Genomic DNA, 42,486 nt, shown 5'->3' with positions numbered 1-42,486 from the left:
GCAGAAGCGTGCGGCGGAGAAACGTGAGGCCGAGCAGCGCCGTAAGGACGAGGCGGCTCGTTGGGACGCGTACGCCAAGGCGCAGGCGAAGGCCTACCAGGACCAGCAGAAGGCGAAGGGGAAGACGGCCACCGCCAAGCCGACGGCCAAGGGCACCACCACGTCGACGAAGAGCACGAAGAGCACGAAGAGCACCAAGACCGGTGGCAGCGGTGGGGCCGCCGGGAAGAAGAAGTCGTAGCGTCACGTACCAGTGGCGTGCGGCGCAGGATCGGCCCGCCGTACCGCACGGCGGGCTGGTCCGCAGCCGCGGGGATGCGGCCAGAGCCTGGCATCATCGCCCGGATGCGAATGAGCGAGTTGCTGCGCCGACAGGACGAGCTGCAGAGCGAGGCGTTGGAGGTGCGTGACGACCTTGGCCTGGACGCTCACCTCTCCGCCCATGGCGAGGTTGTCTGCGTCGGCAGCGCCGCGCTCGGCCTGATGGTGTGGCGCGATCTTGACCTCACCGTGGTCTCTCCCCGGCTCGACGCTGAGGCTGTGGCGGTGACTGGCGCGCGGATCGCGACACATCAGCGAGTACGTGAGGTTACTTTCCGCAACGACACCGGTCGCTGGAACATCGACCCTGCCTATCCCGACGGCCTGTATCTGCGAGTGCGGTGCGCCAGCCAGCTCGGCGAGATGTGGTCGGTCGATATCTGGTTCGTCGACGAGCCAGAACGCCAGCCCGACCTGGAGCACCTGCGGACGCTGCCGCAACGGCTGACCGCTTCGAGCCGCGAGGCGATCCTGACGATCAAGGACGCGTGGGCCGGTCGAGCGGAGTACGGCCAGCAGGTGCGGAGCTGGGACATCTACACGGCTGTGCTCGACCACAGAGCGCGCACCGTTGACGATTTCGACAAGTGGGTACGTGAGGCCAGGCCAGATCGTCGCGGTTAGTCCGATTTCGGGAAGTACGGCCGAGGCAGCGGTCTAGACCAGCGCGATCTGGCCGGGCAGTTCGGGCGGACCGGTCAGCACTGCGCGGAGTTTGTTGATCTGCGGGAACTCACCGTCTCCCGCCTCGCCCCACAGGCTCCGCCACTCCGAGTCGTCGCCGACGACCCGGTCGAGTGCCTGGACTGCCAGCTGTGCCAGGTCGTCCAGGTCGAGGGATTCGCCGGCGAGCAGGAAGTCCGGCGCGTACGACGAGGTTATCGGGTCGCCGCCGGGCAACTGGGACGCCACGATCGCTGCCGCGGCGATGGCCGAGGCGGCATCGTCGTAGTCGAGGTAGTCGGTGTTGAGTGCCGCAGTTGTCAGGGCAGCGCGGACCATTGCCGCCCGCGTAGACGGATCGGCATCGTGGAGTTCACCGCACCAGTCGGCGGCGCTGTCGTTGTCGAACGGGCCGTCACCCCAGGCGCCCATGTGTTCCTCCTCGATGTTCCGTTGATCGGATCATGGAGGCAAGCAGGGGCGGACGCAAGGGGCTGAACAGGCCTGAAGCCGACGCGGCCCCCGGGCGGGACCGCCGATCGACGGTGATCGCCGTATCGTGTTCGGATGGTGTCGGACGCCGTGCGCTACTACGACGATTTCCTGGCTGATCGGGACTGGCTCGCCGAGGGGCTGAGCTGGGCGGTGGTTCAGCCGGCGAGTGCCGAGGCCACTGTCGACGGAGTGATCGAACGCCTGCGGGCCAGGCGTGTCGAGCCGGGTGACGACCATTCGGGCGAGATCGCCGACCTGGCTCAGATCGGCCCTCATGTGGTGGTGTTTCAGGACAACGGCTGCGCGCTGAGCCGGCCTGAGGTGCTGCGCTGGCTCAGCGACGGGGTGCGGGTGCACACGGTCGAGTGGACCATCAACGGCAACGGCGGCGTCTCGTACGCGGTGTACGGCAGGGTGCTCGCCTGGATGGACATGAACGACCCGGACCGGCGGCACGGTGCTGACCCGTCCGCGTTCGCCGACGACCTGGACGACGTGTGCGCCGCGCAGGGCACCGAGTATGTGACGTCCGCGGCGATGGCGTTCGTCGAGCGGCGTACCGGCGTGCGGCTGCCGGCGGAGTGGATGGGCGACGAGGGGCCGGATCCGCAGGCCGGGCCGTGGGTGACGGTGCGGCTTGGGGCGTTCCCGCCGGACCCGCGACCGCCCTCGAACTTTGGTCACGACGAGCCCGATCTCGACGCGCGACTGCGGGCCGCGCCGGAGTGGGTGCGGCGGGCGGCGTTGGCGCTTGCCGTGCGGGCGGTGACGACGCGGTTCACCTTTGGCGATGACGATCTGGCGAGGCAGGCGGTGGAGGCCGTCGAGCAGGGCCTGACCCTGGGCGAGGAGACCCGCTTGAGGATCGGCCACCTCAGGGCGCAGGGCGCCGACGTGCGAACCTGCTCCAGTGCCGTCCACGCCCTGTACGCGGCGACGGGCAAGGGAGTAGCGGCCGTCGAAGCGCTGAACGCCGTTCGGTACGCGGTCGCCGACGACTGGCCGGTGTTGCGCCGGGACCTGTACCGCCTGGTGCGGGAGAGCTGACCTCCTCGCCAACCTGACCGAGCCGAGATGTCGAATCCGAGATGGGTCGTTCGTAGAACAGGCGAGGGCGGCCGGAAGAGGCCTCCGGGACAAGGGAGTCATCGATGACGCGGTACCTGATCTCGTTCAATGACGGCGCGATGGATCCCATCCCCGCCGAGGAGATGCCCGACGTGGGCAAGGCGGCGCACGCGGTGATCCAAGAGGCCGTGAACGCCGGCGTGTGGGTGTACGGCGGCGGACTCGAGCGGCAGCAGGCGAGTGTCGTGGCCACGGACGGAACGGTCACCGACGGCCCTTTCCCGGAGACCAGGGAGGTCATCGGCGGGTTCTCGGTCGTCGACGTGGCCACGCGCGAGGAGGCGCTGACGTGGGCTGCCAAGCTCGCCGTCGCCTGCCGCTGCCCGCAGGAGGTCCGGGAGCTCATGCCTGACCCCGAAACAGAGGCGCTGCTCCGCGAGGCCGACAGTCGGGGGTGAGATCAGCACACCGGTGACCAGGAAGCCGGTTCAGCTGTCGGTGGGCGTGGTGTCCGGCCGGGCCTGGGGTACGTGTTCCATCAGCTTGGTGAGCGCGCCGTTGGCGAAGGTCGCGCCGAGCGCCGAGCCGGCCCCGATGCTCCAGCCGACGGGCCCGAGCGGCGTGCAGCCGAAGAACTGGCTCACGCCCGGCGTCTGTACCACCACGACGAGCACGCCCAGTGACGCCGCCGTGGAGGCGAGCACGGCCGGGCTGGTGCCGCCGGCCAGGATGGTCTGGCCGAGTTGGGTGCCGACCAGGGACACCAGGGCGACGGTGCCGGCGCGTTGGCGGCGTCCGGTGTAGCGGGCCAACGTCCACCCCGCTGTCGCGCCCAGCGTGGTCGCTGCCGCCCGCAGCCCGATCTCCCTGGTGAGGCTCTCGCCGAGCGCCGCGTCGGGGCCTTCCCGCAGGAGCGTGTCGGTGCGGTCCGACGCGGGTGGGCGGACCGCGATGGCAAGTGCCGGTGCCAGGTCGGTGAGGAGGTTGACCAGCAGCAGTTGTCGGCCGGTGAGTGCGGAGCGGCCGGTCGCCGCGGCGGTCAGCACACTGAAGGCGATCTCGCCGAGGTTGCCGCCGACCAGGATGCTGAGCGCGTGTCGCACCGAGGACCACATCGCCCGACCCTCGACCAGGGTGGCGATGATGGTCTCCAGCCGGTCGTCGGTCACCACCAGGTCGGCTGCGGCCCGTGCCGCCGGGGTGCCCCGTTGGCCGAGGGCGATGCCGACGTCGGCCAGCCGGATCGCCGGGGCGTCGTTGGCGCCGTCACCGGTCATTGCGACGGTTCGCCCGCACTTCTGCAACGCCTGGATGATCCGCACCTTGTGCGCGGGGGTGCAGCGGGCCACCACGTCGGTGTGGGCCAACCGTTCGGCGAGCGCCTCGTCGTCGAGTTGGTCGAGTTCGCCGGCGGTGACCACCCGCTGTTCGTCGTGCTCGCTGATGGTGGCCGCGATCGCCTCGGCGGTGGCCGGATGATCACCGGTGATCATGATGGTGTGCACGCCGGCCTGTCGGATCCGTCGTACCGCCGGAGCGGCGCTCTCCCGCACCCCGTCCGCGAGGGCCAGGAAACCGACGAAGGTCAGCCCTCGGACGTCGGTGTCGGCCACCGTCGGGTCGTCCACCTGGCACTCGGCGACGGCCAGGATCCGGTTTCCCGCCCCGGCCCGGTCGGCGAGCATCCGCTCCAGCTCCGCGCGCCCGGCGTCGTCAAGTGGCTCCTGGCTGCCGTCGGTGCGCCGGGTCGAACAGCGCGGCAGCACGGTCTCCGGAGCACCCTTGACACTCAGCAACAGGTGACCGTTGGTCTCTCCGATGCTCGCGTGATAGCCGCGGGACGGTTCGAACGGCAGCCCACCGGCAGCCCGCCAGCCGGGGGCACCGGTCTGCTCCACCACCCCGGCCACTCCGGCGCCCCGCCGCACCGCCCGGTCGGTCTGCAACGCCAACTCCTCCGGGGTCGCCGCGGCGGGGGTGGCGCGCAGGGCCGCGGCCAGCGTCAACTGGAGTCGGTCGTCCAGCCGGTCCACCGGGGCGTACCGATCGCCGACGCCGTCACCGACCCCGGCGAGCAGCAGTTGGCCCTCGGTGAGGGTGCCGGTCTTGTCGAAGCAGAGCACGTCCACCCGACCCAGCGCCTCGATGGTGCGCGGGTTGCGCACCAATGCGCCGTGCTCGGCCAGCCGTCGGGCGGCGGCCAACTGCGCCGCGGAGACCAGGAACGGCAGCCCCTCCGGCACCGACGCCACGGCGAGGTTCGCGGCGGTCGCCGCCGTTTCGGCCAGGGGTACGCCCCGAAGCAGGCCCGCGCCGGCCACCGCCACCGCCGAACCGGCGGCCAACGGGATGGCGGCGCTTGTCAACGAGCCGAGCCGGGCCTCCACCCCGCTGGTCGGCGGGGCCTGTCGCACCAGCGCCAAACTGCGGCCAGCTTCGGTGTCCGATCCGGTCGCCACCACCACGGCGGTGCCGTGCCCGGCGGCGACGGTGGTGCCCTCGTAGAGCATGGAGTGTCGGTCGGCGATGGCGGCGGCCACCACCGGTCGGTTGGACTTGGCGACCGGCAGCGACTCACCGGTCAGCGACGATTCGTCCGCCTCCAGGCCCACCGCGTCGAGTACGCGGCAGTCGGCGGGCACCGAGTCGCCCGGCTCCAGGGCGATGACGTCACCGAGGACCAGGTCCTCGGCGGCGAGAACGCGCTCGGCGCCGTCCCGGCGGACCCGTGCCGTCACCGCCGAGCGGGACAGCAGCTCCGCCAGCGACCGTTCCGTGTTGCGCTCGTGCACCGCGCCGATCAGGGCGGACCCACCGACCACGCTGCCCACGAGTGCGGCGTCGACAAGCGAGCCGAACGACGCGGAGAGCACCGCCCCGGCGGCCAGCACCGGGGTCAGCGGGTTGGACAGCTCGTCCACGAAGGCGCGCAGCAGACCGCCACGTCCGGGTGCGGCCTGGCCGTCGCGAACCGAGCCGTCGTACCGGCGTTGCGCCTCCGCGCTGGCCAACCCGTCCGGGGTGGTGCGCAGGTGGCCCAGCACGGTGTTGACCGGCATGAGATGCCAGGCGGTCGTCACGGGTGCCGGGGTGTCCGACGTGTCGTGTAACCGGCCGGCCTGCCAGACCCCGTTCGCGAAGGCCAACCCGGCGGCGCCGTTGACCGCGACGAGCGCCTTGTGCGGCAGTTGGGTCGGCGGAGCGGTGAACGCCCCCAACGCCCCGAGACCGGTGCCGGCCATGGCCAACCGGATGTTCTGCTGGGCTGTCCGCCGGGCCACCCCGGTCGCCTCGACCACCAGGGCCACCACCCGCAGGTCGACACCCACCAGCAGGTGTGCACCCCAGGGCGGCAGCGCCTCCGGTGCGGCGAGCCCCAGACCGCAGTCGGACGCGCCGAGCGCCCTGCGGTCCGCCGAGACCAGCATCACCACCGCGCCGTCGCGCTGCAACGCGCGTACCGACTCGGTCAACTGGTCTCCGCCGGGCAGCATCGCATCGGCGAAGCCGTACCGCTGCTCGTCGCCGCCGGCCACCACCAGCCGCAGGCCAGCGTGCCGGGCGGCGGCCGGGAGGCCGTCGACGCCGGGCGCGGGTTCCGGCTCGACCCGCAGCAGGGCGGCGAGTCGGTCGCCGTGGGCGAGGCCGAGTAGCTGGCCGCCGGCGGATCGCAGCCGGTCGCCGTCCGGGATGGCATTCGGGTCGCTGCCGGGCAGTTGGTCCAGCGGTCCGAGCCGCCAACCGTCCGCCGTGCGCGAGGCGGCCGGGTCGTCCGGGTCGAACAGCGCGAAGGCCCGCTCCGCCACCTGGTCGACGTCGGCGCCGGGCGCCGGCGCCAGATCGGCGAGTACGCCCCGGTCCGAGCCGAGCACGGCGGCGTCCAGCACGAGCGTGTCGATCCGGTCCAGCTCCCGCAGCACGCTGCGGTCCATCGCGATCACTCCGCGCCGGGCCAGCATCCGGCCGAGGTGGGCGGCGTACCCCTCGCGTCCACTGCCGGGAGCCTTCGGCAGGGTGGACAGGCCCAGCGCGGCGGCCCGTTTCGGCCCGGCGAACGGCATCGCCGCGACACCCGTGGCCGCTCCCGCGGCGAGCATGCGGTTGACGTACCGCTCGACCGGGCCGTCCGGCTTCGGCCGGGGACGCTCGACGACCGGCCAGCGGGCGGTGGCTCGTTCCGGGTCGCCGGTCAGTCGTGGCTCGGCCCGCTCCCAGGCCGCGAGCTGGGCCCGCGCCTCGCCCCACTGCACCAACCGTTGGGCGCCGTCCAGGGCGATCCCGGTCCAGCGGCCGGTCAGGCCCTGCACCACCGCTTCGGCCAGCGGGAAGAGGAGGTCGGCGCGGGGATCTGAGCGCAGCCGTTTGCCGATGAACTGGTGCAGCTTCGGTTGTAGGTCGATCGCGGAGAGCAGGCCGGCCACCTCACCGGGCAGCGGTGCGAACGGCAGGATCCGGGTGGCCGCCGAGATGGTCAGGCCGAGCGCGTCCGAGGCGAGTGCGCCGAGGGTACGGGGGGTTCGCGGCCCCTCCTCCGGTGGGTGCGGCGGTGGGATCTCCGGGTCGGGTTCGTGGTCGCAGGTCTGCTCGATCCGGCTGATCGTGGCGATCAGGTCGCGCAGTGCCGGCTCGGGGGCCTGGACGGCAACCACCACCCGCCCGGACGGGGCGTTGACCCGAGCCCAGGCGACCCCGGGCAGACGCTCCAGCGCGCCCTCCACCTGACGTGCCAGTTTGTTGCCGCCGTCCTGGCAGACGCCGTGCACCTCGATGTGGTGTCGGCCCGGTCGGGACCAGACCCGACGCCGCGTCAGCCCGGCCGTGCGGGCCAGCCGGGTCGCGGCCGAACCGACGGTCCGGGACGCCTCGCCGACCAGGTGCGGCACGCCGAAGGACGGCAGGATGCGGCTGGCTGCGCGACCCGCCGCCGTCATCGAGGCGTACGGCTGGACGGACGCTGGCCCGACTCCCTGTTGCTGCTGGTCCTGACCTTGCCCATGTCGTCCTCCCAGCGCGCTCACGTCCGGCGGCCTGGCTTCCCGACCTGCCGTCCGTTATGCCCCTGCGGTGGTGGAACTTTCCGCCGCTGCCGGCGCATGGACGGGGTGGGCCGTGGAATCCGACGACCTTCACCGGACATGGGGAGGCCGGCATGAGCACGCTGACGCGACATCTCAACGGTTCGCACGAGAACGTTCGGATGTACACCCGGCGGGTGGCGTTACCGATGCTGGGCGATGTGGCGGTGCCGCCACCGGACAAGGTCGCCTACTACGCGGGGCTCGGTGTCCTCGCCGCACTGCAGGTCATCGAGTGGCCGATCGCCCTGGTGATCACCGCCGGTCACCTGCTGGCGGACCAACACCTGTCGGGACTGGTGCGCGGGGTCGGGCAGGCGCTCCAGGATGCCTGACGAGAGCCGGGTCACCGACGATTGACCTGAATCCAGGTTCAAGTCGCATGCTCGGGTCATGCCGAGCACAGTCGCCACCACCGCACCGACCGCACCGGGACTGTTCGCACCTCGGTTGCGGGCGATGACCGTGGGCAGCGTCGCGTTGATCTCGTTGCTGGCGTTCGAGGCGTTGGCGGTCGGTACGGCGATGCCGACCGTGGCCCACCACCTGGACGGGCTCGCGCTGTACGGGATCGCGTTCGGTGGCCCGTTCGCCACCGGTGTGCTGGCCATGGTGGTGTCCGGCATCTGGTGTGACGCCCGGGGCCCTCGGGGCCCGATGTGGCACGGGGTCGCCTGGTTCGTGGTGGGGTTGCTGATCGCCGGGACCGCTCCCGTGATGAGTGTGCTGGTCGTCGGGCGGGTGGTGCAGGGGTTCGGCTCCGGGCTGCTGTCGGTGGCGCTGTACGTGATCGTCGGGCAGGCGTACCCGCAGGAGCTGCACCGGCGGATCTTCGCCGCGTTCGCGGCGGCGTGGGTCGTACCGTCGCTCGTGGGTCCGGCGGTGGCCGGTCTGATCGTGGAGCACCTGGGGTGGCGCTGGGTCTTCCTCGCGGTGCCGGCGGTGGCGGTGCCGGCGGTGTTGCTGATCCACCCCGGCCTGCGGTCGCTGGGGCGGAGCGCGGAGGCCCGGCCGCCGGCCGGCGCGGCGGGCCGGATCGGTTGGGCGTGTGGGGCCGCGGTGAGCGCCGCTCTGCTGCACATCGGGGGGCAGCAGCGCGGTGCCACCGCCCTGACGCTCGTCGCGCTCGCCGTGGTCGGCCTGTTGGTGTGTGCCCCGCGTCTGCTGCCGGCCGGGTTCCTGCGGGCGGCCCGGGGGCTACCCACGGTGGTGGGGCTGCGCGGGTTGGCGTCGGCGGCCTTCGTCGGCGCCGAGGTGGTCATCCCGTTGCTGCTCTCCCGGGAGCGGGGTCTCTCGCCGACCGCCGCCGGGCTGGTCCTCACGGTCGGCGCGCTGGCGTGGTCGGCAGGCTCCTGGTTGCAGGGCCGGATCCCGGTGCCGGCGTCCCGGGCCACCCTGCCGCGTGTCGGGCTGAGCTGCATCACGGTCGGCACCGCCACGGTGGCGCTGGCCGTCCGGCCCGAGCTTCCGGTGGCCGTCGCGGTTGTCGGTTGGGCGGTGGCAGGCCTCGGCATGGGGCTGCTCTACCCGTCGCTGTCGGTGCTCACCCTGGAGTTGTCCGCCCCCGGCGAGCAGGGCCGCAACAGTTCCTCGTTGCAACTGGGCGACTCCCTCTTCGCGGCGACGGTGCTCGCGCTGACCGGTGCCCTGCTGGCCGCGGGGAGCGCGCCGGGCCCGGGCAGTTACACGGCGACGCTGGCGGTGACGGCGGGCCTGGCGCTGCTCGGCGCGCTGTTGGCCGGCCGCGTCGTGGTGGGTGGGAGTGCGCGACCGGGCGGGTGATCCGAGGATTCGGCCGCGTCCGGCCCGGTGGTGCCGGGAGGATGGCGGGCGATGAACTTCCTGACCGTCCTGCCACTCGCCGTGGTGATGGTCGCCGGGACCCAACTGGTGGTGGCGGTCTTCCTCGCCTCGTCGGACCGGCCCCGGGCGGCGTCGCTGGGTTTCCTCGCCGGGGCTGGGCTGGTGGTCACGGCCGGAGTGACGGTGAGCTGGCTGCTGACCCGTTGGGTGGGCGGGCTGGCCGCCGACGCGAGTGCCGTCGCCGGCAGGGTCGATCGCGGTCCCGCCATCGATCTGGTGGTTCTCGCCCTGCTGGTCGGCCTGGCCGTGCTGGTGTGGGTACGACGGCACCGGTCCGGGCCGCCGAGGTGGCTGGGCAGCATCGAGCACGCCGACCCGCGTACGGCACTGCGACTTGGTGCGCTGCTCTTCGTGCTGACGCCGACCGACGACCTGACCATGGCCGCCGTCGGGGCGAGCGTGGCCCGGCACAACCTGCCGTGGTGGCACCTGGTGCCGTTCGTGCTGCTCACCGTGCTTCTGCTCGCACTGCCGCTGCTGGCGTTGCTGCTGCTCGGAGCCCGGGCGGCGCGGACCCTGACCCGGATGCGGGAGTGGGCCGAGGGGCACGCCTGGATCGTCAACGAGATCGTGATCGCGTTCTTCGCGCTGCTGACCGTGTTGGACCTGATCCGCTCGGGGTGAGCCGGGCAGACACGTACGGGGGAACCGGGCGGAGATGAGAGCAACAGCGGTTCACGTTCGTCTTACGGTGACGGCATGTTCGTTGTCGTCACCACGGTGATCCTCTACGTCTTCGGTTTCGTCTTCCTCTACGGCGTGATCCGGCTGGGTGTCCGGCATGCCATGGAGGACCTGGAGCTGCAACGAGCCAGGGCCCGGCGCGAGGAGGAGTTGGCGGCGGCCCGCGACCGCTCCTTCCTGCGCGACAACGCCTTCCTCGCCGGCAGTTGAGCACCGGATCGGTCCGGCCCCGGCCGGCGGTGTCGCGGGACGACCCGGGAGCCGCCGGGCGGTTCGGCGTGCCGGATGCGAGGATCGCACCCGTGATGGGAACGCTGAAGACCGAACCCGCCCGCGCCCGCCTCGACCTGCTCGCCGCGCCGGTGGCGGAGGTCATCGCGCAGTGGCCCGCGGACGCGCCGGTGGACGTCAACGACGTGCTGGTCGCGCCGATCGACGCGGAGCTCGCCGACACCGCGGCATTCTGTGCGGCGTACGAGGTGGGGCTGGACGTGTCGGCCAACTGTGTCGTGGTGGCGGGCAAGCGTGAGGGTGTGGTCCGCTACGCGGCCTGCATCGTCCTGGCCACCACCAGGGCGGACGTCAACGGGGTGGCCCGCCGGGCGCTCGACGTCCGTAAGGCGAGCTTCGCCCCGATGACCGACGCGGTCGAGTTGACCGGGATGGAGTACGGCGGCATCACCCCGATCGGGCTGCCCGCACAGTGGCCGATCCTGGTGGACGCCCGGGTCATCGCCACCCCGCACGTCATCATCGGCTCCGGCGTACGGCACAGCAAGATCGCGCTGCCGGGGCCGGCGCTGGGCGCACTGCCCGGCGCGCAGGTGGTGGAGGGGCTGGCCAGGCCAGCCTGAGTATGGACCGGCATCGATGTTGTTGCACGTGAAACATCGTGATCATCGATGCCGGACGTCCCGGTGGCTCAGTGGGCCGCGGCCTCGCGTTGCTCGACCTCGGTGAGCGCGGCGAGCAGCGTCTGCACCTCCTGCGCACCGGAGACGGCGTACTTTCCGGCCAGGACGAAGGTCGGCACGCTGCTGATGCCCAGGCCCTGCGCCTCGGCCAGTTGGGCGGCGACGTCGGTGACCCGCTCGTCGGAAGCGAGGAACCGGCGCGCGTCGGCCGCGTCCAGGCCGATCTCGCCGGCCAGGGTGGCCAGCGCCTCCCGCGACCCGATGTCGACCCCGTGGTGGAAGTGCGCCTGGTAGAGCGCCTCCACCATCTCGGCCGCCCGACCCCGGTCGGTGGCCCAGGAGACCAGCCGGTGCGCGTCGAAGGTGTTGGCGGTCACCGCGCGGTCGTAATCCAGGTGAAGGCCGTCACCCGCCGCGACCTGGGTCACGTGGGTGAATACCTGCCGGGCGCGTTCCGGGCCGCCGAACTTGCCGGCCAGCGCCTGCACCACCGGGAGGGGTTCGGGCACCGGCGACGGGTCGAGCTGGAACGGCCGGTAGTGGACCGTCACCTCGCCCGGATAGCTGGCGAGGGCCTCATCCAGGCGACGCTTGCCGATGTAGCACCACGGGCAGACGACGTCCGCGTAGATCTCGATCTCCATGATCGGTGCCAACCTCGCGGTCAGGCCAGTTGTTCCCGCACCTGACGCTTGAGTCGACCCAGGATCGCCGTGCCGCCGCGGATCCGCAGCGGGCTGATCGCCTGCGCCAACCCCATCCGCTGGTAGAGGTCGTCCGGCACGGCCAGCACCTCCTCCGGGCTCGCCAGGGCCAACCCCTCGGCGAGGATCCCGGCGAACGCCCGGGTGGTCGGCGCCTCCGGCGGGCAGTCGAAGATCGTCGCCACGGTGCCCTCCGGGGTCACCTTGGCGCGCAGGAAGAACGACGTCTGACACTCGGGCACCTGCTCCATGCCCTCGCGCTCGACGGTGCCCTCCGGCAGCACCGGGATGACGTCCGCGTACTCCAGGAGCATCTCCAACACCAGGTCGCGCGGCGCGGCAGCGAACTCGTCGACGATCTCGGCCAGTCGGGCCGGCATGTCAGCCATGCGTCGAGGCTACCGCCGGCCACCCGCGGACCGGCCGGCGGCGCACACCGCCGCCCGGCCCGGCCCGTTCGTCACACCGTCGGCGACTGCTCGCTGATCTCGCTGAGGGCGCTTGTGGGGTCGAGCTGCATGGCCAGGTCGCCGAGCGAGACGATCCCGACCAGCTTGCGGTCGGTGTCACAGACCAGCACGCGGCGGATGCCCCGGTCCCGCATGAGCGCCGCCGCCTCACCCGCCGTGCAGTGCTGCTCGATCATGACCACCTCGCGGGTGACGATCGAGCCGATGGTGGTGGCCGCGGGGGAGCTGTTCTCCGCGACGGCCCGCACCACGATGTCCCGGTCGGTGAGCATGCCGGCGAGGCTGGCGCCGTCGGTGACCACCACGTCGCCGATGTCCGCCTCCTTCATCACCCTGGCCGCCTCGTCCAGGGTGGTCTCGGCCGGCAGGTATACCACCTGCTTGGTCATCACGTCACTGACCCGGTAACCGGTCATGAGAGCCTCCGAAGACGTTTTCACTCGATCCGACTGCACTACCCCGTGACGCGGCAGCTACACCAGGTTCCCACGCGCCTGGCGTACCTCGTGGACGAGCAGGTCCACCAACCCGTCCAGCGGCACCTCCGTGCGCCCGTCGCCGGCCCGCTCGCGCAGCTCGACGTACCCCTCGGTGAGCCGGCGGCCGACCACGACGGCCCGGGGGATGCCGATCAGCTCGGCGTCGGTGAACTTGACCCCGGCCGAGACGTGCGTCCGGTCGTCGACGAGCACCCGCAGGCCGGCGGCGTCGAGGCGTCCGCCGAGCTCCAGCGCCGCGTCGAGCTGCGGGCCCTTGCCCGCGACCACCAGGTGTACGTCGCACGGCGCGATCGCCGCCGGCCAGACCAGCCCCCGGTCGTCGTGGTGTTGTTCGGCGATCGCCGCGACCGCCCGGGACACCCCGATGCCGTAGCAGCCCATGGTCGGCCGGACCGGCTTGCCGGCCGGCCCGAGCACGTCGACCGAGAACGCGTCGGTGTACCGGCGACCGAGTTGGAAGATGTGGCCGATCTCGATGCCGCGCCGGATCGTCAGCTCGCCGTCGCCGCAGTCGGGGCAGCTGTCACCGGCGCGCACCTCGGCCGCCTCGATCGTGCCGTCGGGTGTGAAGTCCCGCCCGCAGACCACGTCTGTCGCGTGCCGGCCGGGCTCGTTCGCCCCGGTCAGCCAGGCGGAGCCGGGCACCACCCGGGGATCGACCAGGTAGCGGATGCCCAGCTTGTCGAGCACCTGCGGCCCGAGGTACCCGCGGACCAGCTCCGGATGCTCGGCCCACTCGTCGAAGACGGCCACCTGGGCCGGCGCCAGCGCGGCGGTGACCCGCTTCAGGTCGACCTCCCGGTCCCCGGGCAGCCCGATCACCAGCGGCTCGGCCCGATCGGCACCCGGTTGCCGGACGGACAGCACCACGTTCTTCAGGGTGTCGGCGGCGGTCCAGCCGTCCCGACCACCCAACCGGCGGGCGTTCGCCAGCTCGACAAGGCTGACGATCGTCGGCGTCTCCGGAGTGTCGTGCGCCTCGGCGGCCGGCTGCGCGCTCGGGTCACCGGCGGTCGGCGCCCGGGTGATCACGGCCTCGGTGTTTGCCGCGTAGTCGCAGGCGGTGCAGCCCACGAAGGTGTCCTCGCCGACCGGAGTCGCCGCCAGGAACTCCTCCGACGCGGAGCCGCCCATCGCCCCGGACATCGCGTGCACCACCGCGTAGTCCAGGCCCAACCGGTCGAAGATCCGCTGGTACGCGGCACGGTGCCGGGCGTACGCGTCCCGCAGCCCCGCGTCGTCCAGGTCGAAGGAGTACGCGTCCTTCATCAGGAACTCCCGGCCGCGCAGCAGTCCGGCCCGGGGCCGCGCCTCGTCGCGGAACTTCGTCTGCACCTGGAACAGCGTCACCGGAAAGTCCCGGTACGAGGTGAACACGTCCTTGACCAGCAGCGCCGCCATCTCCTCGTGGGTGGGTGCCAACAGGTGCTCGGCGCCACGCCGGTCGGCGAGGGTGAAGATGTCGTCGCCGTACTCCGTCCACCGGCCGCTGGTGCGGTAGGGATCGGCCGGCAGCAGCGCCGGGAAGTGCACCTCCTGGTCGCCGATCGCGAACAGCTCGCCGCGCACCACGTCGGTGATCCGGTCCAGCACCAGCTTGCCCAGCGGCAGCCACGTGTAGCCGCCCGGCGCGGCGCGACGGATGTAACCGGCGCGCAGCAGGAGCCGGTGGCTCGGCACCTCCGCGTCGGCCGGGTCCTCGCGCAGGGTTCGCAGCAACAGGGTCGACATGCGCAGCAGCATGCGCGCAGCGTAGAGCGGCGCCGACCGGCCGAGCGAACCAATTCGTCAGTGGCGTCGCCGGGCGTCACGGCGTGCCGGGAAGTCGGCCCTCGCAGCGGACGTCCGGATCGGCCACCGGCCGCCGGGGCATCATCCAGTCCAGCGCGGTCTCCTCGACCGGCCAACCCCGCACCGACACCAGGCTGTACGGCACCGCCGCCGGCTGTGGGCAGAGGACCTGCGACTCGACCCACCCGTTCGGTACGAACCGGACGGTGGCGGAACGGTCCAGCATGATCGTCGACGTGTCGGTGACCGCGATGAGCGCACCGAGCACCACCTCCCGGCCGGCGACGGCCACCGGTGGTGGGACGGCCCCGCTGGCCGGGGGCGCCGTTGCGCCGTCCGGCGGGGTCGTCGCGGCCGGGGCCCGCGGGATCGTCGCGGCCGGTTCCCTCGGCACCACCTCGACCGCGGCGGTGGGCAGCAGCGGCACCCGGAGGAAGACCGCTCCCATCACCACTGGAAGCACTGCGGCGACCGTGAACGCCAGGCCGTGGGTCAGCGCCGGAGCGATCCAGCCGGGGATCGGGCCGGTCAGCAGGAGGGTCGCGGCGGGTGGCACCGCCAGCAGCGCGGCGGTGGCCAACTCGCGATCCTGGTACGCCGTCCAGATCGCCGGGCCCAGCACGCTGTACGCCAGGACCGCCGCCGCCAACGGCAGGGCCACGCTGACCAGCAGGACCCGGGTCGGCTGGTCCGGGTGCAGATAGCGCGTACGCAGCGCGAGCAGCCAGAGGGCGAGCATCAGCAGCGACGGCAGGAAGCGGAGCTGCCAGGTGAGCGCCCCCAGCGCGACCGCCGCGGTGATCACCCAACCGGGGGTACGTGCCGTCCCGGAGGCCAGCAGGGACCGTTCCAGGTCGAACCGGTCAGGGGCGCTGAGCCGGAGCAGCCGACCGAGCACCCCGAAGGTGAGCACGACGACGGGGAACGCCCACACCAGGGCGATCAGCAGGGCGCTGAGCAGGCCGAGCGGGCTGACGTACTGGACCAGCAGCAGCATCGTGGACATGTCCTGTTGGCTGAGCTGCCACAGCCGCAGCACCAGGAGTAGGACGGGAAAAGCGGGAAGGAGGGTCAGCAGCCACTGCTGCGCCTGCCGCGCCCCCGCCATCCGGCGCGGGCGGCCGGTCTCGCCGAAGCTGGTGACGATCCGGGGTACGCCGGGGGCGGCAGCGCGGTCCTCTCCCACGGCCACTGTCGCACCTCCACCTTCCTCGCCTCGGGTTGTTGCTGCTCCGCGACCGGCTGCGGGAGGTTGTACCCCTGCTGCCACCGGAGGTTGGTGTTGTACGCGTTCTCCCAGGTCGAGTTCTCCTCGTCCGTGGCCGAGGCGTAGAGCGCGAGGTCGACCAGGTCGAGCAGGGCCTGGTTGGGGCCGACGTTGACACCCCACTTTTCCTGCGGTGACGAGCCGATGTCCCAGTGCTGCAACGGTTTGACGTTCTTGAGGGTCACCGGAAAGCGTTGACCGTCGTCGCCTGGCTGGTCGCCGGTGACGAAGCCGGCGAGGATCGCCGCGTCGGTGGTGACGGCCTGCACCTTGCCGTCGTACAGCTCCTGGATGCACTCGCTGATCCGGTTCCGGCCCACCGGCCTGGCGCCGGCCTCGGCGAGGCGTTGGATGGACGTCGAGGTGGTGAGCGAGCAGACCGTCAGGCCACGGAGATCCTCCAGGCTGCTCACCTGCTCCCGGAAGCTCTTCAACGTCACCACCGACTGCTCGGTGTGCAGGTACGCGGCGGAGAAGACGGCACCCTCCTCGCGGCGCTTGTCGTTGATGCTGTACGAGGCGATGACCATGTCGACGATGACGAACCCGTCGTTGTCCCGGGCCTGTCGACGGGCCCGGTCCTCGCTCTCGATCGGCACGAAGCGCACCTGGGAGTGGTCGAAGCCGAGGTAGCCCGCGATCAGGTAGGCGATGTCGACGTCGAAGCCCTTCCAGACGTTGTTCGAGAGGCGCTGCGAGATGCCCGGCTGGTCGTCCTTCACCCCGATGACGAGTTGCTGCTTGCCCTTGAGGCCGGCCTGCTCCAGCAACTCGTCGCGGGTTGGCGGGCCGGTCGCGAGGACGATCGGGACCAGGGCGGCAGCCAGCACGGCCAGCGCCACGATGAGCCCGACGAGTCGGAGTTGGCGGGCCCGTGCGGTGCGCGGCGATGTGGTCACCGCCGGGGCCGGCCCCGCAAGGGTCGGCTCGCTTTCCTGGCTCAACTAGGCCCTCCCCGCTGCTCGGACCGGTGATCGGCCCCCCATTGTGGGGCCTGGGAGCGAGTCACGGCACTCCTCGACCGGCCGGATTGGCGACAGAACGGCACGGGTCGGACCGGTTCGTCGCCCCATGACCTCCGCCACGTCGCCCGATCGGGGCACTGTCCACCGCGCCCTCGGTGAAAGACTGGTCGCCGCAGGCAACGAGTGGTGTGAGGGGGCGCGGGTGCGCTGGCGCAGTTTTGTCGCGGTCGGGGACAGTTTCACCGAAGGCATGGATGACGCGTACCCGGACGGCACCTTCCGGGGCTGGGCGGACCTGGTGGCGACCCGGCTCGCCGCCGAGGCGGGCCCCGACTTCCGGTACGCGAACCTGGCCATCCGGGGCCGGCTCTTTCCCAGCGTCGTTGCCGAGCAGGTGCCGTCGGCGGTGGCGATGAAGCCCGACCTGATCAGCTTCGCGGCCGGCGGCAACGACGTGCTGCGCCGCACCTTCGATCCGGACACGCTGGTGGCCCGCTTCGACGAGGTGGTCCGGCAACTGCGCTCGGGCGGCGCGGACGTGCTGCTCTTCCGGTTCGCCGACGTGATGGCCCGACTGCCCGGTCAGCGCCTCGTCGCCCCCCGGGTGCAGTTGCTCAACCAGGCCGTCGGCGAGACCGCCGAGCGGCACGGCGCCATCATGGTCGACCTGTACGCCGACGACACCTTCCTCAACCCGATGCTCTGGAGCACCGACCGGTTGCACCTCTCCCCGGCCGGGCACCGGCGGGTCGCGGGGCAGGTGCTGAACGCGCTCGGGGTCGGTTGCGACGAGGAGTGGCTGATGGTCCCGCCGCACCCGGCGCCGTCGCCCTGGTTGGCTGCCCGTGCCGCCGACGTGCGGTGGGCCGGTCGGCACCTCGCACCCTGGGTGAAGCGGCGACTGACCGGCCGGTCGTCCGGCGACACCGTGACGGCGAAACGCCCGCTGCTCGGGCCGATCGTCGACTGAGCCTCCGAACAGGGCATCCGGCCCGCCACGTAGACCGGTTATCGGATCGCCCGACGTCGTGCCCACCCGATAGTCTCCGTTGCCCCCGTCGATCGAGCACGGGGACAACAGGGAAGGCGGATGAGGGATGACCCTCATACCTGGTACGACGTCGTCCAGATCAACCGGGCGATCCTTGCTGGCTGGCGCACTGTCCACGCTGGTCGCCGCCGGGCTGGTGGTCGTCTCGACCGCCTCGCCGGCCGCCGCGTACGACGTGCGCTTCGAGAAGAACACCTCCTGGGCCTGGACCGACTCCGAGCGCCCAAAGAAGATCGACATTGATCAGGCCGGCGACGTGGCCGTCGGCACCTGGGTCGACAGCAAGCGACGCCCGCACACCTCACGGGCGTACTTCACCTTCGACATCACCTCCTATCGCGGCGCGGTCATCGAACTCGCGACGTTCAACGCCAAGGAGACCGGGGCGGGCGACTGCGCCAAGCGTCCCGAGGTGGAGTTGTGGCGCACCGAGGCGTACACCTCGCGCTCCAGTTGGGCGAAGCCCCCGGTCGACCTCGCGCGTATCGACACCACCGCGCTACCCGCGGAGTCCGGGTGCCCGGCTCCCTACGTCGGATTCGACGCCACGCAGGGGCTGCGTCAGGCACTCGCCGAGGGCAAGTCGACGCTCACTCTCTCGCTCCGGCTCCCGGTCAGGGTCGAGAAGGACCCGAAGCTGGCCCGGAAGTACGCGAGCCAGGTGGGCCTCTCGATCGTGCACAACTACCCGCCGGGCGTACCGACCGACCTGCAGACGGCGAACGGCACGAACTGCACTGTCGCTGAGCCGTACCAGGTGCTGCCGTTCCGAACCCTGGACCTCTCGGCGGTCGTGCACGACAGGGACCGCACCGACACCGGCGGGACGGACGAGATCACCGCGACGTTCGCACTGTGGCCGGTCGACGAGCCGGACGCCCGGGTGGAACGCATCGACTTCTCCCGCGACGGTCAGCGGGCGCTGGGCCGGTTCCGGGATTTCCCCTCCCTGTTCGAGCACGACCGGGTCTACGCCTGGCAGGTGCGGGCGGCGGACAGCGGAGCCACCAGTGAGTGGAGTCCGGTCTGCTACTTCCGTACCGATTTCGAGGGGCCGACCACGGCACCGGCGGTGTCCTCCACCGACTTCCCGGTCGACGGGCCGCCGGCACCGGCGCTGTCGGGGAGGTTCACCTTCGACGCCCAGGGCGCGGCGGACGTGGCCGGATTCGTCTACCAGCTCAACTCCGGCGCTCCCGGCCGGGTGACCGCCAACCACCCCGGCGGCTCGGCCACCGTGACCCTGAACCCCCGCAGCGGCCCGAACTCGCTCGATGTGTGGAGCGTGGATGCCCTCGGCAACCAGTCGCCGGTAACCAACTACCGCTTCTCGGGCGCCCTCACCATGCCGACCATCTCCTCGACCGTCTACCAGGAGTTCACCGAGAGCGGCGGACCGGGCGTACCCGGGGTGTTCACCTTCACCCCGGTCGTGCCCGGCACGGTCAGCTACCGCTACTCCTTCAACGAGCAGACCGGCACCGTGCCGGCCAACGCTGACGGCAGCGCGTCGGTGACCTGGGTGCCGACCGAGGCCGGCTGGACGATGCTCGAGGTTGTCGGCGTCAACCAGGACGGCGTCGAGACCACGGCAGCCATCTGGTTCTTCGGGGTTGCCGAGCAGCCCGCAGGCAGTTAGAGCCGGTGTGCGGCCGGCCCATCACCCTCCCGGGTGGTGGGCCGGGCGCGTTTCCGGCCACATGTGTCGTTCCCGATCCCCGATGCCGGGCCGTCCGGTCGTATCGCGGCGTAGTTTGGGGATCATGTCTGTGCCGAACGATCCTGATCCCCGCCTTCAGTCGTACGCGGACCCGCAACGGCTGGTCACCACCGAGTGGCTGGCCGAGCACCTGGGCGACGAGGGCCTCGTGGTTGTCGAGTCCGACGAGGACGTGCTGCTCTACGAATCGGGTCACATCCCCGGTGCGGTGAAGGTCGACTGGCACCTGGAGCTGAACGACCAGGTGACCCGCGACTATCTGGATGCCGCGAGCTTCGCCGAGTTGTGCGCCGCGAAGGGCATCGGCCGGGGCGACACGGTCGTCTTCTACGGCGACAACTTCAACTGGTGGGCCGCGTACGCCCTCTGGGTGTTCTCGCTCTTCGGCCACGCCGACGTGCGGCTGCTCGACGGCGGCCGGCAGAAGTGGATCGCCGAGGGGCGCGAGGTGACCCGCGACAAGCCAGCTCGCCCCCGTGCCGACTACCCGGTCCCGCTGCGGGACGACGCGCCGCTGCGGGCCTACCGTGAGCAGGTCATGGCGCACATCGCCGCCGGCCGGCCGCTTGTCGACGTCCGGTCGCCGGGTGAGTACACCGGCGAGACGCTGCACATGCCGGACTACCCGCAGGAGGGCGCGCTGCGGGGCGGCCACATCCCGGGGGCGGTCAGCAAGCCGTGGAAGTCCGCCGCCAACGACGACGGCACGTTCAAGTCCGCCGACGAGTTGAAGGCGATCTACGCCGACCAGCTCGGGCTGAGCCCCGACGACGACGTGATCGCGTACTGCCGGATCGGCGAGCGGTCCAGCCACACCTGGTTCGTGCTGCGGCACCTGCTGGGTTACCCGCAGGTGCGTAACTACGACGGCTCGTGGACCGAGTGGGGCAACCTGGTCCGGGCACCCGTCGTCAAGGGCGACCAGCCCGGCGGCCTGGCCGCCTGAGCGGCGGTGTGGGCCTGGCCGCCTGAGCGGTGGTGCTGGCTTGAACCGTCCCCGCGCGATGCCCTGTCGCGCGGGGACGGTCGTTTCAGCCGGCGACCGCGAGCACGCCACGCAGGTCGCGGATGATGCCGGTGATCTCGCCGGTCTCCGGGTTCCAGCGGGCCAGGGCGGCCGGTTCCAGTCGCAGCAGCACCGAACCCTTGTTGTCCCAGCCCAGCACCTCGCAGCAGCCCTTGCTGCGCTCCCGGCCCAGGTCGAGCACGTGCACCACCGCTCCGGTCCGGGCGTCCAGCACGGCCGCCCCCTCGGCGCCGTCGATCTCGCCGTTGGTGATCCACGCCGCGCTGGCCAGTCGCCCGCCGTGCAACCAGCCCCGGCCGTAGAACTCGTTGACCTGGTAGGGCGCGGGCAGCGCATCGCCGGTGATCCGTTCTTCGGAACGGATCGTGGCCTCGCGGGCGGTCCGGGTGCGCAGCTTCAGGCTGCTCCGCTCGCCGATCAGCTCGACAAGCGGTGCCTCGCGGCCGGCTGCCGGATCAGGTGCGACCACGGCCCAGGTCGACACGTCGATCGTGCTCGCCGTCCCGGTGGCCCGGTCCACCGCGTACGTGCGGTCCTCGCTGCCGACCAGCACCCGGTCGTTCGCCCAGACCACCCGCTCCAGATAGCCGTCGAGCGGAATCCGGCGTACCTCCGCGGTGGTGAGGTCGACCATGACCAGTTCCTTGGTCTGCGCGAACGCCGCCGACTTGCCGTCCGGCGACAGCACGCCCGGCTTCACGGCGGGTGCCTCGTTGTAGCTCACGTCCCGGGTGGGTGCCAGCGTCACCACGTCGAGACTGCGCACCACGCCGTCGTTGCCGAGCACCCGAACCGGGCCGTCCGCGCGATTCTCCTCGTCCGTCGGCTGGAACAGCGCCAGCGCCCGCTGGACCGGTCGCTGGGAGAGCGGCACGGTCGCCGGGCCGCTGAGTCGGGCCAGCGGGTCGGGCGGGAAGGTCAGCTCGGCGGGCGGGTGCTGCACGGGGCCAGGGTGCGTGGGGACGACTGTCGGGGTCGGTGCCACCGAGTGATTCGGCGGCGGGTCGGCGGGCGATCGCAGAGCCGCCACCGTGCCACCGCCGACCAGTGCCACGGCCAGGACGACCCCGCCGACCGCCCGCCGAGCGCGCCGCCTACGCCGAGCCCGGTCCCATCCGGCCGACGCCGGCTGGCTGGGTAGGACGTCCTCGACGCTGGCGGTCAGGAGTTGGCGCAGATCCTGCTCGTTCACGGGTTCACCTCCACGCCGGTGGCCAGATCGGCCCTGCCCTGACCCGCTCGGGCGTTCTGGGCGAGATCTGGGGCGGATTCGCGGAGGCGGCGTAGTGCCGCGTGACACTGGCTCTTCACGGTGCCGACGGTCACCCCGAGCGCCTCTGCGGTGGCGACCTCGGTCAGGTCCTCGTAGTAGCGCAACACCAGGACGGCCCGCTGCCGGGGCGGCAGCAGGCCCAGTGCGTCGTGCAGCGTCAGCCGCAGCGCGCCGTCGCGGTCGTGGGTCGCCCGGTCCGGCGGTGTGGCGCTCAGCCATTCCCGCCGTCGGCGACGCCACCACGACACCGCGTCCCGGTAGAGGATGGCCCGCACGTACGCGGCGGGGTCGCCGTCGCGAACCGACGCCCAGCGCAGCGCCAGCTTGAGCAGGGCCTCCTGGAGGAGATCCTCGGCCTGGTGGCGGTTGCCACAGATCAGGTAGGCGGCGCGGAGCAGCCGGTGTTGGTGGCTCTCCACGAAGGCGAGGTAGCCGTCGCGTCCGTCGTGTCCCGTCGGTACCATCCGCCCTCCCTTCCGGCGTCGCGTCACGCGTCACCTGCCAGACGCACGAGGAGGGGTAAAAGGTTGGGTCAGTTTTCCGGCACCCCGGTCAGATAGCGCTGAAGGGTCGGTGCGATCCAGGAGACCAGTTCCTCGGCCGGCGCGTCCACGATGGGTGGCAGGCGGACGATGTATCTGGTGAACGCGAGGCCGAGGATCTGGCTGGCCACCAGACCGGCACGTCGGGTGGTCAGTGCCGGGTCGGTGCCGAACGTGGCCACGGCGGCGGTGAGCTGGTCGGCGAAGATGCCCCGCATGCGCTCGGCGGCGCCCGGGTTGGTGCTGGCGGCCCGCAGGAGCGCCACGAGCGTCTCGTCGCCCTCCCAGCGGGCGAGGAAGTGCCGGATCAGCACCTCGCCGAGGCGGGCGGGCGGCACCGGGGCCAGATCGGGCAGGCGCAGGTCGAACTCGGCCGCCGCCGCGAAGAGCCCCTCCTTGCTGCCGTAGTAGCGCATCACCATCGACGGGTCGATCTGAGCGTCGGCGGCGATGGCCCGGATCGTGGCGCGCTCGTATCCGTCCGCCGCGAAGCGTTCCCGGGCCTTCCGCAGGATCGCCGCCCGGGTGGCGTCGGAGCGGCGGGGGTGGGTCGGCTGGGCGGACGCTGTCATGTCCACGACCGTATGCCAACAACTGTTGACACACAATCAGCAGCGCCCTAGCGTCGCCAACAAGTGTTTGCCAACAGTCGTTGGCAATAGTCGTTGGCAACAGTCTTCCGGAGGTGGCCATGCTGCCCGTGAGCACCGACGTCCTGGTGGTGGGCGCTGGCCCCACCGGTCTCGCCACCGCGCTGACACTGGCCCGACGCGGGATCGAGGTGACCGTCCTGGACCAACTGACCGAGCCGCCCACGACCTCCCGTGCGGCAGTCGTGCACGCGTACACCCTGGAGGTGCTGGACCGGATCGGCGCGGCGGCGCCGCTTGTCGCCCAGGGGGTGCGGTCGCCGCGTTTCACCGTCCGCGACCGGGACCGGGTGTTGCTGGCGGTGCCGTTCCACCAGTTGCCATCCCGCTTCCCCTACGCGCTGCTGGTCTCGCAGTCGGTCACCGAGGCGGTCCTCAGCGGTCGGTTGGCCGCCCACGGCGTCCAGGTCCGCCGGCCGTCGCGGTTGACCGGCCTGACCCCGGCCGGCGACGGGGTGCTCGCGCAGGTCGACGGGGAGACGCTGCGCGCCCGGTACGTGGTCGGTGCGGACGGCCTGCACAGCACCGTCCGGCAGGCGGCCGGTATCGGCTTCACCGGCCCCAGTGACGAGGAGTCCTTCGTGCTCGCCGACGTACGGGTGGACAGCGCCCTGCCCGGTGACGAGGTGGCGCTCTTCCTCGCCCGTTCCGGTCCGCTGATCTGGGCACCCCTGCCGGACGGAGTGGTCCGGCTGGTAGCCGCGGTGGCGACGGCTCCGGCGGATCCGGATGCCGCGTACCTGCAGAGGTTGCTCGACGAGCGTGGCCCGGCGCGACGACCCGACCGGGTGACCGAGGTGCGCTGGGGCTCCCGGTTCCGGGTGCACCACCGGATCGCCGACACCTTCCGAGCCGGGCCGGTGCTGCTGGCCGGAGACGCCGGGCACGTGCACAGCCCAGCCGGCGGCCAGGGCATGAACCTCGGCATCTGCGACGCGGTCGCCCTCGGCACCGCGGTGGCGGACGTGCTCGACGGAGGCCCCGAATCGCTGCTCGACGACTACAGCGCCCGGCAGCGGCCGATGGCCGAGGACGTGTTGAGCTTCGCCGCCGGGCTGACCCGGCTGGCCACCGTCTCCCCGGCCCGTCGACCGGCCCGTGACGTGCTGCTCCGGGTGCTCGGCACACTGCCGCCAGCGCGCCGGAAGGTCGCGCTGCGCCTGTCCGGGCTGTCCCACCGGGCACCGACGCCGGGTTAGCCGACGCCGGTGGGGTTGGGCACGTCGGCCACGGCCGGCCGCAGTGTCCGCCACGCGGCCACGGTGACGAGCGCGAACGTGCCGGCCGCCGCGCCCGCCACCGGCACCGTGCCGTACGCCGCGGCAGCCAGACCGGCGAGCACCGCCCCGACCGGTGCGGTGAGCAGGCCGACCATCCGCTGGGCCGCACCCACCCGGCCGAGCAGACCGGTCGGCACGTGCCGCTGCCCGTACGACGCCGACAGGCTGTTCCACACCACGGTCCCGGCGGCGAAGACGGCCAACGCGAGGCCGCCCGGCACCGGATGCCGAGCCAGCGCGAACCCGGTCAACGCCACGGTCTGCACGGCGAGCACCGCACGCAACGTCGACACCGTGCCGAACCGGGCGGCGAGCCGACCCGCCCCGAGAGCCCCCGTCACACCGCCGACGATGGCGGCGGCGGCGAACAGCCCGTACCCGGCCGGCGGCACCCGCAGCGCGTCCAGCGCGTAGAGCACCAGCACCGCCATGATCCCGCTGATCGCCAGGTTGCTCGCGGCGGCCAGCAGGGTGACCCGCCACAGTGTCCGGTGCCCGCGTAGCCACCGCATCCCCTCGGCGATCTCGCTGCGCACCGATCCGCGCCGTGCGTGCGCTCTCGCGACCGGAACCGGAACCGGTGCCAGGGCCAGCACGAGCAGGGCGGCGGCGGCGAAGGTGACGGCGTCGAGGGCGAACGGCAGGGCCGGGGCGAGGGCGAAGAGGACACCGGCGGCGGGTGCGCCGAGGAAGCCGCCGGCCACCGCGGACCCCGCCTGGAGTCGACCGTTCGCCCGGGGCAGCGCGTCCGGGGACACCAGCGCGGGAAGCAGGGCGAACGACGCGGAGTCGAAGAGGGTGCCCAGCGCGGCGAGGAGGAACGCCGCCAGCAGCAGCACCGCGACACCGACCCGGTCGAGGGCGACCGCCACGGCCAGCGCCGCCACCACGATGGCGCGTACCCCGTCGACCAGGGCCATCGTCCGACGGCGGTCCCAGCGGTCCGCGTACACGCCGCCGAGCAGGCCGAAGAGCAGCGGCGGTAGCTGACCGGCCACGGTGACTGCCGCGATGATCCGGGGGTCGCGGGTCACCGCCGCGGCCAGCAGGGCCAGCGCCGGCGTACGCAGCGCGTCCCCGAGCCGCGACGAGACGGCGGCGGACCAGAGCAGCCGGAAGTCCCGGCCGAGAGCTGAGGAGGTCATCCGGTGACCGTGCCGGTTCGACCGGGTCGAGGGTCAAGCCGTCGAGACGAAAGAGGGACGCGCCTGTCGGTGATCATCGGTACGGTGGGCGCCGGCATCGGACCGGGGAGAAACCAGGCGTGGATCACACTTTCCAGGTCGACCTGCGTGGCGTGGTCGACCTGCTCAGTCATCACCTTTACGGCAGCCCGCGGGTCTACGTCCGCGAGCTGCTCCAGAACGCGGTGGACGCGATCACCGCCCGGCGTGCGGTCGAGCCGGACGCGCCGGCGCTGGTCCGCATCGAACCCCCGGACCGCACCGGGGACGGCACGCTGCGGGTGCACGACACCGGCATCGGCCTGACCGAGGCGCAGGTGCACGAGTTGTTGGCCACCATCGGCCGCAGCTCCAAGCGCGACGAGCTGGGCTTCTCCCGGCACGAGTTCCTCGGCCAGTTCGGCATCGGCCTGCTCTCCTGCTTCCTGGTGGCCGACGAGATCCAGGTGCTCACCAGGCACGGAGACAATCCGACGGTGCGCTGGACCGGGTACGCCGACGGCCGCTACGCGGTGACGCTGGCCCCGCCGGAGGCCGCCCGCGCCGAGCCGGGCACCACCGTCACGCTGGTGCCCCGCCGCGACGCCGACCAGTGGTTCACCACCCCGACCGTCACCGACCTGGCCCGACTCTTCGGGGCGCTGCTGCCGGTCACCGTCCGCGTCGGCGACGTCGTCACCACCACCGGGGCACCGCCGTGGCCGACCACGCCGGATGCGCCGCTGGACCGCGCGGCCCTGATCCGGTACGCGCGGGAGACGCTGGGTGTCGACCCGTTCGACGTGCTGCCGTTGGCCGTGCCGGAGGCCGGGCTGACCGGTGTCGCCGTCATCCTGCCCACCCCGGTGAACCCGGCGGCCCGGGCCGGGCACCGCGTCTACCTCAAGCGGATGCTGCTCACCGAAAATGCCGACGGGCTGCTGCCCGAGTGGGCGTTCTTCGCGCACTGCGTGGTGGACGCGACCGAGCTGCGCCCGACCGCCAGCCGGGAGGCCCTCTACGAGGACACGCTGCTGACGGCGACCCGGGAGGCGCTCGGCGACCAGGTGCGCGGTTGGCTGGTCCGGCTGGCGCGGCACGACCCGCACCGGCTGGCGCAGTTCCTCCAGGTGCACCACCTCGGCGTGAAGGCCCTGGCGTTGCACGACGACGAGATGCTCCGGCTGGTCGACAGGTGGTGGCCCATGGACACCAACGTCGGCACGCTCACCCTCGCCGAGTTCCGCGAGCGCTACGGCGTGGTCCGCTACGCGGCGAGCCTCGACGAGTTCCGTCAGCTCGCCGCCGTGGCCGCCGCGCAGGATCTGGCGGTGGTCAATGCCGGCTACACGTACGACACCGAGCTGATCGAGCGGCTGCCGGTGGTGGACCGCGCGGTGCTGATCGAGCGGCTGGAGCCGAGCGACCTCACCACCCGCTTCGACGCACTCGACCCGCAGGTGGAGCTGGCGCTGCGGCCGTTCCTCACCGCGGCGCAACGGGCCGTCGAACGGTCCGGCTGCGAGGTGGTCATCCGGGCGTACGACCCGGTCTCGCTGCCCGCGCTCTACCTGGTGAGCCGGTCGGCCGCGTTCAACGACCAGCTCGCGGCCAGCCGGGACCGGGCCGACGAACTGTGGGGCGGCGTGCTCGACGCGCTCGCCGCCACCGCCCCGCCGGACCGTCCGCAGTTGGTGCTCAACCACCGCAACCCGCTGGTACGCCGCGTCACCGCGCTGGCCGACCCGGAGCTGGTCGGGCTCGCCGTCGAGGCCCTGTACGGGCAGGCGCTGCTGCTCGGCCACCATCCGATCCGCGCGGCCGACGCCGCGCTGCTGAACGATTCCTTCCTCGGCCTGCTCGGCCGGGCCGTGCCGGGACGGGAGTGAGCATGAGCGACGAGGATCTGTGGCGGGTGCTGCGCGGGATCGCCGACATGCCGTACGGGGCGGGGCAGATCGCCGCGCTGGAGCAGCTGCTGCGTCGGGTGGACGCCGCCGACGACCGGCACCTTGCCTTCGTCACCCGGATGCAGGCCACCGAGGGCTACATCTACGGCGGCGAGCCGGCGAAGTCCTTCGTGACCTTCTCCTGGTGTCTGTCCGAGTTCGACAATGACCCGCAGCCCTACCACCAGAGCCACCTGCACCAGTTGCTGTGGCACTTCAAGTACATGGTCAACGGCCTGCTGAACTTCCCGGAGGTGCCGCTCGACCGCACGTACGCCGTGCTGGACGACATGGAGCGGCGCTACCGGGCCGGTGGGCACAGCCTGCAGGCCGTGTACAAGCACCGGTTCCGGGTCGCCGACCACGTGGGCGACGCCGAAGCCGCAGCGCACTGGTACCGGCTCTGGCAGACCGCCCCGCGCGGCGAACTCTCCGACTGCGCCGGCTGTGATCCGACGGGTCGGGTGGAATACCTCGCCGACACCGGGCGGGACGCCGAGGCGGTGGAGCTGGCCGAGCCGGTGCTCGCCGGCCGGCTCAACTGCAACGAACAGCCGCAGGCGATCCTCACCGCGCTGCTCCTGCCGTACCTGCGGACCGGGCGGGGCGAGGCGGCGCGGGACGCGCACCGGGAGGCGTACCGCCGGCTGCGCGGCAACCTCGCCGACCTGTGGGACATCGGCGACCACGTCGAGTTCTGCACGTTGACCGGCAACGAGGCGCGGGCGGTTGAGCTGGTCGAGCGACACCTGGACTGGTTGGACAAGCCGCCGTCGCCGGCCGCCGCCATGCACTTCGCGGCGGCCGCCGCCGCGGCACTGCGGCAGGCCGGCGGGTCGACCGTGTACCGCCGGGCCGCCGAGGGCCGGCCGGCCGCCGAGGTGTCCGCGGCGGCGCTGGCGGACGAGTTGGCCGAGACCGCGACCGGCCTGGCCGCCCGCTTCGACGCCCGTAACGGCACCGCCCACCAGTCGGAGTGGATCGCCCGCCGGCTGGCCGTGCGGGCGAGCGGGGAGCATCTGCCGCTGTCGGCGAGTGTCCGCCGCCGCCCGACCGGCCGGACCGCCGACCGGGCCGAGCGGGTGCGGCCCGGCAGGGGTGAACGACCCACCGTTGACCTGCCCGCCGACGCCGGCCCCGACGACCTGCTGGACCTCGCGGACCAGAGCTGGGGTCGACACGACCAGACCACCTTCCGGGCGGTGCTTGTCGCCTTCGACGAACGGTTCGGCTCCGCCGAGCTGCCCGCACGTACGTCCGCGCACCGGTTGGCGCTGCGGGCGGGCGAGCGTGCCGACGAGGAAGACTTCGAGAGCGCGGTCGAGCTGAACCGGGCGGCGCTGGAGCTGTACCGGGAGGCGGGCGAGGACGTGCCCGCCCAGGTGGTCGCCGGGCGGCTCGGCGTGCTGTTGGCCCGGTCCGACGAGGGCGCCGAGGCGGGGCTGACGCTGGCCCGCGAGGCGGCCGAGGCCCTGGACCGGTCCGGCGACGCCCGGCAGCGGGCGGGCGGCCACGTCCGGATGGCGTCGGCGTTGCTGAACCGGGAGCGCTGGGCGGACGCGCTCGCCGCGCTCGACCGGGCACCGGCCGACGCGGGCGGCGACCGGCATCTGCTGGCCCGGATTGCGACGTACCGGGCGCACGTGCTGGAGCAGACGGACCGCCTCGACGAGGCGCGAGCCGCCGTCGACGAGGCTCGCCAGCTCGGCCGTGAGCTGGGCGTCGGCGAGGTGATCGTGACCGCCTGCCTGGCCCATGCGCGGATGACTGACGATCCGGCGGACGCCGTGGCCGCCTGCGACGAGGCGTTGGCGGCAGCACCGGCGGACGCGGAGCTGCCGGTCCGAGTCGCCCGCGCTCGGGCCTTGCAGGCGGCCGGCCGGGCCGTCGACGCGGTGGACGACTTCGTCGAGGCGGTGACGCTGTGCGTGGAGCGGGGCGCCGAGGGGGACGCGTTCCTGCGGTGGGAGCTGGCGAACGCGTACCAGATGGTGGGCCGGCTGGCCGAGGCCGCCGAGGTCGCGGAGGAGGCCGTGCTCGGCCTGGACCGGATGGGCGCCCAGGCCGAGGCCGACCGCTGCCGGCACCTGTTGGCCGGCGTCTACGCCAGGCTCGGTGCGGTTGACCCGGCGTTGGCCCTGCTGGAGCAGTTGGCCGTCAATCTGGACGGCCCGGACAACCTTCCCTACCGGGCGCAGGTGCTGGAGGAGGCCGGCGGGATCCTCTTCGACGCCGACCGGGACGCGCTGGCGGGCGAGCGGTTCGCCGCCGCGGCTGAGGCGTACCGGCTCGGTGACCTGCCGCTGGACGAGCTGCGTGCCCGCCGGCGGGAGGCGTACGCCTGGCTCTGGGCCGACGACCGGGACACGGCGTTGCGGGCCGTCGAGGTGGTGGACGGGGTGGCGGCGAAGCTGGCCGGGCAGACCGAGCCGTCGGTGACGTACGAGCTGGCGATGGCGGCCGAGGTCGGCGCACGGGTGCTCACCGGCGAGGGTCGACTGGACGAGGCGTTGGACCGGCTCGCCGGGGTGCCCGACCGGTTGCGGTCGATCGGGGCGTTCAGTGAGGCCGCCATGGCCGAGCGCCTCACCGGTGAGCTGCTGCTGCGTCTGGACCGGCCGGCCGAGGCGGAGGTGCTCCTGCGCCGGGTGCTCGGTGGGCTGCCGGCCGACGCGCAGCCGGTCCGCCAGACGGCCTGGCTGCTGGCTCGTGCGTTGGATTTGCTCGATCGGCCCGCGGAGGCCGCCGCACTGCGTGCGGAGCACGACCTGGACGAGGACGACTGACCCGGAGCGGGCCGCCCCCGACCAGGTCAGGGGTGGCCCGACCCCGGTGCGAGCGACACTCACCGGCAACCACCGCACCCGGTTCGCGGTCTAGGCTTGCCCGGTGACGGTGGAGCAGCAAACACGGGGTGCGGGCCGGCGCAGGTCCCGCAAGGACGAGATTCTGGAGATCGCGGTCGGTCTGTTCGCCGCCCGTGGTTATCACGGTGTGTCGATGGATGACATCGGCGGGGCCGCCGGTGTTACCGGTCCGGCGCTCTACCACCACTTCGCCGGCAAGGAGGCCATGCTGGCCGCCGCGCTCATCCCGGTGAGTGAGGGGCTGCTGGCCGGCGGGCGGGAACGCGCCGCCGGGCGCCCGGGCGACCCGCGCGGAGTGCTGGAGTCGCTTATCGACTTTCACGTCGAGTTCGCGCTGGCCAACCCGGCGGTGATCGCATTGCACCTGCACGAGTTGGACCGCCTGCCGGAGGAGCCGCGGCGACGCATTCGCCGTCTGCAACGGCTCTACGTCGAGGAGTGGGTGACAGTGCTCACCGCGCTGCACCCGGGCATGCCCGACGGCGAGGCGCGGGTGCTCGCGCACGCCGCGTTCGGCCTGATGAACTCGACCCCGTTCCTCGGTGGTGAGGTGGACCGGCGCCGTCGTGCCGAGCTGTTGCGCGGTGCGACCCTGGCCGCGCTGCTCGCCTGAGCCGACTCGTCAGAAGCAGGCCGGTCATGATTCCCTGACATCGTCCCAACATCCGGACGCCGGGAGGAAAAATGATCGAGTCACTGTTGGTCGCCAATCGGGGCGAGATCGCCCGCCGGATCATCCGTACCGCCAAGCGGCTCGGCATCCGCGCGATCGCGGTGTATTCGGAGGCCGACGCCGACCTGCCGTTCGTCGCCGAGGCGGACGAGGCGGTCCTCATCGGCCCACCGGCCCCGGCGCAGAGCTACCGCAACACCGAGGCGATCCTCGCCGCCGCGAAGTCGACAGGTGCCCAGGCCATCCACCCCGGGTACGGCTTCCTGTCGGAGAACGCCGAGTTCGCCCGTACCGTCGAGGCGAGCGGCCTGGTCTGGGTCGGGCCCGGCGCGGACGCGATCACCGCGATGGGCGACAAGATCAATGCCCGGAACCTGATGGCGGCGGCCGGTGTCCCGGTCGCACCCGGCACCACCGATCCGGCCGCCGACCTGGACGCGGCGCTGACGGCCGCCGCCGAGATCGGCTACCCGGTGATGGTCAAGGCCGCGGCCGGCGGTGGCGGCATGGGCATGGCGGTGGCCGTCGACGAGACCGCGCTGCGCACCGAGTACGACAAGGTGCGCGCGTTCGCCGAGCGGATGTTCGGCGACGGCTCGGTGCTGATCGAGCGGTATTTCCCCCGGGTGCGGCACGTCGAGGTGCAGATCCTCGGCCTGGCCGATGGCCGGGTGGTGGCGCTCGGCGAGCGGGAGTGCTCGGTGCAGCGGCGCAACCAGAAGCTGGTCGAGGAGTCCCCGTCGCCGGCGGTCTCGCCGGAGCTGCGGTCCCGGCTCCTGGCGGCGGCGGTGCGCGCGGGTGAGGCGGTCGGCTATCGCAACGCCGGCACCGTGGAGTGCCTGCTGGTCCCGCGTCAGCGGGACTCCGAGGGCGACGGCCCCGGCCCCGGCGCCGAAGAGTTCTTCTTCCTGGAGATGAACACGCGGCTGCAGGTGGAGCACCCGGTGACCGAGTACGTCTACGGCATCGACCTGGTCGAGGAGCAGCTGCGGGTGGCGTCCGGGTTGGCCCCGACCTTCGACCCGGACGCGCTGACGCCGCGTGGCCATGCCATCGAGATGCGGATCAACGCCGAGGACCCGAAGCGTTTCCTGCCCGGCCCCGGTGTGATCAGGACCTGGGTGGAGCCGACGGGCACGGGTGTGCGGGTGGACTCCGGCTACACCGAGGGCAACACTGTCACGCCGTTCTACGACAGTCTGCTGGCCAAGCTGATCATCAGCGGCGCGACCCGAGACGAGGTGCTCGATCGCGCGCAGGAGGCGGTGGCCGCCTTCCAGATCGAGGGCCCGAAGAACAACGTCCCCTTCTTCGCCGAGCTGCTGGCCAACGAAGAGTTCCGCTCCGGCTCCTACGACACCGGCATCGTCGCCCGCATGCGCTGACCCCACCCACCCGCGGTCGGGTTGATCAAGAGGTTTGCGTTAGGAATCCGGACGCAAACCTCTTGATCACCGACCGGGGTGGGTGCGGGGGCTACGGCTGTTGGCGCAGGTTGTTGGGAGTGTCGAGTTGTGGTTGTCGGGCGTGCCAGGGCTGGTCGACCAGGCGGGCCAGCTCTCCCCTGTTCTGCCCGGGTAGGCCGGGCGAACCCATGTCCAGCCGCGGTGCCGGGTAGTGACTCTGCGCCGGACCGCCGCCCCTGGCCTGGCTGGGCGGGAAGTGCCTGGTGTTGGGCGTCGGGGTCGACGAGCCGCTCAACGGCTCGCGCTGTCGAGGCAGATCGTCTGATGTGGGGCCGAGGGGCCGAGTCGTTTGGGCGGCCCGCAACTCACTGACCTCCACCCGCAGGTCGAGACACTCTCGTTCCAGGTCGACGATCCGCTGGCGCAGGCACTGTTCGAGATCGCGGCCGTCCCGCACCTCGGTCCTGTCCTCGGCGCGTTCGTCGCGAACGCCATTCGGTGGCCTCTCGCCGCGGGCCAGCTCGTACAACTCGGCGAGGTCGGCCAGCCACTGCCGGCGGAGCTCCGGCGGCAGCGCGTGCTTCACCACCAGCATCACCGTCTGCCAGGGCGGCCCCTTGCTCTCGGCGGTGAAGTGTCGCGACAGCTTCTTGCGCAGAAGGGACTGTTTCCTGCTCCGACTGGCTCGGTCGGGATCGGACTGGGGTGTGTAGATCCGGTCCGCCAGTTTCTGCCAGGTGTCGATCGGCCCGATCTCGGGGCAGGTCTCCACGATCTCACGGACCGCCAGCGCGTACGTCGACACGGCGGGGTTGTGATATCGCTGGCGATATTGCGCTTCGAGCGTCGACCGCGGCACCAGTCGGTGTCTTTGGGTGCGTTCTGCTGAGAGTGGCACTTGTCCCTCGGCGTTCACATTGCTCCTTTCAATCTCCGGTGGTCATGGCATCCCCGCAAACCGCGCCACGCGGGTCCTTCCAAGAGCTCACATGACGCCGGGATCAACATTTGTACCGCCTCAGATCAAGCAAACGGGTATCTGAGGCTGTGTCGCAAGTCAGATTCTGGCCGGGTGGCTGGCCGGGTTGTCAGGATGAGCCTGCGTTCAGCCCTTACACCAGACCAATTTGGCCGGGTCGTGGTCGCAGCCAGGCCATCTGTCGGGTTGGCCGGGTAGCCCTACGGCAACCCGGTCACAAGATCGTCATGTTCATCGGGTCGGGTCGTTGCCAGGGAGATGGAAACGTCCAACGCCCGATCCAGATTCGTTGTTGATCGTGGAAACAGTCGTGGAAGTTCCATCGACGTTAACCGCCCCGCAATTGCGGGCTGATTGTCGGAGGAAGAGCGATGAACGGTATTGGTGCAGACTGGCCGAGTGCGGGGTCGCGGGCGGTCCGCATTCTGCGGAAGGCATCGCTCGGCACCGATGGCGCCGTGGTGCTGGCTCTGCTCGTGGGTCGAGAGGGCGCCGCCGCGTGCGCGGGCGCCCTCTCGACCGCACTCCGATGCGCTGCGGAGCTCTTGGAAGGACCGTCGCAGCGCTGACCACCGGAGGCGTCCGGACGGTGGGGTCGAGCCGATGGCTGGCCCCGCTGTCCCGCCGGCACCAACGTAGCCACCCGACCGCCCGCAGTTCCATGCCGCCGCCGGTGATGGCATCCTTCTGGCCTGATTCATTCGCCGAAGGGTGGTCCGGCGCTGGCTGGACGGGCCACCCCGGCGGGCGGCCGTCGCACACCGTGTCCGTACCGCCTCCGACGCTGGCGGCTATCCGGGCCGGGGTGTCGCTACCGTTGTCCCACCAGGGCAGATAGTGAGGTGACCCATGGCGGAATTGCCAGATTTCGTCTCCATTCGCGAGGTTGGGCCACGGGACGGGTTGCAGAACGAGGACCCGATCCCGGCCGAGGCCAAGGTGCGCCTGCTCGACGCCCTCTCCGGCACCGGCGTACGCCGGATCGAGGCGGTGTCGTTCGTGCACCCCAGGGCGATTCCGCAGATGGCCGACGCCGACGAGGTGTGGCAGCGGGCGGTGCGGGCCGACGGGGTGCGCTACTCGGCCCTGGTGCCGAACACCCGGGGTGCCCAGCGCGCCCTCGCGGCCGGTTTCACCGAGATTGAGGTGGTGGTCTCGGCCAGCGACACGCACAACCGGCGCAACGTCAACCGATCCACGGACGAGTCACTTGACGACATCGCCGAGCTGATCGATCTGCTGCACGGCGCCTCCGCGCGGGTCGAGGTGATCGTGGCGACCAGCTTCGGCTGCCCGTACGAGGGGGACATCGACCCGAAGCGGGTGGCCGGGATCGTGGACCGGGTGGTCCGTGATGGCGCGGACCGGGTCGCGTTCGGCGACACCACCGGCATGGGCACGCCGCGTCGGGTCCGCGAGCTGCTGACCGCGGTACGCGACCGCGACGCGCAGGTGCCGGTGCTGCTGCACTTCCACAACACCAGGGGTACGGCGCTGGCCAACCTGTTGACCGCGCTGGAGTTGGGGGTCACCGAGTTCGACGCCAGCGTCGGTGGTCTGGGCGGCTGCCCGTACGCGCCGGGGGCGAGCGGCAACCTGGCCACCGAGGAGGCCGTGCACATGCTGCACGACATGGGCATCGACACCGGCATCGACCTGGCGGCTCTGCTCGAGGTGGCGGAGTTGGCCGAGGAGTTGCTCGGCAAGAAGCTGCCGTCCGGCGTGCTGCGCGCCGGCCCGCGTACCCGGCTGACGCCGCTGCCGAGCTGAGGACGCGACGAAGGGGCCGGCGCGGACGCCGGCCCCTTCCACCTGCCAGGTCGGTCAGCTCACCGGAGCGACCACGCTCGGCCAGCTGTCCCGGAAGATGTCCGCACTACGGTCGGTGGCGCTGAAGGTGCCGGCGAAGAGGCTTGTCACCCGGTTCGCCTCGGCGGTGCTCGGGTACGGGTTGGTGCAGCCGGTGCCGGCGCTGCCACCGGACATCAGGATCGCGCAGTTGCCGTTGTAGTTGTCCGGCAGGCCGAGGATGTGCCCGATCTCGTGGGTCATGATCCGCAGCACGCTGTACTGCGCCGCCTGCTGGGTGTCGATGTAGACCCGGCCGTTGCCGAGGCTGGTCCGGACGGCGTAGGAACCGCCGCCGGTGATCCGGTAGATCCGGAGGTTGGAGCCGCAGTTCGCGGAGAGCGTCAGGTTCGACGTGGCGTTGTTCCAGATCGAGGCGGACTGGTTGGCGACGCTGGCGTAGCTTCCCGCCTGGCTGGTGTTGTAGCAGATGGTCATGGCGGCGGATGCGGGCGCGGGGTTGGCGACCGTGACGCCGACGGTGGCGAGTGCCGTCGCGAGGAACGCGACAGCGAGCCGATTGAGTCGTGAGGTCATCGCTGACTCCAATCCGGGAGGAGGGGTGCCAGGAGCCTAGCGATAAGGATTCATGTTATTCAATGTCTTGTGCTGGGCCTCGCCCGTCTGATTCGCTCATGGGTCGCGGGCGGTCGCGCCGATGCGCTAGCCTAACGATCGTTCAGGTCAGTATGGCGCGGAGGAGTCGGCGTGACGCTCGACGGTGAGGCACTGGAGCAGCTGCGCAAGCGGGCCCGGTCCGGCGGCGCGGACAAATACCATGCCGCCAACGCGGCCAAGGGCAAGCTCTTCGCGCGCGAGCGGGTCGCACTGCTCGTCGACGAGGGTTCGTTCGTCGAGGACGGCCTCTACGCCAACGCGCTCGCCGAGGGGCTGCCCGCCGACGGCGTGGTCACCGGCACCGCCACCATCGACGGCCGACAGGTCTGCCTGATGGCCAACGACTCCACAGTCAAGGCCGGCAGCTGGGGTGCCCGCACCGTCGAGAAGATCATCCGGATCATCGAGCGGGCGTACGGCGCCGGCGTGCCGATGGTCTACCTGGTCGACTCGGCCGGCGCGCGCATCACCGACCAGGTCGACCTCTTCCCCGGTCGCCGCGGCGCCGGCAAGATCTTCTGGAACCAGGTCCGCGCCTCCGGCTCAATTCCGCAGGTCTGCGCGCTGTTCGGCCCGAGCGCCGCCGGAGGGGCGTACATTCCGGCGTTCTGCGACGTGGTGGCCCTGGTCGACGGCAACGCGAGCATGTATCTCGGCTCGGACCGCATGGTCGAGATGGTCACCGGCGAGAAGACCACCCTGGAGGCGATGGGCGGGGCCAAGGTGCACACCGCCGAGTCCGGCGTCGGGCACTTCCTCTGCAAGACCGAGGCCGACGCGCTCGACGTGGTGAAGACCTACCTGTCGTACCTGCCGGCGAACTGGACCCAGGCGCCGCCGACCGCCCCGGCGGTCGCCGCGCCCGCGAAGGCCGACCTGGCCGCGCTGGTGCCGGCCAGCGAGCGGCAGGCGTTCGACATGCGGCGGTACGTCAAGGGCCTGCTCGACGAGGGTTCGTTCTTCGAGATCCAGGCGCTGTGGGCCAAGGAGCTGACCATCGGCTTCGGTCGTCTGGACGGTCAGGTCGTCGGCGTGCTCGGCAACAACTCGATGTTCAAGGGCGGTGTGCTCTTCGTCGACTCGGCCGACAAGGCCACCCGGTTCGTGCAGCTCTGCGACGCGTTCAACGTGCCGCTGCTGTTCCTCAGTGACGTCCCCGGCTTCATGGTCGGCAGCGCGGTGGAGAAGCAGGGCATCATCCGACACGGCGCCAAGATGATCACCGCGATCTCCGAGGCGACGGTGCCGAAGATCTGTGTGGTGGTCCGCAAGGCGTACGGCGCCGGCCTCTACGCGATGGCCGGCCCCGGGTTCGAGCCGGACGCCACCATCGCCCTACCCAGCGCGAAGATCGCGGTGATGGGGGCCGAGGCCGCCGTGAACGCCGTCTACGCCAACAAGATCGCGGCGATCGAGGACGAGGCCGAGCGGGCCGCCTTCGTGGCCGCCAAGCGAGCCGAGTACGAGCAGGACATCGACGTCGTCCGGCTCGCCAGCGAGCTGGTGGTGGACGCCATCGTCGAGCCGCACGACCTGCGCATCGAGCTGGTCCGTCGCTTCGCGGCGGCGCGTACCAAGGATCGGCACTTCTCTCGTCGTCGGCACGGCGTCACCCCGGTCTGACCCGACGGCGTACCGCCACCCGTCCCCGGCGTCACGAGCGCCCGACGGCACCGTCCCCACAGGAGGATGAGATGGATTTCCGGCTCACCGACGACCAAACGGCGCTGCGGGAGAGCGTGCGGGACTTCGCGCGCGAGGTGGTCGCCCCGGTCATCGCCGAGCACTACGAGCAGCACACCTTCCCGTACGAGGTGATCCGCCAGATGGGCAAGATGGGCCTGTTCGGCCTGCCCTTCGGCGAGGAGCACGGCGGCATGGGCGGCGACTACTTCGCGCTCTGCCTGGCCCTGGAAGAGTTGGCCCGGGTCGACTCCAGCGTGGCCATCACGCTGGAGGCGGCGGTCTCGCTCGGCGCGATGCCGATCTACCGGTTCGGCACCGCCGAGCAGAAGGCGACGTGGTTGCCCCGGTTGCTCAGCGGTGAGGCGCTGGCCGGGTTCGGGCTCACCGAGCCGGGCACCGGCTCGGACGCCGCCGGCACCCAGACGCGGGCGGTGCTGGACGGCGACGAGTGGGTGATCAACGGGTCGAAGGCGTTCATCACCAACTCGGGCACCGACATCACGGCTATGGTGACCGTCACGGCGGTGACCGGCACGAACCCGGACGGCTCCAAGGAGCTGTCGACGATCATCGTGCCGACCGGCACGCCCGGGTTCACCGTGGCGCCTGGCTACTCCAAGGTGGGGTGGACCGCCTCGGACACCCACGAGCTGACCTTCGACGACTGCCGGGTGCCGGCGGCCAACCTGCTCGGCGAGCGGGGCCGCGGCTTCGCCCAGTTCCTGCGGATCCTCGACGAGGGTCGGATCGCCATCGCGGCGCTGGCGGTCGGCCTCGCCCAGGGCTGCGTCGACGAGTCCATCAGGTACGCGAAGGAGCGGCACGCCTTCGGCCGGCCGATCGGCGCCAACCAGGCGATCCAGTTCAAGATCGCTGACATGGAGCTGAAGGCGCACACCGCCCGGCTGGCCTACTACGACGCCGCCGCCCGGATGCTGGCCGGCGAGCCGTTCAAGCGGCAGGCCGCCATCGCCAAGCTGCACGCCAGCACGATCGCGGTGGACAACGCCCGCGAGGCCACCCAGATCCACGGCGGGTACGGCTTCATGAACGAGTATCCGGTGGCCCGATTCTGGCGGGACTCCAAGATCCTGGAGATCGGCGAGGGCACCAGCGAGGTGCAACGCATGATCATCGCTCGTGATCTGGGCCTCTGAGAGTCTCACCGGGTAGGCCGGCCATTTGGCCCCGCGCGGGTTGTCCGTAGGGCTGTCGGATTATCGGCGAACGGGCGTCGGTAGCCCGACGTTCGGCTGCCGACGGTCGTAGTCCATCCGTACTCTTCGTGGCCATGACTCCGGATCATGATCGGTCACGGAGCCCGGCTGGGCGTACCCCCCTGCCGGAGCTGCTCCGCGGGCATCGACGCGCCGCCGGCCTGACCCAGGCCGAGCTGGCGTCCCGGGCCGGGGTGGGTGTGCGAACGGTGCGTGACCTGGAGCGCGGCCGGTCGGTCCGGCCGCAGCGCACCACTGTCGAGCTGCTCGCCGCGGCGTTGGCGCTGACCGGCACCAGCCGAGCGGCGTTCCTGGCCGCGGCCCGGGGCCCCGCCGGCGCCGAGCCAGCCCGGGCGGACGCCACCCCGACGGCGCTCGGGATCGGGGGCAGGACGACGGCGGAGGCGGCATCCATCGACCTGCCGGCCGCACTCCCGCCGCCGATCACGCTTGTCGGCCGGGAGCGTGACCTCACCGAGCTGGCCGAGATGCTGACGGCCGAGCGCGGGCCCCGGCTGGTGAGCCTGGTCGGGCTGGCCGGGGTCGGCAAGACCGCCCTGGCGACGGCGGTGGCGCATCTGGTGGCCGTCGCCCACCCGGCCGGTGTGGCCGGGATGCTTGTCGGCGAAGGCTCGGACGGGCCGGACGTGTTCGCCGCCTCGATGGGCGTACTCGGGGCGGCGCGGCTGCCGGAACTCGTGGCCCGGCTCGCCGGGCAGCCGGCGCTGCTGGTGGTGGACGCGGTGGAGCGTGCGCCCGGCCCGGTGGCCACGACGCTGCACCGGCTGCTCGCCGCACTGCCCTCGCTGCGGGTGTTGGTCACCGGGCGGCACCCGGTCGGGCTGCCCGGCGAGAGAGTGTGGCCGGTCGCGCCGCTCGACGTGCCGCCACCGGGTGCCGAACGCTCCGGATCGGCCCCGCTCGACACCTGGCCAGCTGTCGCGTTGTTCATCTCCCGGCTCGCCCAGGTCCGTCGGGAGCCGCCCACCCGCGACGAGTTGCCAGCGCTTGCCGCGCTGGTCCGCCGGCTGGGCGGGCTGCCGCTGGCCATCGAGCTGATGGCCGCTCGGGGCCGACTCCTCGACCTCACCGAACTGCTCGACAGGTACGGCGACCGGGTGCTCGACCTCGCCACTCCCGCCGAGCCGGCGGGCCACCCCGGCTGGGACGCCTCGGATGCGCTCACCCGCACCACCGGCGAAGCCGACACGGGTTCGGCGGGGGGTTCGGTCACCCTGCGCGAAGCGGTGGCGACAAGTTACCGATTGCTGGCCCCGGACGAGCAGGCGGCGCTTCGCCGGCTCGCCGTGTTCGGCGACCGCTGGTCGGTGGAGTTGGCCGAGGAGATGCTCGGCGACGAGGCCGACCGGGACGGCACGGTGGCGATCGACCCTGTCGCACTGCTGGACCGGTTCGTCGAGCTCGGGCTGCTGAGCGTACGCGGCACCGGGCCGTTCCGGTTCCGGTTGCTCGACGCGGTCCGCGACTACGCCGTCGAGCAGGCGGCCGGAGAGGGTGAGTTGACGGGCATCCGACGTCGGCACGCCGAGGTGATCGCGCGCCTGGTGGCCCGGACCGCCAGCGACCTGGTCGGCCCCCGGCTGCCCGACGCGGTGCACCGGCTGGACGAGATCAGCAGTGACATCAGCTCGTCGCTGGTCCACGCGGCCACCGACGACCCGATGACCGCGCTGCGGCTGGCGGCGTGCCTGACCCGCTGGTGGCGGTTCCGTGGGCGCGACGTCGCCGGGCGGCAGTGGCTGCGGCGGTTGCTGGCGGACCCGCGGACCGCGGACGCCGATCCGATCCTGCGGGGCTGGGCCGCGCTCGGGGTTGCCCGGCTGGCGGCCGAGCACGGCGCGGGCGCCGAGGAGCTGTCGACGGCACGCGCGGCGTTGGACATCTTCCGGCAGGCCGGCGACGTCACCGGGGAGTTGGAGGCGCGAAACATGCTCGGCACCCTGCTGATCTCCGTCGGGGGGCAGGACGAGGCTCGCGAGCAGGCCGAGACGGCGCTGCGGTTGGCCGCCCGTAATGGACGTACCCGGGATCTGGCGGTGGCCCAGAACAGCCTCGCCTGGCACGAGATCCGGACGGGTGACCTGGCCGCGGCCCGGCGCAGGCTCGCCGCGGTGGACCGACTCGCCGCGGAGAGTGGCGAGCAGCGACTTCGGGTGCTGGCCTGGGCCAACCGAGCCGAGGTCGCCCGCCTGGAGGGCTGGTACGCGGACGCCGTCGACCAGGGCCGGCGGGCGATCGCGGCGTTGGCCGAGCTGGGTGATCCGCGACGCCGTCGCCGGGTGCTGGGGAAACTCGGGTTGGCGCTGGCTCAGGACGGGCGTGGTGCGGAAGCGACAGAGGTGCTCAGCGAGCTGCGCGCGGGGACTGTCGACGCGGTGGCGGCCGAATCGCCGCGAGCTTCGGCTCGGCGGGGCGTGGTGCCGCGACAGCGCTCGGAGGACGCGGCACTGTCCTCGGGCGGCCCGGAGGCTGGGCTCTGTGCGTTGATCGAGGGCAATCTGGCGCTGCACCGGGGTGACCGGGAGTTGGCCGCCGAGTGGTTCGCCGCCGCCGTCGACGCCAAGGGTCAGGATCACCGAGATGTGGTGGAGGCGCTGGTGGGACTGGCCGCCAGCACCGCGAACCCGGCGGTCCTGGACCGGCTGGAGCGGGTCTGCGAGGAGAGCGGCATTCGGCTGCTGCCGCAGGAGTCGGGCCTGCTCTACGCGCTGACCGCCGTCCGGAGTGGCCCGGAAGCACCCTAGGGTCTGCCGCTCGCGAGCGGCGCCGACGGGCGTCGGGGCGGGAGAGTGGCGCGGACGAAGAGCCCCCTTGGTGCTACCCCTCGCTGATCGCCCGCGCCGTCACCCCCCGGTTGATCCCCGGTGTAGGAAGCCTGCCACCGCCATGGAGGCGGAAAGTCGGGTTAGATGGCATTCTTCGGCTCGGATGGCTTAGTTCTGCCGCTTTTTCTGCCGCTATTGGTAATCGTCACCGCCCCGGTGCTCAGGGCTGGGTGGTGGCGGTCTGCTGCTCGGGGCTGACGTCGTCGCTGCCGGCGGTGGCGCACGGATGTGCGGCGTCGCGGACCCGGCGTAGCCCGTCGAGCAGGGCCGCCAGTGCCTCCGGGTCGAGTTGGCCGGTGAACCATTGCTCGATCATCTGTAGATGCCCGGGCAGCGTCTCGTTCAGTCGCTGCATCCCGGCGGCGGTGACGACCGCGTACGAGCTGCGCCTGTCGTTCGGGCAGGCCCGCCGGGTGAGCAACCCGTCGCGTTCCATCCGGTCGACGACGCGCGTCACGCCGCTTGTGGACAACGAGGTCTGGGCGGCGAGGTCGGTCATCCGTAGTTGGTTGCCCGGCGAGCGGGCCAGTCGGGTGATGACCTCGAACTCGACCGAGGAGAGGCCATGCTCCTCGAGTTGGGCGGTGAACCGGGCTGACAGCCCGGCGTGCGCCTCGAAGAGTAGGCCGACGGCGGTGATCCGGGGATCGTCGAAGACGTTGGTCACTCGTTCATCCTAGCAGTACTTGACACGGGGAATATTGTTGCGGTTATATTTGCTCCGGCAGTCGTTGGGCTACTAAACATTCCCCCCTGGAGGACAGCAGCATGACCAGCAGCACCGATGTGGTTACCCGCGACTGGGACGGCCTCACCATCCCGGCGGCTGGCACCTACGCGCTGGATGTGGCGCACAAGCGGGTCGGCTTCGTCGCGCGGCACATGATGGTGAGCAAGGTCCGCGGTGAGTT

General features: G+C 71.8%; 36 protein-coding genes and 1 pseudogene (1 of these 37 running past the window's edge). 22 read left to right on the top strand and 15 right to left on the bottom strand.

Translation table 11 applies throughout. The features are described from left to right. A partial coding sequence (locus AB0B14_RS16200; RefSeq protein WP_357522868.1) for a hypothetical protein occupies positions 1-241 on the top strand: 241 nt, incomplete at its 5' end. 104 nt (positions 242-345) lie between these two features. Further along, complete coding sequence (locus AB0B14_RS16195) at positions 346-945, top strand: hypothetical protein (RefSeq protein ID WP_357522867.1); 600 nt, start codon at positions 346-348, stop codon at positions 943-945. Between the two features lie 33 nt (positions 946-978). On the opposite strand, the gene AB0B14_RS16190 is transcribed toward AB0B14_RS16195, so the two are convergent. Beyond that, on the bottom strand, positions 979-1,416 hold the full coding sequence (locus tag AB0B14_RS16190) for a DUF4259 domain-containing protein (RefSeq protein WP_357066184.1): 438 nt from the start codon (positions 1,414-1,416) through the stop codon (positions 979-981). A 135-nt stretch (positions 1,417-1,551) separates the two neighbouring features. On the opposite strand from AB0B14_RS16190, the gene AB0B14_RS16185 reads away from it, so the two are divergent. Next, entirely contained in the window at positions 1,552-2,526 is a 975-nt protein-coding gene (locus AB0B14_RS16185; protein WP_357522866.1) for a DUF6461 domain-containing protein, read from the top strand. A 104-nt stretch (positions 2,527-2,630) separates the two neighbouring features. Beyond that, on the top strand, positions 2,631-3,005 hold the full coding sequence (locus AB0B14_RS16180) for a YciI family protein (protein ID WP_357066189.1): 375 nt from the start codon (positions 2,631-2,633) through the stop codon (positions 3,003-3,005). A gap of 30 nt (positions 3,006-3,035) precedes the next feature. Here AB0B14_RS16180 and AB0B14_RS16175 read toward each other — a convergent pair whose 3' ends face one another. Then, complete coding sequence (locus AB0B14_RS16175) at positions 3,036-7,478, bottom strand: HAD-IC family P-type ATPase (protein ID WP_357522865.1); 4,443 nt, start codon at positions 7,476-7,478, stop codon at positions 3,036-3,038. Positions 7,479-7,640: 162 nt separating this feature from the next. Between AB0B14_RS16175 and AB0B14_RS16170 the strand changes: the two are divergent. The 5 genes and pseudogenes from AB0B14_RS16170 (at position 7,641) to AB0B14_RS16150 (ending at position 11,023) form a co-directional block, all read left to right on the top strand. Further along, positions 7,641-7,957: pseudogene (locus AB0B14_RS16170) on the top strand (hypothetical protein). 58 nt (positions 7,958-8,015) lie between these two features. After that, entirely contained in the window at positions 8,016-9,404 is a 1,389-nt protein-coding gene (locus tag AB0B14_RS16165; protein WP_357066195.1) for an MFS transporter, read from the top strand. A 51-nt stretch (positions 9,405-9,455) separates the two neighbouring features. Beyond that, positions 9,456-10,109, top strand: coding sequence for a GAP family protein (locus AB0B14_RS16160; RefSeq protein WP_357066198.1), 654 nt, complete (start codon positions 9,456-9,458; stop codon positions 10,107-10,109). A gap of 75 nt (positions 10,110-10,184) precedes the next feature. Beyond that, the gene (locus AB0B14_RS16155) at positions 10,185-10,379 is read left to right on the top strand and encodes a hypothetical protein (protein WP_357066201.1); all 195 of its coding nucleotides are present in this window, start codon (positions 10,185-10,187) and stop codon (positions 10,377-10,379) included. 95 nt (positions 10,380-10,474) lie between these two features. Beyond that, positions 10,475-11,023 (top strand): YbaK/EbsC family protein, encoded by a 549-nt coding sequence (locus AB0B14_RS16150; protein WP_357522864.1) that lies wholly within the window; start codon positions 10,475-10,477, stop codon positions 11,021-11,023. Positions 11,024-11,091: 68 nt separating this feature from the next. On the opposite strand, the gene AB0B14_RS16145 is transcribed toward AB0B14_RS16150, so the two are convergent. The 6 genes from AB0B14_RS16145 to AB0B14_RS16120 all read right to left on the bottom strand — a co-directional run bounded on the left by AB0B14_RS16145 (position 11,092) and on the right by AB0B14_RS16120 (position 16,759). Beyond that, positions 11,092-11,727, bottom strand: a complete 636-nt coding sequence (locus tag AB0B14_RS16145; protein WP_357522863.1) for a DsbA family oxidoreductase — start codon at positions 11,725-11,727, stop codon at positions 11,092-11,094. A 20-nt stretch (positions 11,728-11,747) separates the two neighbouring features. Next, a complete protein-coding gene (locus AB0B14_RS16140; protein WP_357066208.1) occupies positions 11,748-12,176 on the bottom strand; it encodes a SufE family protein in 429 nt (142 codons plus the stop codon). Between the two features lie 71 nt (positions 12,177-12,247). Further along, on the bottom strand, positions 12,248-12,673 hold the full coding sequence (locus AB0B14_RS16135; RefSeq protein WP_252416973.1) for a CBS domain-containing protein: 426 nt from the start codon (positions 12,671-12,673) through the stop codon (positions 12,248-12,250). 57 nt (positions 12,674-12,730) lie between these two features. Continuing rightward, positions 12,731-14,500: a proline--tRNA ligase gene (locus AB0B14_RS16130; protein ID WP_357066211.1), complete on the bottom strand. Its 1,770-nt coding sequence runs from the start codon at positions 14,498-14,500 to the stop codon at positions 12,731-12,733. Positions 14,501-14,564: 64 nt separating this feature from the next. Then, the gene (locus AB0B14_RS16125; RefSeq protein WP_357066549.1) at positions 14,565-15,734 is read right to left on the bottom strand and encodes a hypothetical protein; all 1,170 of its coding nucleotides are present in this window, start codon (positions 15,732-15,734) and stop codon (positions 14,565-14,567) included. Further along, entirely contained in the window at positions 15,620-16,759 is a 1,140-nt protein-coding gene (locus AB0B14_RS16120) for a transporter substrate-binding domain-containing protein (RefSeq protein WP_357066214.1), read from the bottom strand. Before AB0B14_RS16120 ends, AB0B14_RS16125 begins: the two co-directional genes overlap by 115 nt. A 223-nt stretch (positions 16,760-16,982) precedes the next feature. On the opposite strand from AB0B14_RS16120, the gene AB0B14_RS16115 reads away from it, so the two are divergent. The 3 genes from AB0B14_RS16115 (at position 16,983) to AB0B14_RS16105 (ending at position 20,497) form a co-directional block, all read left to right on the top strand. Beyond that, on the top strand, positions 16,983-17,750 hold the full coding sequence (locus AB0B14_RS16115; RefSeq protein WP_357066217.1) for an SGNH/GDSL hydrolase family protein: 768 nt from the start codon (positions 16,983-16,985) through the stop codon (positions 17,748-17,750). Between the two features lie 175 nt (positions 17,751-17,925). Further along, positions 17,926-19,470 carry a hypothetical protein gene (locus AB0B14_RS16110; protein ID WP_357066220.1) on the top strand — a complete coding sequence of 515 codons (1,545 nt, stop codon included), beginning with the start codon at positions 17,926-17,928 and terminating at the stop codon, positions 19,468-19,470. A gap of 124 nt (positions 19,471-19,594) precedes the next feature. Further along, positions 19,595-20,497 (top strand): sulfurtransferase, encoded by a 903-nt coding sequence (locus AB0B14_RS16105; RefSeq protein WP_357066224.1) that lies wholly within the window; start codon positions 19,595-19,597, stop codon positions 20,495-20,497. 85 nt (positions 20,498-20,582) lie between these two features. On the opposite strand, the gene AB0B14_RS16100 is transcribed toward AB0B14_RS16105, so the two are convergent. From AB0B14_RS16100 to AB0B14_RS16090, 3 genes are all read right to left on the bottom strand, one after another. Then, a complete protein-coding gene (locus AB0B14_RS16100; protein ID WP_357066227.1) occupies positions 20,583-21,770 on the bottom strand; it encodes a hypothetical protein in 1,188 nt (395 codons plus the stop codon). Beyond that, positions 21,767-22,315 carry a SigE family RNA polymerase sigma factor gene (locus tag AB0B14_RS16095; RefSeq protein WP_357066231.1) on the bottom strand — a complete coding sequence of 183 codons (549 nt, stop codon included), beginning with the start codon at positions 22,313-22,315 and terminating at the stop codon, positions 21,767-21,769. Before AB0B14_RS16095 ends, AB0B14_RS16100 begins: the two co-directional genes overlap by 4 nt. 68 nt (positions 22,316-22,383) lie before the next feature. Continuing rightward, entirely contained in the window at positions 22,384-22,965 is a 582-nt protein-coding gene (locus AB0B14_RS16090; RefSeq protein WP_357066234.1) for a TetR family transcriptional regulator, read from the bottom strand. A 119-nt stretch (positions 22,966-23,084) separates the two neighbouring features. On the opposite strand from AB0B14_RS16090, the gene AB0B14_RS16085 reads away from it, so the two are divergent. Further along, on the top strand, positions 23,085-24,242 hold the full coding sequence (locus AB0B14_RS16085) for an FAD-dependent oxidoreductase (protein ID WP_357522903.1): 1,158 nt from the start codon (positions 23,085-23,087) through the stop codon (positions 24,240-24,242). Here the strand turns inward: AB0B14_RS16085 and AB0B14_RS16080 are convergent. Further along, the gene (locus AB0B14_RS16080; RefSeq protein WP_357522862.1) at positions 24,239-25,468 is read right to left on the bottom strand and encodes an MFS transporter; all 1,230 of its coding nucleotides are present in this window, start codon (positions 25,466-25,468) and stop codon (positions 24,239-24,241) included. The two genes, AB0B14_RS16085 and AB0B14_RS16080, sit on opposite strands and share 4 nt — an antisense overlap. 119 nt (positions 25,469-25,587) lie before the next feature. Here AB0B14_RS16080 and AB0B14_RS16075 point away from each other — a divergent pair, with 119 nt between their 5' ends. The 4 genes from AB0B14_RS16075 (at position 25,588) to AB0B14_RS16060 (ending at position 32,360) form a co-directional block, all read left to right on the top strand. Further along, positions 25,588-27,375 (top strand): HSP90 family protein, encoded by a 1,788-nt coding sequence (locus AB0B14_RS16075; protein WP_357522861.1) that lies wholly within the window; start codon positions 25,588-25,590, stop codon positions 27,373-27,375. Positions 27,376-27,377: 2 nt separating this feature from the next. Beyond that, complete coding sequence (locus tag AB0B14_RS16070; RefSeq protein ID WP_357066239.1) at positions 27,378-30,221, top strand: hypothetical protein; 2,844 nt, start codon at positions 27,378-27,380, stop codon at positions 30,219-30,221. Between the two features lie 103 nt (positions 30,222-30,324). After that, positions 30,325-30,915, top strand: coding sequence for a TetR/AcrR family transcriptional regulator (locus AB0B14_RS16065; RefSeq protein WP_357066242.1), 591 nt, complete (start codon positions 30,325-30,327; stop codon positions 30,913-30,915). 71 nt (positions 30,916-30,986) lie between these two features. Next, entirely contained in the window at positions 30,987-32,360 is a 1,374-nt protein-coding gene (locus AB0B14_RS16060; RefSeq protein WP_357522860.1) for a biotin carboxylase N-terminal domain-containing protein, read from the top strand. 91 nt (positions 32,361-32,451) lie between these two features. On the opposite strand, the gene AB0B14_RS16055 is transcribed toward AB0B14_RS16060, so the two are convergent. Further along, positions 32,452-33,186, bottom strand: coding sequence for a hypothetical protein (locus AB0B14_RS16055; RefSeq protein ID WP_357522859.1), 735 nt, complete (start codon positions 33,184-33,186; stop codon positions 32,452-32,454). A gap of 1,023 nt (positions 33,187-34,209) precedes the next feature. Between AB0B14_RS16055 and AB0B14_RS16050 the strand changes: the two genes are divergently transcribed. After that, entirely contained in the window at positions 34,210-35,130 is a 921-nt protein-coding gene (locus tag AB0B14_RS16050; protein WP_357066251.1) for a hydroxymethylglutaryl-CoA lyase, read from the top strand. Between the two features lie 54 nt (positions 35,131-35,184). Here AB0B14_RS16050 and AB0B14_RS16045 read toward each other — a convergent pair whose 3' ends face one another. Next, positions 35,185-35,745: a snapalysin family zinc-dependent metalloprotease gene (locus tag AB0B14_RS16045; protein ID WP_357066254.1), complete on the bottom strand. Its 561-nt coding sequence runs from the start codon at positions 35,743-35,745 to the stop codon at positions 35,185-35,187. A 171-nt stretch (positions 35,746-35,916) separates the two neighbouring features. Here AB0B14_RS16045 and AB0B14_RS16040 point away from each other — a divergent pair, with 171 nt between their 5' ends. The 3 genes from AB0B14_RS16040 to AB0B14_RS16030 all read left to right on the top strand — a co-directional run bounded on the left by AB0B14_RS16040 (position 35,917) and on the right by AB0B14_RS16030 (position 41,494). After that, a complete protein-coding gene (locus tag AB0B14_RS16040; RefSeq protein ID WP_357522858.1) occupies positions 35,917-37,449 on the top strand; it encodes an acyl-CoA carboxylase subunit beta in 1,533 nt (510 codons plus the stop codon). Positions 37,450-37,520: 71 nt separating this feature from the next. Beyond that, a complete protein-coding gene (locus AB0B14_RS16035) occupies positions 37,521-38,669 on the top strand; it encodes an acyl-CoA dehydrogenase family protein (protein ID WP_357522857.1) in 1,149 nt (382 codons plus the stop codon). Positions 38,670-38,803: 134 nt separating this feature from the next. Beyond that, complete coding sequence (locus tag AB0B14_RS16030) at positions 38,804-41,494, top strand: helix-turn-helix domain-containing protein (protein WP_357522856.1); 2,691 nt, start codon at positions 38,804-38,806, stop codon at positions 41,492-41,494. Between the two features lie 241 nt (positions 41,495-41,735). Here the strand turns inward: AB0B14_RS16030 and AB0B14_RS16025 are convergent, their stop codons facing one another. Further along, complete coding sequence (locus AB0B14_RS16025) at positions 41,736-42,242, bottom strand: MarR family transcriptional regulator (RefSeq protein ID WP_357522855.1); 507 nt, start codon at positions 42,240-42,242, stop codon at positions 41,736-41,738. 101 nt (positions 42,243-42,343) lie between these two features. On the opposite strand from AB0B14_RS16025, the gene AB0B14_RS16020 reads away from it, so the two are divergent. Beyond that, a protein-coding gene (locus AB0B14_RS16020; protein WP_357066270.1) for a YceI family protein crosses the window boundary here: on the top strand, positions 42,344-42,486 show its 5' end (the start). 439 nt of this gene lie beyond the right edge of the window; only the first 143 of its 582 coding nucleotides appear in the window; the start codon lies at positions 42,344-42,346; the stop codon falls past the right edge of the window.

It is taken from the genome of Micromonospora sp. NPDC049171 (assembly GCF_040648275.1).
In the GTDB taxonomy this organism is placed as follows: domain Bacteria; phylum Actinomycetota; class Actinomycetes; order Mycobacteriales; family Micromonosporaceae; genus Micromonospora.
The sequence above is the reverse complement of the archived record's forward strand: the minus strand, read 5'-3'. Positions and strand labels throughout refer to the sequence as shown.

Coding starts and splice junctions, on each gene's coding strand:
- AB0B14_RS16195 (WP_357522867.1), top strand. CDS start 346: ATGCGAATGAGCGAGTTGCTGCGCCGACAGGACGAGCTGCAGAGCGAG.
- AB0B14_RS16190 (WP_357066184.1), bottom strand. CDS start 1,416: ATGGGCGCCTGGGGTGACGGCCCGTTCGACAACGACAGCGCCGCCGAC.
- AB0B14_RS16185 (WP_357522866.1), top strand. CDS start 1,552: ATGGTGTCGGACGCCGTGCGCTACTACGACGATTTCCTGGCTGATCGG.
- AB0B14_RS16180 (WP_357066189.1), top strand. CDS start 2,631: ATGACGCGGTACCTGATCTCGTTCAATGACGGCGCGATGGATCCCATC.
- AB0B14_RS16175 (WP_357522865.1), bottom strand. CDS start 7,478: ATGACGGCGGCGGGTCGCGCAGCCAGCCGCATCCTGCCGTCCTTCGGC.
- AB0B14_RS16165 (WP_357066195.1), top strand. CDS start 8,016: ATGCCGAGCACAGTCGCCACCACCGCACCGACCGCACCGGGACTGTTC.
- AB0B14_RS16160 (WP_357066198.1), top strand. CDS start 9,456: ATGAACTTCCTGACCGTCCTGCCACTCGCCGTGGTGATGGTCGCCGGG.
- AB0B14_RS16155 (WP_357066201.1), top strand. CDS start 10,185: ATGTTCGTTGTCGTCACCACGGTGATCCTCTACGTCTTCGGTTTCGTC.
- AB0B14_RS16150 (WP_357522864.1), top strand. CDS start 10,475: ATGGGAACGCTGAAGACCGAACCCGCCCGCGCCCGCCTCGACCTGCTC.
- AB0B14_RS16145 (WP_357522863.1), bottom strand. CDS start 11,727: ATGGAGATCGAGATCTACGCGGACGTCGTCTGCCCGTGGTGCTACATC.
- AB0B14_RS16140 (WP_357066208.1), bottom strand. CDS start 12,176: ATGGCTGACATGCCGGCCCGACTGGCCGAGATCGTCGACGAGTTCGCT.
- AB0B14_RS16135 (WP_252416973.1), bottom strand. CDS start 12,673: ATGACCGGTTACCGGGTCAGTGACGTGATGACCAAGCAGGTGGTATAC.
- AB0B14_RS16130 (WP_357066211.1), bottom strand. CDS start 14,500: ATGCTGCTGCGCATGTCGACCCTGTTGCTGCGAACCCTGCGCGAGGAC.
- AB0B14_RS16105 (WP_357066224.1), top strand. CDS start 19,595: ATGTCTGTGCCGAACGATCCTGATCCCCGCCTTCAGTCGTACGCGGAC.
- AB0B14_RS16095 (WP_357066231.1), bottom strand. CDS start 22,315: ATGGTACCGACGGGACACGACGGACGCGACGGCTACCTCGCCTTCGTG.
- AB0B14_RS16090 (WP_357066234.1), bottom strand. CDS start 22,965: ATGACAGCGTCCGCCCAGCCGACCCACCCCCGCCGCTCCGACGCCACC.
- AB0B14_RS16085 (WP_357522903.1), top strand. CDS start 23,085: ATGCTGCCCGTGAGCACCGACGTCCTGGTGGTGGGCGCTGGCCCCACC.
- AB0B14_RS16080 (WP_357522862.1), bottom strand. CDS start 25,468: ATGACCTCCTCAGCTCTCGGCCGGGACTTCCGGCTGCTCTGGTCCGCC.
- AB0B14_RS16070 (WP_357066239.1), top strand. CDS start 27,378: ATGAGCGACGAGGATCTGTGGCGGGTGCTGCGCGGGATCGCCGACATG.
- AB0B14_RS16060 (WP_357522860.1), top strand. CDS start 30,987: ATGATCGAGTCACTGTTGGTCGCCAATCGGGGCGAGATCGCCCGCCGG.
- AB0B14_RS16050 (WP_357066251.1), top strand. CDS start 34,210: ATGGCGGAATTGCCAGATTTCGTCTCCATTCGCGAGGTTGGGCCACGG.
- AB0B14_RS16045 (WP_357066254.1), bottom strand. CDS start 35,745: ATGACCTCACGACTCAATCGGCTCGCTGTCGCGTTCCTCGCGACGGCA.
- AB0B14_RS16035 (WP_357522857.1), top strand. CDS start 37,521: ATGGATTTCCGGCTCACCGACGACCAAACGGCGCTGCGGGAGAGCGTG.
- AB0B14_RS16030 (WP_357522856.1), top strand. CDS start 38,804: ATGACTCCGGATCATGATCGGTCACGGAGCCCGGCTGGGCGTACCCCC.